Source organism: Litoribacillus peritrichatus (genome assembly GCF_039537985.1).
Classification (GTDB): domain Bacteria; phylum Pseudomonadota; class Gammaproteobacteria; order Pseudomonadales; family Litoribrevibacteraceae; genus Litoribacillus; species Litoribacillus peritrichatus.
Genome location: NZ_BAABBN010000007.1, coordinates 1,318,732 through 1,376,402, shown reverse-complemented (window position 1 = coordinate 1,376,402; position 57,671 = coordinate 1,318,732). Strand labels below are relative to the sequence as shown.

The window sequence follows — 57,671 nt, the reverse complement described above, 5'->3', positions numbered from 1 at the left end:
ATTTGCATTTTGATTTGCCGTACCTTTCCTGAGAAAACGCTATGACCTCAACGACACTCAGTTGCCCTACTTGCGCTACGCCTTTGACCTTATCTGATAAGTCACTCAGCTGCTCCAATAATCACTGCTTTGATCAAGCAAAACAAGGGTATTTCAATTTATTACTGTCTAACAAGAAAAAGTCTAAACAACCCGGAGATAACGCTGAAATGGTGGCTGCCCGTCATGTATTTTTAGAAACCGGCATCTACCAACCTATTTCAGACGCACTCAATCAGGTCTGCCGAGAGCATTTACCAACTACGAAATTAGCCACCAGCCAATCAGCCAACACCATTTTAGACATCGGCTGCGGCGAAGGTTATTACACAAACCGGCTTTGGCAAGCCCTTGCTGATCAGGAACAGGCCAGTGAGGAGTGCACCTATCAAGATTACACCGGTCAAAAGCCCGCAAATAAAAACACCTTAGAACTGATCGGTCTTGATATTTCCAAAGACGCCATCCGCTTTGCAGCAAAACGCAATAAAGACATCACCTGGATCGTTGCTTCGGGTGCGGAGATTCCTGTCAGCCCTCACAGCCAACAGTTAATCACCTGCTTATTTACTCGCTTAATGCCTGAAGGCATGGCAAAAGCGCTAGCAACATCGGGTAAATTAGTCGTTGTCACCACAGGAAAACAGCATTTGCTGGAGATGCGGAACGTACTGTATAACGACGTCAAAGAACAATTCATGAACCCGGAAGCAACACTGAACTCACTCTTCAATAAAGTGACTGAACAAACAGTGCAATATCAGCATACATTAATCAGCCAGAATCAGATTTCCAGCCTGTTAGCCATGACCCCACATCAATGGCGTGCACCGGAAAGCGGTCGGTTAAAACTTCAATCTCTGAATGAACTGGCCATCACCATTGATGTCACCATTACCGTTTTTGAGCCAATTCCGAGGACAGTCTAATGATACTCAACCAAAATAAAACCAAACCTTGTCCATGTGGCAGCAACAAACGATTCGACCTGTGCTGTGGCCCTTACATCAATGGAGTTAAGAAACCGTCTACCGCCAAAGCACTTATGAAAAGCCGTTTCACTGCTTACGCTTTAGCTAATGAAGAGTATCTGAAAGCAACCTGGCATCCATTTAGCTGCCCACAAAAGCTGGAATTAAACAAAGACAAAACTCAGTGGCAACAACTTAAAATTCTTGGATCAAAGAAGGGAAAGTCACTGGATAAAAAAGGATGGGTTGCGTTTGCCGCATTTTACCTTGATGAATCAGGACAACAAGGCGTACTGAAAGAGGAGTCGCTGTTTGTTCGTGAGGCAGGCCAGTGGTTATATCATTCTGGAACCCCAATCGAAGATTGAACACCCAACATTCAAACATAAAAAAGGGAGCTGAGGCTCCCTTTTTTAGTCAATTAAAACTTGAACTTAACGAACACCGGATCGACGTAACGCAGAAGGCGTATAGTCTTTCTTAGAGCTGCGATAGTCGAAGTTATAACCTTCTGTATCTACAGACATGCCGAACGCATAGTATCTGCCGTTATTCAGATCATACAAAATTTCAGCTGCATACCAAGGTACGTTCACATCATAAAGTTGTGCACTGTGCGCTTCACCAATCCGCCATAGCTGACCACGAGCATCGTAGTGGTCGACATACACAACCGAATATGAGTCTTCATCGAAGTAGAAAGTTCGGCTAGCGTAAATGTTGCGAATACCATCTTTCAGCTTAGCTTCCACCTGCCAAACACGGTGCAACTCATAACGTGTGTGATCCTGATTAATGTGTCCTGCCTGAATCAGATCTTCATGGCTCAGAGACTTATTCATTAACTGGTAAGAGTTATACGGAATGTAAATTTCCTTCTTGCCTTTCAATTCCCAGGTATATTGATCCGGAGAACCGTTGAACATGTCGTAGTTATCTGCTGTACGCTGGCCATCAGACGCTGTACCTGGTCCGTCATAAGCAACCTGAGGCGCACGGCGAACACGACGCTGACCTGCATTATAAACCCAGGCACGACGTGGCTCCTTTACCTGATTGATGGTTTCTTGCACCAAAAGTACATTACCGCCTAAACGAGCCGGTGATTTAATGATCTGTTTGAAATAGAACAGGCTGTTCTCTGACGGATCACCAACGAACTTTAGCTCATCGGTTAATACGATCGGATTAAACGAACCGTTTTCATTTGGAACAATCTGAGCAACCGTTCGCTGAACATCGCGTGAACGATAACGCGTTACATGGTTCCATACCAGTTCAACGCCTTCTTTAGGAAGGGCGAAAGGCACTGTTTCATCGTATTTATCGATGCCATTACCGTTATCAACCAACACCGCTGTTGTCGCGTTTGCTTTTGCTTTTTCATAAACAAAATCAGGATAAGCAGCAGTACGGCGAGTCTGATACACAGGCATTTTGAAAGTGTCAGGATAGCGTTTGAACATCGCCTGCTGACCTTCGGTTAATTGATCTGCGTACTTTTGATAATTCTGAGACGTAATAACTTTGGCAGGCTTATCATCAGCAAAAGGATTGATGTATCCCTGCTCATTTTTAAATCCACCAGGACCTTCAGTAAGACCACCCGTCCACGCAGGAATAGTTCCTGTTGCATTACCTGCTTTTTCTGCACCGATTGGTGTGAGTTCCTGACCCAGTTTCGCTGCTTCTTTAGGACTGACAGCAGCTACTGCAAAACTTGTAGAAAGAGACAATAAAACTGCAAGTACTTTACCATGAGTAAAATGCATTACTTACCTTCCAGATCAATATGTAGATAACTTGATCGCATTCCAATCGCCTGAATGACAGATCCGTCTTGTGAGCGGGCGCCATTATACAGAAATAGTGACACCCTTCACAAAAACGGATGTAACGTTTTGTAACACAAATCACATTATAGACAAAAAAAAGCCTGCGATAGGCTCGCAGGCTTATTTTAAGAAAAACGTATTAGACTATATGAAAGAGATTAATCTTCCAGACTGTCCAAATAACGCTCTGCATCCAAAGCAGCCATACAACCTGTACCCGCTGAAGTAATGGCCTGACGATAAATGTGATCCATAACATCGCCTGCAGCAAAGACACCAGGAATACTTGTTTGCGTTGCATTACCTTCAGAACCGCTTTGTACCTTCAGATAACCGTTGCTCATATCCAACTGGCCTTCAAACAAGCTGGTGTTTGGTTGATGCCCGATAGCAATGAACACACCATCAACATCGATCTCTTCTTTCTCACCGGTTTGACTGTTTTTGATGCGCATTCCGGTAACACCGGCATCATCGCCCAATACTTCATCCAGTTCAGAGAACCACTTGATTTCAATATTGCCGTTCTCTGAACGCTCACGAATTTTATCTTGTAAGATTTTTTCAGAACGGAAAGAATCACGACGATGAATCACAGTAACTTTAGAGGCAATATTTGATAGGTATAACGCTTCTTCAACAGCCGTATTACCACCGCCCACAACAGCCACGGGCTTGTTGCGATAGAAAAAGCCATCACATGTTGCGCAGGCTGAAACACCTTTGCCCTGAAATGCCTCTTCACTTTCCAGACCTAAATATTTGGCACTAGCGCCAGTACAAATGATTAAAGCATCGCAGGTATAGACACCGCTATCACCTTCCAGGCGATAAGGCTTTTCGTCTAACTTAGCGGTATGGATGTGATCAAAAACAATTTCTGTTTCAAATCGTTCAGCGTGCTGCTGCATACGAGCCATTAAGTCCGGCCCTTGAAGACCATCTACGTCACCGGGCCAGTTATCTACATCCGTCGTCGTCGTCAGCTGACCACCCATCTGCATACCAGTAACTAAAACAGGGTTAAGATTAGCACGTGCAGCGTAAACAGCAGCGGTATAGCCCGCAGGACCCGAACCCAAAATCAACAGTTTGCAATGTTTAACATCACTCATAATGTAGGCCTATTATTGTATCGTAGATAAAATTGCCGCTAGTGTAATAAAACTCGATCATTAATTGTATTAAAAAGATTTAATAGAACTCATAAGAAATTTTAATCAGAATTTATTACTCAAGGACACGGGTTGGTATTCGCCGAGTGTATGGCTTCAATCTCTTTTATCAGTTCATCACTTAACGTTACCTCTGCACTGGCAATATTCTCTTTCAGCTGGGCCATGGAAGTCGCCCCGATAATGTTAGAAGTCACAAAGGGCTGCTGAGTCACGAAGGCCAGTGCCATCTGCGCAGGGCTTAACGCATGTTTCTTGGCAAGATCAACATACGCCTGTGTGGCTTCCTCTGCCTGTAAACTGGTGTAACGGGTAAACCGCTCAAACAATGTCAATCGGGCTTTTTCAGGCCTTAGTCCACTCAAGTACTTCCCGGACAACACCCCAAACGCCATCGGAGAATAGGCCAATAAACCGGCACTCTCACGAATGGATACTTCCGCCAGGCCTACCTCATAAGTTCGATTAAGTAAGTTATATGGGTTCTGCACACTCACAACTCGGGGCAAGCCATACTCTTTTGCCGCATGAATAAAAGACATCACGCCCCACGGCGTTTCATTCGACAAGCCAACATGACGAATCTTGCCGCTTTTTACCGCTTTATCTAACGCTCTAAGTGTTTCTTCTATGGATGTTGCTTGCTCATTCGGGTTGTGTTTATAACCCAGCTCACCAAAATAATTGGTATTTCTGTCAGGCCAATGCAACTGATACAGGTCGATATAGTCCGTTTTCAAACGAGCCAGGCTGGTATCAATCGCCTCAGAAATGTGTCTCTCCGTATGACGTGTGCCGCCACGAATATGGGGCAACCAATCCGCCGGGCCAGCTATTTTTGTTGCCAGAATAAAATCATCGCGCAGGCCTCTTTGCTGAATCCAGTTTCCAATAATGGTTTCCGTATCACCTTGCGTTACCGGAGAGGGTGGAACCGGATACATTTCAGCGGTATCCACAAAATTAATGCCCTGAGCCAAGGCATAGTCCAATTGCTCAAATGCTTCCGCCTGTGTGTTTTGCTCTCCGAATGTCATAGTACCAAGGCATAAGGCACTTACATTGAGATCCGTCTGACCAAGCTTTCGGTATTCCATGTTCTTCTCCTTTGAGCAACTTTGTTATGAAATTCATTGAGTGACACGATAAAATAGGAATAACTCACTGTCACCGCAAACGTTGGGCATGGCTATAAGACTGAGCAGCCACACGGTAAGAAAACAAAACAGACAGAAAAAAGGAGTGCAATTGCACCCCCTTTTGATTTCCAAAAACTTAATCCAATATGACTTTTTGCTTATTGATCAAGTAACCGGCTTTGATTTCTGCTTTGCTATTAAAGGATGAATTCGGGAATTCCCGCTGAATTCGAAGGAAATACTCCAACGCTTTAGATTCATCCGCGTGTGCATTATAAGGACTCATGTACATCAAGCCTATTTGATACAATGAACCGGCTTTAATGGACTGAGAAGATCCTTCATTTTCATACATCAGGGTATAAAGCAGGATAGCTTCCTGAATACGGTCTGTCGTAATAGCCCGAGCCGTGAAATCTTTCATTTCATCGTCATGCGGAATATTCTTCGGTGGCAACTTAGGCTGCTTTTTCCAGTTCATTAAATACTGATCGGCTGTCAGAATCACCACCTGATCCTTCCGCTTTTCCAACGTATTTAAACGCGCATCAATGCGTTTATTCAACGGTTCGAGATCAAACTCCGACTTAGCTAATTTCAAATAATGTTCTGCTTTTTCATCATCTCGAAAACGATTGTATAAATTCATATATATCAAGCCAATTTGATAAACCGCCAAGGCACGTATCGGCTTGGAGTTTTTCTCGCTGTTGTACCCTTCAAGGTACACTTTAACTGCATTGTCCGTTTTATCTTTGGCAATCGCTTCTACTGAGAAAGTTAACAAATCACTTTCTTCATGCAATGCTGCATGTGATCTTAATGCGATGTTTTCCTGATTCATGGCAAACTCATGGCCACCTAAACCAACCACTGTTAGCCCTGAACCCGGACCGGGAAAACAGCCCTGTAATAACACAGCTGTTAAAGAAATAGCCAATAACGAAGTTATTCTTGGCGACATGAGAGCGTTCCTTTTCGATCTGATATTTTTTTTATTATTGGATCTTAAAAAACCATGATAATTAGCCTGAATTCACCCAAGCTAACTAAAAACAACACGATCCATATGATTATCCCAACGAGTATCGCTTACAGTGTACTGCTGCTCAAGTGCCAATACATCATTATTTGATGACAAACACAAAATATTGCCCGTTCCACAGCTCACCAGATAATGACCATTCGAATCCACAGAAACGCCACCTGGGTCTTGCAGCCTGTAGCTGCTTTTCCATTGATGATCCTTCAAAGAAAACAAATGCACTGCATTCGCTCTGGGACAACTGACCACAACCTCCTGTTTAACAGGGTTTATCGTGACACTGGCTATGTATTGATTCATCGACTGCCACACCGCCAAAGGCGCGTCAAAAGCGGTCAACGCTTGCCCTGGAGCATACCAATACACAAGTGGAAATTGTTCGTATTTTGGCCCCTGAAACTGAGCACCAACCACCACTGTATTATCTTGAGCAACATCCAGATGCCTAAGACTCAACTGAGGGTTCGGTGGAGACAAGCGATGAATCACTTCAGAGGTAGCAGTATCCACCAGCAATAGCTCCGACTTCATGGATTCCAGGTTCAGCTTTTTTCTGGGAAAGTCCGGATGTGTTTCAATTCCGCCTAAACCGACAACAACGTGACGCCCATCTGAAAGAAATTTCAGCTCGTGCGGTCCAATACCATTCAGATCAATGACGTTAGAAACAGCCCCTGAAACGTTTTCTGAACGACAAGTAATCAACCCCTTGCCGTTTTGAAAGTCGTTTTCGGTAAACCAAGCATTGCCTTTACCATCCAAAGCAGCATGGCCATAGAAGTGCTGCCCAGAAGGTGCCGCAATTTCCATAACTTTCTGAGACAATAAATCACAAATAACGGCCTTCTTACCTGGCCGCCTCGACACAAAAATGAATTTCAGTGAAGTAGCAGAATCAGTCCCTTCACCCACTGTTGGTCGGCTGAATACACCACTGTGGTATCGCTCTTGAACCTGAGCACGAATCAGCCATTGCGATTTGATCAGATCAAATACGCCAACGAAATGCTGCCCTTGTTGATCATCAAATGCAGACAACAAATAGTCGCCCTGCTTTGCAAGACGGCCCGTTGACGCAGGGAACAACGCGCTGGCCATAAGCTCACTGCCGGGCAATGCCGCTAAAGTCCCTAATAATTTAACAAACGACCGTCTTGTCTGACTCATAATTTGAACTAATCACCATCATTCGCATTAAACCCTAAAACAAACCCGGTCAATGGTGTCACCTGATTCCGGAGAAGCGTGTACAGTTTGCGAATTTCATCCCGAAACGCGATTAACTGTTGTCTGCCATCTTCAGTGGCAACCAGCTTCTTCAATGGTTGCTTAAATCCCGATAACGTCATCTGTAATTGATCAAAGCTGCTTACAACCTGTTGATTCAAAGCGGCATCGGAAGCCTTAATCATCGGCTCGAATCCAAACGTATAGACCTGCTTTAATGTTGCAAGCTGATGCGCGATATTTTCAAAAGAGTGCAAACTTCTCCACGATTCAGCAAACGTAGGTTTGGCCTTCTTTCCGTGCTCATTCAACGGCCCTTCCAGTTTCCTTAACTGAATAAACTCCAGTTCAGACAAAAGTGCATTCCACACAATCGAAGCCGCTGACTCGTATTCCTTGGTGGCATCCAGCATATCCACCCCCATTTTGAACGGCGCGAGAACAGACGGCGATTGCCAATCCTTATTCAACTTATTCACAGACACCAAACTGTTTTCAACCGATCGTTTAAGTACCATGCAACGTTGCTTTGCATCCGCAGCCTGATAATGCTTTAACTGCCCGCCCGAGCCACTGAACAGCAGATACTCACTACCCGTAATTCCACGAATAGAAACACCTTTTTGATCGATATCTTCTGCTTTAAGCTCATCCCCCATAGCCACTAAAGTGTTGACCGTTTTATGAGTAATGCCCTTGCGAATCGGCCAAATTTGAATATCAAACCGTGTACTGCCATTGGATACCGGGCCGAAATGCACCCAACTTACTTCCATCCATGACAAGATTGACTGCTTCCAGGCAAACCGAGCCTTCGCCATAGTTTGCTCTGAAGGGTCTGCACAAAAAGCATCAACCTCTTTACCTAACAAAGAAAGGTTTGAGGCAAGACCGGAATAACCGGGCTTAATAACACTCGCAGACACCGTATCCACAGCTGGCTGCCAAAAGTCCCCGGAAGCCATTGCATGAGTAGAGATTGCACTACCGGAAAGAACACACCCAACCAGCATCGATGCGACAGAACTTACAGGCTTATTAACGCTCAAGCGCTCTTTACTAAAAAAACGCTTTAATCCAATATTCAATTTCACAAACCGTTCCTTACAGTGAATTCAGGAAACGCACCAACTGCTTGCGCTCTTCTTTGGACATCTGAAGCACCAACTGCTTACTTTTCTCTGCTTCACCACCGTGCCATAACACGGCTTCCATCACATTTCTGGCACGACCGTCGTGTAAAAACTCCGTATGGCCATTCACCGTTTCCGCCATACCAATGCCCCACAATGGCGGAGTTCGCCACTCATTGCCTTCCGCCAGAAATTCGGTGTGGCCGCCGTCGGACAATTCTTCGCCCATATCATGCAGCAACATATCGGTATAAGGGTAAATGATCTGGTTTCTTAAATGCTTATCAACAGAAGCGGAAGCACCGGTTTTGTACGCCGGTGTGTGACAGCTTTGACATCCGGCTTCATAAAACAGAGCCTTTCCTTTCAGAACATCAATATGATCTGCATCTCGTCTGACAGGGACAGCCAGGTTCTGGCTATAAAAGGTAACGGCATCTAAAATAGCATCACTCACTTCCGGTTCGCCTTGACGAGACCCCGTCGGCGCGTTTAAACAACTGGTTTGTGCCGATGTACAATTTTCACTGGTGAATAACGAAGTAGTTAACCCCATGTCGCCATTAAACGCACCCGCACCCTGTTGCTCAAGTGATGGCTGACCGGCTTTCCAACCAAAGCGACCTAAAACCAAATCGCCGGTTTTTGCGTCAACCACCCAGTTTGCCCTGCCAGAAATTCCGTCATTGTTGTTGTCGTTCTGATCCTGCTGACCAAGAATATCTTTGCTGTCGATGGCCTCCAACAACCCCAAACCAATCATCGGAGGAGCAACACGCGGAGACATCTTTGTATCCGGATGCAATTCACCATAGGCCAAACGGGTTAAAGCAAACTCAGGCTTTCTTAACTCAACCACCTCACCATCGGCAAACGTTACATCAACCATTTTCCAGGTCACTTCGACTCGCCCCTCAGGTTTTACACCAAACACGGACTGATCCTGAAACTGGCCGCCATAATTCGGCTCAGCAATGGAGGCCGTCTTTCCTTGCTTTAATAAATCTTGATGAGCCTGATTCTGCGGAAGAATGCTCAGGCGAATCAACATGGAATCCGCACGATCCGAAGCATCCCTAGGAGCATGCCCCCGACCATCTTTAATGTGACAGCTTTGGCAAGCATTGACATTAAACAGTGATCCCAGCCCGTCTCTTGCATCCGTTGACGCCGGCGCAACAACCCACGGGTTTTTAAAGAAACTGTTACCAACCTTAAAGTCGGCACGATGACTGCCTTTTAATAAAGTGGAAGGTTTCGAAAACGCATTCGAGGTCATGGTGGTTGTTGAGTTGTCCCCGCCTTGCCTGACTTCCCTGGGGTCAAAGTCAGCAGTGACATTTAGCACATCTGCCTGAGCAGACTGCATCACAACAGGAGATAAAAGCAACGAAACGGCCAATGCCAAACTCCGTTTAGCCTTTCCGTGACCCTCATTATTACTCAACAACATTAACTCTTCTCCCACAGCCTTTTACTCATTCTCACTCATTGTGAATTACTTTCCCGCTTCCGGTCCCTGAAGCGTATTTAACCCTTTACCATCCATGAGAAATTTGGGGCACGTTATACCTGATTAAAGAACAAAACAAAAATCATTCTTATTATACGTTTAAACAAAAAAGGAGGAATGATATAGATCATCCCTCCTTTCAGTTGTATTCAACGCGGTAGATAAAGAATACTGAAAATTACCTCAGCGCTTGTTCATACCGCTCTAAGCTGAAATCAATTACAGCTCAGTAATGCCAATAGACTTAGCAGCAGATTCAGTGGTTTCAGTCACCAAAAGCAGGCTGTCAATCGCCTTCTGAACCACTTTATTGCCTTCTTTATTTCCTGGGCCAATCAATTGATCAAACGCCTGAGGGTTTTCTTTCGATTCCGCAGACTCAACCAAACCATTTACCGCCTGGCGTGCATCTTCAATTTTAACCGCCAATTGCTCAGCAACCTTTGCGTCCGTCGCGGCAATCAGGTCTTTGATTGAAGAACCTTGAACCACATCACCGTTTGTACGTGTGTAGCTACCTAAATAAACGTTCTGAATACCCTTGATGTTGTAATAGTGAGAGAAGTGCGTGTTATCACTGAAACAGTCATGCTCGTCTTCCGGGTCATTTGCAACCAAAGCCACACGCATACGCTCACCGGCCAATTCTCCACCGGCCAATTCACCTATCCCCGTCAACGCTTTCTTAATGCCTGCCTGACCTTCAGTAATCAAAGTCGCACGGTAGTTACCTTCCGTTTCAGGGCTCCACTGAGCAACCATATTTTGAAGATCTTCGATCAACATGTCTGTAGAAACCGTTAGGTACTGGCCACGACGCACACAAGTGTTTGCATCCGCTTTTACTGTGCCACTGGTACAACCCGCGCCATTTACAAAATCAGTGAATGGACGATTACCGGCACCGGCGTTCGTGCCGTTCAAGTCTTGGCCCCACAGTAAAAACTCAATAGCGTGATAGCCACGGGATACGTTTGCTTCGCCACCACGTAACTCATGAAGGCTTGCAATCAATGAGCTGGAAATTTCTGCTGTATCTGCCTTGCCATCATTGTTGATGTCCAGCGCAGAATTAGTGATCACGGAGTAAGTAGCTGACTGATCAACTTCTTCACCCTCTTCAAGATTGGTTGCGCTACGATTGTAATTCGGATCAACATAGTCAATTAAGCCCTCATCCAAAGGCCAAGCGTTCAGATCCCCTTCCCAATCATCAACGTTACTGTTACCAAAGCGGTAAACTTCACTCTGCTGATAAGGAACACGAGACACTTTCCACGCCGCACGAGCCGCTTCCAGTGTTTCTTGTGAAGGATTAGCAACCAAAGCATCCACAGCAACTTTTAAAGATTCTGCTGTTGTCAAAGAATCACTGAACACTGCATATGCAATATCAGAATAGTTTGATAAAACTGCTTCTTCTGTTGTTTCCGGAGCAGTCTTTCCAACCACACAACCCGCAGCAAAAAGAGCACTCACACCCAACACTAACGCTTTTTTCATTATTATTACCCTTAAAAAATAACTTAAATGACATTTATTATCATTTAGATTACCACTTTAACTATTGTTTTACAAAACTAATGTAGTAGCAAATTCTTAAATTTCTGGCTTATCAAAACAATTTAAATTGTTATCCGTTGAACATCCTCTTTATAGAACAATAACGATCTACTAGAGTTAAAAATTAAAATCGAACTTCGATACCAAAATTTAAAAAATAATGAAACAAACCGATAAACAAACCAGAACAGCTGTGTTCAGAAACGAGTTTTCATGTTAAAAAATAAGGGCAACTACTGTATACAAAAGTAAGGCTCTGAATGCGTTTAAAAAACACACAAAGAACCTACTCGCTCAGGTCGCAACGTCTTGAGCTGTGACACAGAGAACAACAGCCGACGCGATTGGACAAAAGCTAACAAACGGACAACTCATGCACTTCAGTTTTATTGCGAATATTGCTTTATCCGCAGCCGCCTTGGTATGGCTGCTGATCAGTGCATACTATCTGTATTTCAGTACACTAAAGCACCCTAAAATTACTCGCAGAGTCAGTACGGTGCTGGCCATTCATGGTATTTTGATTTCAATCCTTGCCCTTTCCAACTTGCTTTCTCTGCCTCAACTTCAGTACCTGTTAAATGTCAGAACCGAAATTCCTCATGTATTTTCAGGCATTGTGGCACTGACGTGTGGTTTGTTTTCCATTGGCTGGTTTCTCCCGAAAGCCCTGCCAAGTTACTCTCAACGAGAAAAAGAGCTGGAAACATCGCTCTCGGACACGACCAGCCACCTAAAATCCCTGTATTCAATTTCTCAACAAGGCGTTTTATTGGTCTGCACTGAAACTTTCAAAATACAACAAGCCAACAATGAAGCGAAAAGAGTCCTCGGACTGGTGAGCCGAAAAAACAGCTCGCAGGAAATTCCTGAGGTCATGAAAAACTACTTAGCGAACTGGTTAAAACACGGTCGTTCAAGCAACATTCTGAACATGCCTTACGACAAAGGCACGCTCTCGCTTCATCTGGACATATCATCCTTTGCCATGGAAAAGTCTTCAGTACTGTTAGTTCAATTCAAAGACATCGAAACCATCCCGGATGAGTTTCACATCCATGAAAATACCGAGCGCTCATTTGAAGTGCAGTTGATAGAACGTTTTGACGAGCTTTTAAACATACACGCCAAAACCTCCAGTGACCTTGTTTTTCAGCTTGGTAAAAAATTATCCACCTTTAATTTATTCAACTGCATTGCCGTTTTGGAGTCCGACAACCAAAGCGAGATATTCTCTCTCAAACTGCTCAACAACCAAGAGCAGCAACTAAAAACCACCGTTGCCAAGTCTGAAATTGAGGCAAGGATTCTCGATAACGACAGCGGAATTCAGTTTTACAGCCGAATCACAGAGCTTCGCCTTCCGAACACACTCACTGAAAAGCTTGAAGCCAACAGTTCTTTAGCGGTCCTTAATCTGGATGACCAGCTCGACAATAAATTCAGCATCATTCTGTTCACCCATAAAGCCAATAAACTGAACAGCGCCATTCTCGCGCTTGTCGATCAACTCAGAAACCAAATCTGTTTCCGCATTAACCAGCTCAGCCATACCAACGTCCAGAAACAAAATGCACTGCTGCAAAAGCAATTAACAACCATCATTGAGTCCAGTGCAAACGCCATCATTCTGACCAACACGGATTTCATGATCGAATACATTAATCCCAAACTGTGCGAAACCAGTGGTTACGAAGAACAACAACTGCTTGGTCGCCCTTTCAGTATTTTGTGCCCGATTGAAGACAATCCTCTGATTCACAAAAGCATACGAGATCACGTTGAAACCAAACAGCCCTGGCATGGCGAAGTGGTTCAAAGAGACCGCCAAGGCATGTTGCGCTGGAGCAACCTGCAATTAAGTTACATGCACGACGAACTTGGTGAAGTTTCTCACTACATATTGCACCTCGAAGACCGAACAGAACTCTATCAGGCTCAGGATGAAATAAATCAGCTGACCCACTTTGACCCACTGACCAATTTACCGAACCGGAATCATTTGGCCCTTCGGATCAAATCGGCACTCGAAGAGAACAACCAAAAACAAATTCTGGCACTCATGTACCTGGATCTGGATGGCTTTAAACACATCAATGACTCCCTAGGCCACCACAATGGCGATCGCCTTTTGAAAACCATTGCGGAAAGATTGCAAGAACTGCTTTCACCCAACGACACGTTAGCAAGACTGGGCGGCGATGAATTTGCCATTCTGCTGCCCAATGTTCTGGTCAACGGCTCCATCCTCGGCTTAGTGAACAACATACTTGAAACCGTCTCACTGCCAACCCTCATAGCGGATAACTCCGTAGTTTTAACCGGCAGTATTGGGATCACGCTTTACCCTCAAGACGCTCAAACCGCAGAAGAGCTTCAAAAAAATGCCGACCTGGCGATGTATCAAGCTAAAAAAGACCAGGGCAACTCGTATCACATTTACACCCCGGATCTGAATACCAAAGCGGTTAAACGTCTCGATCTGGAGCACCGCTTACGTCGGGCCATTCAAAACGAAGAACTGGATGTGCACTTTCAACCCCAGGTTAATATCCACACCGGTGACATCATTGGCGCCGAGGCACTGGTTCGCTGGTTCGATCCCGAACGCGGAGCCATTTCTCCAGGCCAGTTTATCCCGTTAGCCGAGGAAACCGGACTGATCGCTGACCTGGGCAGTTGGGTCATCAAGCAAGCCTGTTGCTACACCAAACAGTTCTTGCCTCATGTGGAAGGCGACTTTAAATTAGCAATCAATTTAAGCGCCTATCAATTCAAGCGACCGGATCAACTCATTCAGGAACTGGATCAAGCTCTGTTAGAAAATGCACTGCCCGCTCAATGCCTCGAACTGGAGCTGACAGAAAGCATGCTGATGGACAATGTCCAATCCACCAAAGAGACCTTAAAATTGTTGCATCATAATGGCATTTCGTTAGCCATTGATGACTTCGGAACCGGCTATTCATCTTTGGCGTATTTAAAAGAGTTTCCAATCGACAAATTAAAAATTGATCGCTCTTTCATCAAAGACATCAACCACAACAAAGACGATGCAGCAATTACCTCTGCAGTCATCGCCATGGCACAGAAGCTCGGACTGTCCGTGCTGGCCGAAGGCGTTGAAAACAGCAGCCAACTGCAATTTTTACTCGAACACAACTGCGACTCGATGCAGGGCTTTTATTTTAGCAAAGCCTTGCCTGCAGAAGAGTTCATTGAATTACTCACTGAAGAACAACAGTCTCCCGATTTATTAAAAGGTTTACAGTCATAAAGTGGCCAACCCGACTCTCACGCCAACAGAACCTACACAGGCAGAACCCGTTCAGGTCGAACCCATTCAGGTCGAACCCGTTCAGGTCGAACCCATCGGCATTGTTCAGTCTCCGTTCAAACAAAAGTTCGGAATTCCTAGACAACCAGGCTTGGCCAAACACGCCAGCGCTTGCATAGAGATTGCCCCAAAATATGCTCGCCCTGAAGCGTTTGAAGGCATCGAGCAGTACTCTCATTTGTGGATAGAATTCTATTTTCACCAAACCGCAAGTGATGACTGGAAGCCTTCTGTCCGGCCTCCTCGGTTAGGCGGAAATCAAAAACTCGGATGCTTCGCGACCCGGACCAATTTCAGACCTAATAACCTTGGCTTGTCGGTTGTACGGTTTGACAAACTGGAAGTGCATCAAAACGGCATTCGATTACACATCTCAGGCCACGATTTACTGGATCAGACACCGATCATCGATATCAAGCCTTACATTCCTTACAGTGATTCTGTCATCACAGCCACAGCAGGCGATTTCGAACAGGCCCCCGCCACCTCGCTGCATGTATGCTTCACCGGCACGTCCGAAGCGCAGCTAAAAACACTGGCTGCTTCCCACCCGGATTTAAAAACACTCATCGAAGAAATCATTTCGCAAGATCCAAGACCTGCATATATGAAAGTCAAAGCAAACCGTGACGAGTTCACAGTACGACTTTATGATTTCGACATTAAATGGCAGGTCTCAGGCCAGACAGCCAATATCCTTGCAATTCAGCCACTAAACAGTCCATTGCCAAACAATCCATAACTAAACTGTCAGCCATGAAAAACTCGTTGCCATTACTCTTTAAATTTACGTTCATCACTGCACTGGTTTTCACCGCCGTTGTGTGTCTGATCCCGATTAACCATCAAGGCCCGGTCAATCATTTCGATAAGATTGTACACACAGCCACTTACCTGGTTCTGGGCCTATTGGCTTGGCTTGCCTACCCAGCGACCATTCAGGCAGATAGCCACGTTCAAAAACATACCTTGCATGCGTTTAAGTATCATTTTATTTTACTTTTTATCTACGGAGCGCTCATTGAAATAGCCCAGGGCATGACCGAATACCGCTCCTTCTCTTGGCTCGACATGTTAGCCAATACCTCAGGCATTGCGCTCAGCGCACTGATGATTCAAGTTAAAAGCCGTTTCGTTTCATCTACTGACTGACCTCACCAGGCCTCTGGTATATACTTGTCCATCATTTCTTTTATTTCTGCAATGGACGGACTTGCGCCTTAATGACTACCAACGAAATTTCCAACTTCAAAAACTACCCTTTAAATCGAGAACTGACTCGCGCGTTAAGTGTGAATGGCTTTCGTAATCCAACACCCATTCAAGAAGCGGTGATTGGCGATATCATCGAAGGGAAGGATGTCATTGGGTGCGCCAGAACAGGGTCAGGAAAGTCCCTTGCATTTATGCTGCCCATTGCTCAGCGCTTACTGACGCCAGCAGAGCGTAACGTCCGAGGGCCAAGAGTGTTAATTCTCAGCCCAACACGAGAATTGGCCCATCAGCTGTTTAAGAAAGCCAAAGAGTTGCTTACCTTTACGAATCTTCGATGCGAACTGATGAGTAATGCCTCCAACATTAAAGACCAGGAAAAGTTTCTTAAAAAGCCCATCGACATTCTGGTCGCGACACCAGGTCGGCTGATCGACCACACGCAAAACGGCACCGTTAATTACAGCCGTCTTGAGGTGTTGATCCTGGACGAAGCCGACCGTATGCTCGACATGGGTTTCCGTGAAGACATTGAGTACCTGATCGAGCAATGCCCTTCAAACAAACAAACGCTGCTGTTTTCAGCCACCCTGGATCACCCTGAAACGCTTGAGATTGCACGCTCAGTCATGGTTTCTCCGGTCGAGCACATCGTTGACCGCGTCGACCAGCCTCTGGAAAACATCAAAGAACACTTTTACCGTCTGAAGGGCATCATCCAGAAATTCGACTTACTGAGTCACTTGATCAAAACACAACCCGCACTGAAGAGCATTGTCTTTATCACATCCCGAGCGGCAGTAGATCAGCTCACTTCGCGCCTTGAAGAACAAGGTCTGCCAGTGGTATCGCTGCACGGTAAAATGGCAAAGTCCGATCGAAACAATGCCATGTTGAAATTTAAGAGCATGGCCAACGGAACACTGATTACAACAGATTTGGGCGCCCGAGGCCTGGATGTACTCGACGTAACACGAGTCATCAACTTCGACATGCCAACTAAGCCTGAAGATTACGTCCACCGAATCGGGCGAACAGGCAGACTGGAGCGGAAAGGTACGGCCATCTCTTTTGCGTCTGTAGGCAAAGACACAGAATCTCTCGAAGCCATAAAGCGCTATTTAGGCCGTCACATCTTCCTTGAAAACGACCCATTAGCGCCGAAAAAGAGCAATAATACAAAAAATCAGCGCAAAGCAGCACCTAAAAAACCGAAACGAGGCAATGTTCAAAGCAACAGCGATGGCTTAGCCCCGTTTAAAAAGAAGAAAAACTAACAGAACAAAAACAACAGACATTAAAAAGCCAGCAATTTGCTGGCTTTTTAATGTCTGTTCAACACGATATTCGGAGATTATCGAATTACCTTCTTTAACGCACGTCCCGGTGGGCCTTCAACGTATTCGACCAATTGATCAAACATCTTTTTGGACGCCTCATCACAGCCGCTCATATCCACTTCAAGGCCTTCTTCTCCTTTTCTGAGGATAAGCTCTGCACCGTCACCTGCTTCAGATACAAACACGGCATCGGCACGAACCATTGCCTGCGGCTTTCCTTCCACTAAGGTCTGATAAATATTATGACAAGCACCGTATAACGTCTGATCTTCCCCCAGCAACTCCATGTCACCTGAACACCCTGCCAGTCCTGCCGCCATCAACGCACTGATCGTGATCATTCTGATCTTGCCAACAAACTTCACTATTTAAGCTCCTTACAATTGCCCCACTTACAGGCGATAACGATAGACTCATCTTTACAGATGCCATGATAAACTTCATCCGGCCACTTTGAAACCAAGGCAGATACGGCCCCACGGGCACAACCTTTCTGAGCCCAGACTTTTTCAACCAGGTACAAAGAGCGACCCGATTTAGGCGCTTCTTTTACAACCGCTTTCTGAAGGGCTAGCCGCTCTTTCTGAACCGAACGGCTACTTTTTAAATCATTCAATTGTGCGGACATCAGGGGGTTCACCTTAACCAGGTCAAACGAACCTTGCTTGTACTGGTCCAGAGTCTTCATACAGACAGAGCGTTTATCTTCAGGTTCCACACCGATCATAGCAGCGGCTTCAATCTCAGCCTTTTGAACTGCGGCATAAACCATCTGCTGTGACATTGACGTCGCGCCTTCCCAGTTGCCTTGATTGAACATCGCCATATGGTAAGTGAAATGATCATCGGCAGAATTCACTAAATCGCCATTTCGTAAATGCCAATCGCGAACAGCATAGTTTGCAGCCGCTTCGAGAATACCATCCAACTGAGCGCACTCCGCTGCCACAACCCGTAATTTCACTTCTTCTTTGATTGCCCATTGAACCGCTTGCTGTTGGCGCTCCGCTTCAGACACGACCTTTTGCGGTGCCGCACAGCCAGCTAAGACAGCCAAAGCAATAACTAATGTGATGATTTTCATAATTTCCCTCGGGAATTTACTATTAATTTCATAATTAGGTATGAGTATAACAACTTTTTGCTATTCTAATGAGCAACAAATTCACAGACTTAGGCGTAAAACTTTTGAAACTACTTCTTTTACAAGTCATAAAATAGATATAGCTTATGTCATAGTTTCTAACTTGGGTATTTACTTTATATTGATTGTAATCACTATCTTAAAGAACGATCGCTATAAAATGCCTGCAAATTGAGTTACAAGTAAGGTATTCATAAACCAATGAGCAATAACATTCTGGTCATCAATTGTGGCAGTTCGTCACTGAAATTCTCATTAGTCAACAGCCAGACAGGCAACCAACCTATTACCGGATTAGCCGAACGTCTGGGTGATTCCGATGCCATTCTTACCATCAAAGAAAATGGCCAAAAGCAGGTCATCGACATTGCCAACGGCAGCCATTCTCAAGCACTGGACGCCCTGTTAAAGCAGCTGGACGAAAAACAACAGTTATCCACCATCAAAGCCGTGGGTCATCGGGTAGTGCACGGTGGAGAAAATTTCACCAGCTCCATCATCATAGACGACAAGGTGCTTTCAGCCATTGAATCTTGTAACCATTTAGCCCCGCTGCATAACCCGGCAAATCTCATCGGCATTAAGGAGTGTCAGAAGCTGTTAAATACTGTTCCCCACGTCGCAGTATTTGATACCGCCTTTCACCAAACAATGCCAAAGAGCGCCTATCTATACCCGATTCCCTATGAGCTGTATGAGCAACATGGCGTCAGACGCTACGGTTTCCACGGCACCAGCCACCGCTATGTATCCGCAGCTTTGGCAGAAACGCTCAACAAGCCACTCGAAGAACTGAACCTTGTCTCCGCTCACCTTGGCAACGGTTGCAGCGCTACCGCTATACTCAAAGGCAAAAGTGTCGACACCACCATGGGTCTGACGCCTTTAGAAGGCTTAGTCATGGGAACACGAAGCGGTGACGTTGATCCAAGCCTGCACCACTTTCTATGCACACAAGCGGATATGACGATTGATGAAGTGAACAACCTTCTTAATAAAAAAAGTGGTCTGCTCGGCTTATCCGGCATCAGCAATGACATGAGAACCCTGGATGAAGCGAGTCAAAAAGGCGATCAACGTGCTACCTTGGCCATCAATGTTTTTTGTTATCGCCTGGCCAAGCAAATTGCCGCCTTATCGGTTTCTCTGGGACGTCTGGACGGATTGATTTTTACCGGAGGCATTGGTGAAAACGCAGCCAGCATTCGAGAAAAAGTACTTAATCAATTATCCGTACTTGGCTTTCAGGTCGATTCAACACACAACGCTTCAGCAGGCAAAGACCAGCAAGGGCTTATTACCAGCTCGGGCAGCACCCCTGCTTACGTCGTATCCACAGACGAAGAGTGGATGATCGCCAAAGATACCGACGCTCTCGTGGCCTGATTCGTTCCAGCAGAACTCAGAGACCAAACAGAACACGATTTCTCAACAGAATACAGTTAAACAGGATAACAGACAGTGTCTATTAAATTATTTTTATCACCCACCAGTGCCAGTACAGGCCTGACCTCCATCAGTGTCGGTCTGCTTCGCGCACTGGATGAACAAGGTTTAAAAGTGGCTTTCGTAAAGCCAATCGCACAAATGCACAAGTACGATGAAGGCCCTGAGCGCTCAACCAGTATCGTGCATAGCATGACGGAACTTGACCCACCCAAACCTATGACACTGAAATACGCTCAAAAGCTGATCGGTAACGGAAAATTAAACCGCCTAATGGAAGAAGTGGTGGCCATGACCGAACAAGCGTCTGAAGGTTACGACGCCGTTGTCATTGAGGGGTTAGTACCTGAAAACGAACCTTTCATTGCAAAACTCAATGTTGAAATGGCTCAGTCACTGAATGCCTCGGTGCTTTTGACTGCTACACCCACCATGTTTGGCAGCTACAGTGAACTTGAAGAGCGAATCTCGATCACCAGCAGCCTGTTTGGCAGCGGTAAGAAAAACAAAGTCATCGGCGTCATAGTCAACAAACTGAACAGCCCGGCCGCCAAAGTGCCTAAATCTCCAATTTTATCCAATGACTTACAAGCAGAAGTCGACGAAGCAGAAACCATTCGTTCTCTGGATATTTTCAGATCAAACCACCGTTTATTGGGCACCATTCCTTGGCAACCGGAGCTGATGTCACCAAGAACAACTGACGTTTGCAACCATCTTAAAGCCGAGTTTGTGTTTAAAGGTCTGTCCGATGACAGACGCGTCGTTCACATGTCGCTGTGCGCAAAAAGCGCGGCTAACATGACCGATGAAATCCGTCCGGGTGCTCTTTTGATCACTCCGGGTGACCGACACGATATCATCATGGCCGTTTGTTTGGCTGCGATGAAAGGCGTTCCACTGGCTGGGCTGGTTGTCACGGGCGGCTTAACACCACCGGAAAGCATTATTGATCTTTGTCGACAAGCCATTGAAACCGGTTTGCCGATCATGAAAAGCAACCTCGACAGCTTCAACACCGTCAGCCGTTTGACCCAAATGAACACCGAAGTACCGACCGACGATACCGACAGAATCAATAAAGTCATGGATTCTGTGGCAACCAACATCGATGGTGAAGGCTTACGTGACATTCTGAAATTGCCTGAAGTGAATCGCCTTTCACCACCTGCGTTCCGCTATCAGCTGGTTAAGCGATCCCAGCAAGCCAACAAGCGCATTGTTCTACCGGAAGGAGAAGAACCGCGCACGATTCAGGCAGCAGCCATCTGTACTGAACGCGGCATAGCCCGCTGTGTGTTGATTGGTAAAGAAGAACGCATTCTGGAAACGGCCAAGAACCAGGGCGTGGAGCTGCCGTCTGCGGTTGAAATCATCGATCCCGATAAAGTGCGTCATAATTACATTGCGCCTTTTGTCGAATTGAGAAAACACAAAGGCGTTACCGCACCACAGGCCGAAGCCTTGCTGGAAGATACCGTAGTACTCGGCACTATGATGCTGGCCATGGATGAGGTGGACGGTTTGGTATCCGGAGCCATCCACACCACAGCCAACACCATCAGACCGGCACTCCAGCTGATCAAGACCAGTCCGAACGCGAAGCAGGTGTCCTCTGTCTTCTTCATGTGTTTACCGGAACAAGTACTTGTCTATGGCGACTGTGCCGTTAACCCAGACCCGGACGCTGAGCTTCTTGCAGACATCGCAATTCAGAGTGCCGACTCCGCCAAAGCCTTTGGTATTGACCCTAAGGTAGCCATGATCAGCTACAGCACAGGTAAATCCGGTTCTGGCGCGGACGTTGAAAAAGTCATTGAAGCCACCAGAATTGCTCAGGAAAGGCGTCCTGATTTAATCCTGGATGGCCCTCTGCAATATGACGCAGCAGCCATTGAGAACGTAGCCAAAAGCAAAGCACCGAACAGCCCGGTTGCAGGGCAGGCCACCATTTTCGTGTTCCCGGATCTGAACACAGGTAACACGACCTATAAGGCAGTACAACGTAGCGCCAATGTAATCAGCATTGGCCCTATGCTTCAAGGCTTGCGCAAGCCGGTGAATGACCTTTCCCGAGGCGCGTTGGTCGAAGACATTGTCTATACCATTGCTCTGACGGCAATCCAGGCGAAACAAACCGCCGACAAGCAAGCAGAACAAGGCATTATTTAAGCGCCTCCGATTGCTTCTGCCCTCACCAATCAGCCCTAATCAAGGGCTGATTGGTCATCCTACAAAACATCTTATAGACAGATGCAACTTCCCCCGGTAATGTGTGTTAGACAACTATCCCTGCTGATAAATATCGCACCAGTCATATAATAACCAAACAATGGCCGAATCGACCTTGGCTTTCTTTCGCTTTGTACTTACAATGAGCGCACACATGTTAGCTGAATTTACAGGTTCGTTATGCTTAGCTTCTTACCAGCACACCTAAAGGGCATTATTTCTTCTGTCTTGCTCCTATTGAATACTCTATTCTGGACGCCGCTGCTGTTCACTCTGGCCATCATTAAACTGATTCTGCCTTTCCAGTCTGTTCGACGTGCACTTGATCCTTTTATCATTGGCATAGCCGAATCCTGGATTGCCTGTAATAGTGGCTGGATGAAACTGGTTCAAAAACTGGAATACAGGGTGACCGGAATTGAAAACATCAAACATGAAGGCTGGTACCTAATTTCTTCCAACCATCAGTCCTGGTCTGACATCACCATCCTCCAGCATATTTTTAATAAGCGCGTTCCTTTCTTTAAATTCTTTCTTAAACAAGAATTAATTTGGGTGCCCATCATGGGAATCAACTGGTGGGCGCTGGAATTTCCGTTCATGAAGCGCTATTCCAAGGAGTTTCTGGAAAAAAATCCTCACTTAAAAGGCAAGGACATGGAAACAACGCGCCAAGCCTGTGAGAAATACAAGCACACTCCTATTGCAATTTTTAACTTTATGGAAGGTACTCGATTCACCAAATCAAAGCACGAACGTCAAAATTCACCTTATAAGCATCTGCTAAAACCTAAAGCCGGTGGTGCTGCGTTTGTGCTCGAAGCGATGGATGGCTTAATCACCCGCTTAGTCAATATCACTGTGGTGTATGACAAAGACACGCCAATGGATTACTGGTCTTTCCTTTGCGGCAAAGTGAATAAAGCGACCATTCATGTCGAACAAATCGTTATTCCACCTGAGTTACTGACCGGCGATTACAACAATGATCCGGAGTTCAGAGCTGATTTTCAGGACTGGATCAGTGCAATATGGCAGGAAAAAGATGAACTGATCGAGTCCATCAAAAATCAACAAAACACACCACAAAGCGAAGGCTTAGTGAAAGAAATAGAAACGGCGTAATAAAAGCTTCATACTTACATCCCGTTTCGTCTGAAACGGGATGTGCCCCCTCTGAAAAATAAATCTTTTATAAAACAAAGACTAAAAAGATTTTCTTGTCGATTACGACATGATTTCATACAAATAAAATTCTTTAAAATAAATAATATTTTACTGCATTCAGATTGTTGATTACTGGTTTAAGCCATGTATAATGTTTTTTCAAGAAATTGGGCTAGTTTATGTCCTGACAACGAAAAACCGTTTAGTAATTCGCTGTTCTGTACTACATAAGTTATACCCTGTTCTTCAGCAATAAAATTTTTAAACAACACAACTTACAGGGTAAGTACAATGTCAAACACAGTAACTGGTAAAGTAAAATTCTTTAACGAATCAAAAGGTTTCGGCTTCATCGAGCAAGAGAATGGCCCAGACGTATTCGTACACTTCAGCTCAATCCAATCTGACGGTTTTAAAACTCTTGCTGAAGGTCAGCAGGTTGAGTTCACTGTAGGCCAAGGCCAGAAAGGTCCTCAAGCTGAAAACGTTAAGCCTCTATAATTTAGAGCTTGCGTCTTAATCGATCAGATAACCCGATCGATTAAACTCAAAAAAGGCGATGATTTCATCGCCTTTTTTATTGCCTGCTGTTTTTCAGTTTCTACTCACAATCTGACACCTAAGGTAAAACCTTCACCATCCAGTCCAACGTACTTTCTGTCACCTGTGTTGGTTTATACTCTGCTCCCACAAACCCTTGGTAGTTGCTTTCCTCAATCATTGAAAATAATTTTTTAAATGCCAGACCGCCTGTTCCCGGCTCTCCTCTGCCCGGCATATCGGCAAACTGAATATGACCAATCAAATGAGATTGTGTACTCAAATCATGCCACAAATTTTCACCCATCATCGCCATATGATAGAGATCATATTGAGCTTTGATATTCTGATGTTCCAGGCGCGACATCACAGACCACATTTGTTCTGCTCGATGAATGACAAAACCAGGCATGTCTTTCACATTAATAGCCTCAAACACAGCCACTACACCAATTTCAGCTAAAGCATCGGCTGTGCGTGTTAAATTCCATTCAAATGTCTTTCGATAGGCATCCAGTCGCTCCTCATTTTTACAGCGACCCGCCAGAACATTCACCACAGACACATTCAGTGCTTTTGCATAATCAAGGCACTGAGCCAGCGCATCCGAATAAGAATCGGTCAATTCAGGAACAGAAGCCAAACCTTCCCCACCCGACATCAAATCCCCCGCCGGAACATTGATGAGAACTACGTCCACTTCGGCGCTTTCCTTAGCCTGAACTAAGACATCCAGAGGAACTTCATAGGGAAACTGAATTTCCACCGCATCAAAGCCCGCGTCTTTCGCTTGCTGTAGACGCTCCACTAAGGGAACTTCGGTGAACATAAGTGAAATATTGGCACACAACTTCATAGGAGAACCTTATTTATCCGAACCGTCAGAGAGGTAATGTTCAATCAGAGTACAAGGATCAGAATCCCGATACCCTTTGCTTGCGTGCATACGCATTAACTCGGCGCCCAGGCCAGCCATAGGAATTGAAGACTCAACATTTTTCGCTAAATGATTGGCCATATCCAAATCTTTCAATAAGGTTTTTACGTGCCACTTTATTTCATCAAAATCCCGGTTAGCCATGCGAGGCCCGGTCAGCTGCAATGGAATCGAATCGGCAAAGCCCCCCTTGAGTGCCATCGGAATCTGGGCTGAATCCACACCGGCCTTTTCCGCCAACGCCATCACCTCCGCCATGACCAAAACATTACTGCTCACGATCATCTGATTGCATATCTTGGTGACCTGACCGCTGCCCACTGGCCCCATCCGGGTTACGCGTTGAGATAATGGCTCGAACACCGCAGATAATGATTCAATAACCGCCTCTTCGCCACCGCACATGATGGCTAACGAGCCTTGCTCAGCACCAGCAACACCGCCAGAAACCGGGCTATCGACCCAGTCCACAGAGCAGCACTCTTTCAGGACTTTTGACATTTCCCGGGTTTGTTCCGGGTCTATACTGGAGAAATCCACCAAGGTTTTGAGTTTTGGCTGCTCCTGCCCCGACAAAGCCTCGACAATACCGTCCGCACCAAAAACAACATGTCGAACGGCATCTGAGTCGGTCACACATAACAAAACCACATCCGATTCAGAAACCAACGAAGCAATGGAGTCGCATTCCGTCGCACCAGCCTCAACAACACCCGCCAGTTTTTCTTTACTTCGATTCCAGACATTGACGGCAAAACCTGCTGCCAACAAACGCTTGGTCATGGAAGTTCCCATCAAGCCAATACCAATAAACCCTAATACCTGTGAGTTCTGAGACATTATTCCTCCCAATTCAGATCTCTTTCATAATGAATGGCCTGTATATTAAGAGAGAAAACTAAATTGGCAATCAATCATTCATATAAAGTTATTTTCATCCCCCGGAATTCAAGGTATACACTATTTTTTATAAACACAGATGCTCAAGTAAAACACGCAACTAAAAACACGACAGTTCGGTTATAGGCATTGATAAAGATCAACTCGTCCACACCTCAGACGTCATAGAGTTAAATTTAACCAATACAAGTTGCTCGCCAAAAAAGGATTTCATTCATGACCACTCAGCATTTTACTGATCTCGACCTATGCGTGGACCAACTCATTGAGTCACTGGATAAAAACATCGTAATGGGCGTGCCTTTGGGGATCGGAAAGCCAAACCAGTTCATTAATGCTCTTTATGCCAAAGCCAAGCAAGACCCCAGTATTTCATTAAAAATCATCACCGCACTGTCATTAGAACGACCAAAAACCGCTCCGGGATTAGAAGCCAGGTTTTTGGAGCCAGTCTTTGATCGGCTGTTCGATGGGTACGTGGAGCTGGATTACGTCGCGGACATCAAGAAACAAGTGGTTCCGGATAACATTCAAATTTGTGAGTTCTTTTTTAAATCCGGCAGCATGCTGAAAAATGATTACGCGCAACAAAACTACATCTCCAGTAACTACACCCACGTAGCCAGAGACATGATCGATCAAGGGGCAAACCTATTAGCCCAACAGGTATCTAAAGGGTCTTATCAGGGTAAACACTATCTGTCGCTAAGCAGTAACCCAGACGTTACGATCGACCTTATGCCCCTGATCAGACAAGAGCAAGAGCGAGGAAAAACCATCAAATTGGTTGCCCAGATCAACGATCAACTTCCGTTTATGCTGAACGATGCCCTGGTGGCGGAAGACGAGTTTGATTGCATCATTGACAACAAAGCATTTTATTCCACCTTGTTTGCACCACCCAACATGCCTGTTTCTGCGGTCGACTTTGCCATTGGAATGCACGCCAGTGCATTGATCAGGGACGGTGGTACATTACAGATCGGCATAGGCTCGCTAGGGGATGCCATCGTTTACGCCAGCATATTAAGAAATACCCAGAACGAAACCTTCCGTCAGGTTTTATCGCAACTGGGCGGAGAACACTACCAACCCTTAATTGATAAAGTCGGTGACCTCGCCCCCTTTTCAGAAGGCCTCTACGGTTCCAGTGAAATGTTTGTGAACGGCTTTCTGCATCTGATCAAAAACAACATTGTTAAACGCAAAGTATACGAGAATCTTCATATTCAGAGGCTGGTGAATGACAATAAAATTCAGGAAAACCTGACACCGGACTGTTTGGATCAACTGGTCGAATCCGGTTTTTTTGGCGACATGTTCCATGAAACACAAATTGAGACCGCCAAATACTTTGGTATCTTTAATGATAAAGTAACCTGGAAATTCAACCAGGTATACTTGGAAGACCATATTCTTGGCACTAACCCTCATGACCCAGAGCTGATTAAAAAGCTCAAAAACCACGGTCTCGGTTCAAAATTGAAGCATGGCATTATCATGCATGGCGGCTTTTTCCTTGGGCCAAAAGACTTTTATCAGGCCCTGTTTGATATGACTGAGGCTGAACATGAGTCCATCAGCATGACCAGCGTAGGCCACGTTAATCAGCTGCTCATAAATGAAGACCTGATCTTTGCTCAACGCAAAGATGCTCGTTTCATCAACACCGGACTCATGGCAACGCTGAACGGAGCCGTAGTGTCTGACGGATTAGAATCCGGTAAAATCGTCAGCGGCGTCGGTGGTCAGTACAACTTTGTATCAATGGCACACGCCATACCAAGTGCACGATCCATCCTGCTCATTCGAAGCACGCGCACCAGTAAAGGCGAAGTATCATCCAACATCATCTGGAATTATGGCCACACCACCATTCCTCGTCACTTGAGGGACATCGTCATCACCGAATACGGTGTCGCCGACTTAAGAGGCAAAACAGACTCAGAAGTCATTCAAGCGATGTTAAACATTACCGATTCCAGATTTCAGGCACCCCTACTGGAAGAAGCGAAACAAAACGGGAAAATACCCAACTCGTATCAAATCCCTGACGCATTTAAAAACAACAAACCAGAAGCCGTGGCCGAAATCATTCAGCAGTATCAACAAAACGGGTTGTTTCCGACCTTTCCTTTAGGCACAGACTTTACCGAACAAGAACTTCAGATTGGTGCTTGCCTGAAAAAGCTGAAAGCTATTCAGTCCAGTAAAGCGGAACTGTTTAAAACGGTTTTAAAGGCCTTCAGCCATGAAAACCTTGAAGAACAGGCCAAGCCCTACTTACAACGAATGGCAATGAACGCTACACTGAACAAAAAGGAACAGATAGAGAAAAAGCTGTTTATACATCAATTGTCGGAATCGGGTTTACTTGCATAACATCAACCTTTACTCCTATTATTGATTAGTTACTCAACAATTACTGGTTATACACTGGATAGCAATGGACTGTAAGCTCTCCCAAGATCAAAAGGGCTCCATATCACAACGCGGACTGTGGTTTATGGCGATCTATGCTATCTATATCACGGCAGGCTTTTTGGGCATCAGTTTTGTCAGCTTTCCGCCGGGTCATTTATCGGTAATCTGGCTGCCCTCAGGCATTGCCTTTCTTGGAATCTTATTATTAGGCCCTTCTGCAACCATCCCCATATTTCTAGGGTCTTTAAGCATCAAGCTGCCCTACCTCTACCAGGCCGACGCTGCCGTATTGTCGTTACTGACCCTCACGGTCGCGGCCATCATTGAAACCTTTCAAGGCTGGTATGCACACCTGCTCTGGAACAAGATTTTTGCTTCAAGAGGCATTTCTTCTGGGGCAGACGTGCTGACCTTTTTTACTCGCGTTGCATTTACGCCTTGCCTGGTCACCGTTTGGGCGATCGTTGGCCTGTTTATCCTGACCGGTTACATAACCAGTGATTTAAGCCCCTGGCAACTCTGGTTAGAAAATACCGTCGTCATCACCATGGCGCACACCTTAGGCATTTTCCTGGTGGTCGCCCTCTACCAAAGTTATTGGCTGATCAAACAAGACCCCTGGACACTCAAAGAATTTAAAATCGGACTGATTTCCATCATCGCACTATTAGTGGTATGTGCGGTGTCTTTCTCCCTGTCAGACCTGCCGTTATACCTGATTTTGCCGATTTTTTTAGTGCTCATCATTCATACCGGTTATGCAGGCTCAAGCATAGCGCTAACGCTTGTCAGCTTCTGGACAATCATAGCCACCGCCAACGGTTTAGGCCCCTTCGTGGCAGAAGATACTTACCTCAGCTTAATCCACATTATGGTCTTCGTGTTATGCCTCGGACTCACCATGCAGTTCTCCGCATTAACACTGGACAACCTTAATGCTAATAAGCGCGATATGGCCAACACCATCCAAAAGCGAACGGAAGAACTGGAAAAGAAAAACAGGCAACTGCTCGAGCTGGCATCCACCGACCACCTGACCGGGCTTTGCAATCGTCGCAGCTTTGAGAAAATCGCCAATAAAGAACTTGAAAGAGCGCAGCGCTACCAAACGCCTTTGTCTATTCTGGCTTTGGATTTGGACTTCTTTAAAACCGTTAACGACACTCATGGCCACGCCTTTGGTGATGAAGTCTTGCAAACGTTCACCAAATCCTGCCTGGAGTGCCTACGCAAAACAGACCTGATGGCGAGACTGGGAGGAGAAGAGTTTGTCGTCCTTTTACCAGAAACCACCGAATATCTGGCAGCAAACGTGGGGGAAAAGCTCAGGGAAGCCATTGAGCAAATCGAAGCCGTATCACCCGAAGGTATAAACGTTACAATCACCTGCTCTGTCGGAGTCACCACCGGCACCATGCAAGACGAGAATATTGCAGCGCTGCTTCACCGAGCAGACGAAGCCCTGTACGACGCCAAAAAGCTGGGGCGAAACCGTGTTTCAATCTATAAGCGAATGGGCACCGACACCGGCGTCATCCTTCCTCAATAAACCATCTGAGTTGCTATACCTGCAGCGCTGTTTCAGCAACACAATCCAACCTGTTTCGAAACAACTTTGTTAAAAAGTGTCTTTCCGGGACAAAAATGCCCTAATATGAGACATATCAATATACGTTGTGTGGATAAATTATTTGTCTGATTGCACTGGCCTTACACCTGTGTAATTATTCCCCGTCTCTTCAGACCTCAAAGGAGTTTTCAGTGAGAAATCGAAAGGCGCTTGTACGAAAGCTACAACAGGAAGTTGCTAACGCCGAGACCTACGATGAATGGCAAAATGCTGCCCTATCTCTGGACCACCTTGAAGGAAATGACGAGTGGAAACGCATCGACAAATCCTCCTTGTACGATTACACCCTGATTTCCCGACGCCTTGAACAACTGCGTTTAAGCCATCGTACCAACGACATGGCTCAGCTTACACGTGCTCTGCGAGAAGGGCTTCACCACGACCTTGGCAACATGGGTAACTACAAGCTTTATGAGAAGAGCCACATTGGCACCAAAAAGCTGATTGAAGACTATGTCAATCAGGTATGTTATTCACTGAATTTCCTTTGCGATAACGATGTTGACGCCTTACCACTCGATAAAAAACTTGGCTTTTTTGAAGATACCACACTCAGCTTCGGCCGCCCTTCGCTGTTATTAAGTGGCGGCGCAACTCTGGGGTTATTCCACCTCGGTGTCGTGAAAGCTTTATGGGAGCACAACTTGCTCCCTCAGGTAATTGCCGGCTCAAGCGTTGGCTCCATCATCGCAGGAATCATTGGCACCCGTACCGACGCAGAGTTACAGGATTTGCTGGATCGTGACGATCACGACCTGGAAGCCTGGAAATACCTGGGTTTAAAAGGCCTGCTACTTGGCCGGGGCATTTACGATGCCAAAAACCTGGAAAAATGCATCCGTGAAAAAGTGGGCGACTACACCTTCCAGGAAGCTTACGAACACAGCGGCAGAAGCATTAATATTTCAGTGTCGCCAGCGGCCTCCAAAAACCAAAAGTCCAGATTGCTTTGCGGCTACACGTCCCCTTACGTCACCGTATGGAGTGCATCGCTCGCGTCCTGCTCTATTCCAGGCATTTTTCCACCAGCCACCTTAATCCAGAAAAACGCCAATAACGCATTAAGTCCGTATCTGCCATTACACAGATATGTGGACGGCTCAATGAAGAGTGATTTGCCGATTGAACGTTTAACGCACCTTTATGATGTAAACTTTCACGTCGTGAGCCAAACCAACCCACACATTGTCCCCTTCATCCCTGAAGGAGGCCATCCGGCAGACCCGACATGGGCTAACCTGCCATGGCGTCTCGTCAAGTCTGAATTAGAGTATCACGGCAAAGGGGTGTTTGATTTCTTACGGAAAAAAGCGCCGACTGAAATTCTTCGCCAAACCGCAGGCCATGCATACACAGTGATGGCCCAGCGCTATTATGGTGATGTCACCATTTCACCAAAGTACTCCTTTACCGACTACCTGAAGATCACCAAAAACCCAACCCCTGAAATGCTTCGCCAGTTCATGTTGGAAGGACAGCGAGCCACCTGGCCGAAAATCTCTATGATCAAAGCCCACTCTCAAATCAGCCAGACGCTGGAAGACTGCATTAAGCGAACGAAGCGACGCTTAAAACTGAAAATATTCAGCTGATTCTAACCGATATCAGGCCGGTAATGCTCTCACTGTACTAAGACAGCAAAGTTACCGGCCATTTATATGACACTCTGAAAAGACAGCCTTTTGACTATCTATGCGGATTAACTTACGTCGTTAACAAAAGCTGACAACTCGCTTATCTTTTTTACATTCTGACCTCTCCGCCTCTGCCTATAATCAAGAGATGGATTCAATATTATTAACCGAAGACCAGCACTTAAAAATTCAAATAAACCATTGGGCCAACATCAATGACATTAACATTGAACATCAGGTGCCCTCTGTTGCCTGCGCGCACCCCATTGAATCCTCTCATATTGATTTACTGATCATTGATACCCGGGATCAGTTTTTAAAAGACACGCCATCAAGTATGCCTGCGCTTGAAAAGATAAGGGATCAACTATTAACGACCAACAAACACCTCTATATTTTATACATCTTGGATGAAGTTGATCCGGAATACTGGCAGCACGCCAACGAATACGATTACCGCTTAATCTGGCCTGCCCCGGAAGGGAAGCTGGAAGCAAAACTGAACACCATACTGACCAACTGTCGAGTCATGCACGAACTCAAGTCTCAGGTTTTGCTGATGGAGACTTTGTTTGATCGATCGAGAGATGGCATTGCCATTGCTGACAAATCTGGCAACTTGTTGATCACCAACCACCAGCTTAATCATTTATTTGGCTATAAAAACCACGAACTGGATGGTAAAAATGTTTCGGAGCTTTTACCCAGACCCTATAACGAACACGTAAAAGAATATTTATCCCAGTTTAATACCAACCTTGATGATCACTCTGAGGGCCATAAATTCTTTGAAGAAGGCGAAGGCGTCGATTGCCACGGAAAAATCATCGCAGTGGAGCTTTCCATCACAGAGCTACCCGGCCTGAAAGAAGTTCGTTATTTATCAGTCATACGAGACATTCGGCAAAAAACGTTATCTCAGCGAGCCGCAGCAAAGCAGTCACAATACGACCCTCTGACTCAACTGCCCAACTGGGAGTTGCTGCAAAACCGGCTCGATAAAAAAATCACACAATGGGACATTAGCCGAAGCTACGATTCACCGAGCTTAATGCTGATCGACATCAACCGTTTTAAAATAATCAATGAATCCCTCGGTCGCAACGAAGGAGACCAACTGTTAGTCGAACTTTCACGTCGCATTCGGTTTAACCTTGAAGAGCAGGACATGCTATACCGAATTGCCAGCGATGAATTTGCCGTAGTATTAAGGCCCGGCATTACCGACAACCAGGTTCTAATTCTGGTCGGTCAAATCATAGATGACCTGACCACACCGTTTTTAATTGGTGCCTTGGAGTTATATATCACGGTCAGTTTTGGCATAGCTAAAGCTGACCGAACCACAGACAGCGGGGCATCCCTCATACGCGCCGCTGATAACGCACTCCAAGTTGCCAAATCCCCAGGCAATGAAGCCTGGGCTTTTTTTGAATCAAGCAATACAAAACCCGATAAACTACGGCTAGAGCTGGAATCGTCTTTATTCACCGCCATCGAAAACGGCGAGTTTGAACTTCACTACCAACCCCAATTAGCGCTTTCTTCAAAAACCATACAGGGTGCAGAAGCATTACTTCGCTGGAGTGATCCCAGGCATGGGGCAATCAGCCCAATGGAGTTTATCCCTATTCTGGAAGACACCGGGCTGATCGATAAGGTCGGCAGTTGGGTAATTCAGACCGCCTGTGCTTATTGGAAGTTCTGGCAGGACGAAGGTTTGATTGCCGATACGCACAGAATCTCGGTGAATGTTTCTCCCTATCAATTCCGTAACACAGGGTTATTGGTTGCAGTAAAATCGGCACTGGAAGAAACCGGTCTGGACCCAAGAAACCTTACTTTGGAAATCACCGAAAGTACTTTAATGACCGACGACGAAGATAACCTTGCCATGCTGCACACGTTGAAAAGTCTCGGCATCACCATTGCGCTGGACGACTTTGGTACAGGCTTTTCCTCGCTCAGTTATCTGACCAAGTTTCCCATCGATTACCTGAAAATTGATCGGTCATTTTTAACCAACATCATGGCCAACCCAAAAGACGCCAATTTGGTCACCGCCATCATCAATATGGCCCACAGCCTGGAAATGCCCGTGATCGCCGAAGGCGTGGATTGCAAAGAACAGCTCACCTTCCTTACTCAAAAAGGGTGCGACAGTTACCAGGGGTTTTATTTTTCCCGACCGGTAAACGGAAACGACTTCATCCGCCTGATTAATCAAACCAAACACATGCAGGCGTGCTGAGCAAGCACCACCTTCAGAGTTCCCAATCTTATCTTAGCAGTAATCAATCAGAATGCGGTTTAAGTCACGCTTTTAAGGAATAAGCACCTCTCTTTATGGTCACTAAGTAGTGCTATACTGATCGCACATTGTGATTTTCAGAACAAACTCAGGAGCAACTATGAGTACGGATACCATCATCGGTCTTGCCATTGTCGTTGGTGTAATTTTGTTGGTTATTTCCATGTACAACCAGCTTGTTACACTCAAGAACCGTTTTAAAAACAGCTTCGCACAAATTGATGTCCAATTGCAGCGACGGTACGAGCTTATCCCCAACCTGGTGGAATCAGCCAAGGCCTACATGTCCCACGAGCGCGAAACCTTAGCTAAGGTGATGGAAGCACGCAACCAAGCATCGAACGCCAGTAAACAGGCATCGGCCCACCCGGACAACCCTGCCGCGATGAAAGCGCTCTCTCAGGCAGAAAGCAAATTAACCTCAATGCTTGGTGGCTTTTATGCCGTTGCTGAAAATTACCCGGATTTAAAAGCCAACGAAACCGTTTCACAATTAATGGAAGAGTTAACTTCAACCGAAAACCGGGTCTCTTTTGCGCGCCAGGCATTTAACGACGCCGTTATGAATTACAACACTTACCGGGAGCAATTTCCAAGCAACATCATCGCCGGCATGTTCGGGTTTAAGTTTGCAGAATTACTCGAAATTGATGATCCTAAAAAGCGCGAAGCTGTAAAAGTCAGTTTCAACTAAACTGACCCATACTCTACCGGCTCATCATTAATGCTCCGACTCGTTAGATAGCAGATTCAAAAACATGGATTTTTTTGAACATCAAGCCAAAGCAACACGGACCAGTAAATTTCTGGTTCTCAATTACTGCATCGCTTTGATGATTCTGACGGTCGGCTTTAATTTTGCTGGCCTGATCACCTGGACGTTTCTCACTCAGCCGGAATACCAAGGCTCTTTCAAACAACTGATTCAGCTATGGCTTGAATCCCGTTACAGCTGGCAAGTTACCTTAGCCACCGTAATTTTTGTCGGCAGTGTTTCATTGGCCACTTGGTTCACCATGCGCCAAGGGGGTGGAAAAATCGCAAAAATGATGGGCGGCAGAATCATCCCGGCCAATACCCATAACAAAGATGAAAAACGCCTGCTCAATGTCGTCGAGGAAATGGCACTGGCGTCCGGCCTGCCCGTACCCGAACTTTATGTCATGGATAATGAACATGGTTTAAACGCATTTGCTGCGGGTTACTCCCCCAACGAAGCGGCCATCTGCGTTACCCGAGGATTAATCCTGAGTTTGAACAGAGATGAAATTCAAGGCGTTATTGCCCATGAGTTCTCGCACATTCTCAATGGCGACATGCGCATGAACGTCAAGCTGATGTCCATATTGTCAGGGTTGATTGCCGTAGGACAACTTGGAAGGTGGTTGATTGAATCCGGGTTTCACTCTGGCCATGATTCTAAAGGCGGCAACATCCTGTTTATTTTGATTGGCATCTTAATCTGGGCTCTCGGAAGTTTAGGCGTGTTATGCAGCCGCATCATCAAAGCAGCCATTTCCCGTCAACGGGAATTCCTGGCAGACGCCTCAGCCGTTCAGTTTACTCGCCAGACCTACGGTATTGCCTCAGCACTTTACAAAATCAGCACCCACAGATATGGGTCAAACCTCATCAGCCGACACGCTGAAGACTTAAGCCATATGTGCATCGGTCAGACCATGAACATACGCTTTGCTAATGCACTGGCCTCCCATCCTCCCATTGAAGACAGAATCACTCGAATTGAACCGCACTTTATTACCAAGGCATCCATTTCTTCAGCTCAGCAAAGAAAGGAACAGTTTGAAGCTCAACAAACACAAAATACAGCGGCCTTGCCTTCGGTCAGCGCATCAACGGACACGGTGTCCAACATCACTGCCCCCGGCTCGCCAACGCCTGAAATACAACAACCTTCCGGTGCAATCACTTCGGAAGAAATGATTGAGTTTGTCTCACCTCAACAGGAAGCATCAATCAACCACGCCATAGACTCCATCGGGATCACAGATGATCACAGCGTAACTGCTGCCAAAGAGGTATTGTCGTCATTAAACCCAAGTATCCTGGCGGCACTGCACCAACCAGACTATGCCCAATACATTGTCTTGCTGTTATTAGCTCATGCAAACAGCCAACCCAAACAGGCCAAAAAGCTCATCACGGAGGGCTTTTTTCCTGCTCATAAGGTGATATTGAATCATTACGACCTGATGCTTGCAGAAGCCATTGAACAACCGATATTTCCGGTACTGCAATTAGGCATCAGCAGTTTAAAATCTTTGTCAGGAACCGAAAAAAAGCAGCTGCTTAGCTACGCTAAAAAGCTGATTGCATCGGATAAAGATATAGCGCCCAATGAACTGTTCATCTACCTTGTTTTATTCCGACATTTAAATACCAAAGCAGGCAGAGCCCAGACGATTAAATTCCACTCTGTTACTCCCCTGTTAAACGACATTCAAAAGTTATTCAGCTTTCTGGCAGAGTTTACCAACGAGCACAATCAAGACCCGGCCTTTGACCTTGCGGTGCGGCAGTTCAGCCATGAACCATTAGTTCGGCTCCCCCCGCAAACCATCAACCATAATGAACTGGCCACTGCCATCTTTAAAATTGAACACCTTGCCCCCATGCTGAAACGAAACGTCCTGAGAGCCATATTTGACCTTTTCAGCCACGATGAAGTCATCACCAACGAAGAAGTGGATTGGATCAGAATGCTGGCAGACTGCTGGGATTGTCCTGTTCCACTGTCTATGGTCACACGACTGTCAACCAATGGCACAATGACAAAAGACTAGAGAACCTCACTCGAACAAAGGGTCAGCCAAACAAGGTTACGCAGTGTACTTCGCTTTTAACCCATCTTTCAGAATCTCACTCAATACCAACTCCACACTCTCCAAAGAGCTGAAATCAATGCCAAAGTGATAGTGAACGCCACTGATCATGGCAGTAGGAATGTTGTCCAGTGGCTGATCAGTACACAGGACCTCAACCGCTAACCCGGTAGCGATCACCGGCTCCAGTGTGGCTTCCAGCTCGGGCGTTTCATCCACTAAACTATCGGCACCAGACACCAATAAACACTGACAGCGTTTCAGTAAATTCGGCCATACCAAACCCTGATTATCCACATCATTGAAATCAACAACTTGGACGCCAGATGCCACAAGCAAAGTTCGAACCTGCGAATCGTCCTGTAAATCTAATAATAAAATTGTCTTCATTGATATACTGCCTTCTAGATTATCAATCTATCGGCAGGTTACTGGATGAGTTTAGATTGATCACTAATAAATTTCGGTAAACATCCTCCCAAACGCGAGACAATAAAAAGGGCACTCTTTCGCGCCCTAATATTTAAGAAATAAAACAACAACCTAGGCCATTCGGTCAAACCGCTGCTGCACCAAACACCACAACAAAGGCAGCACAGCTCACTATAAACGGAACAGAAACAGACACTATCTTTTTCATAAGCTTCTCATCAGCAACTCTCGAATGTATGAGTGAATTCTAACGTGTTTATAGCGTCCACAGATTGACATAACTCAGTTTCCCGGAAGATTCCACTTCGTTAATGCTTCGTCATCGGAGTCTTTTGCATCCACCCAATCCCCTTCGCCATCGGAGGTTTCTTTTTTCCAAAACGGGGCCGTTGTTTTCAAGTGATCCATAATGAACCAAGCACCATTAAATGCATCTTCACGATGCGCAGAAAGCACCATCACCAAAACAATCTGATCCGCCGGTTTTAACTCACCCACACGATGAATGATAAGCACTTTATTCAAACGCCAACGCGATGCAGCAATCCTGGCCGTTTCCTGTAATGAGCGTTCCGTCATACCAGGATAATGCTCTAAGGTCATAGACTGTTCGCCCGCGCCGGAAAACTCTCGCACCCGCCCGACAAACATGACCTGGGCTCCGTTTTCCGTATCGCCTTCGGTCCAGGAGTCTGATAAAGCGCCTAAGTCAAAGTCCGCTTCCTGAACTTCAATCTCAACTTTGCAGTTCATATTACCCCCCCGTAACCGGAGGAAAAAATGCCACCTCCGAACATGTTGAAATATCGGAATCCGCTTGAGCATGTTCTTGGTCAACGGCCATCAGCACTCTGGCGCCCGACAAGGCACTTTGGAAAGGCTCGCCACGAGCAGCGAGCCAGTCCTTTAATTCGCCTGCCGTATTGACGTCCACCGGCTTCTCAATGATCTCTTCGGAAAGACCAACCGACTCTCTTAAACGTGCAAAATATACAACCTTCACATCAACCTCATCACATTATTCTTTCTAACCGTTCCAGTTAAGCTCTTGTTACAGCGCACACTGTATTTATTATAGCCATTGACGAAACGGTAAAATTTCTACTTGCGCACCTTCATCCACACTGCCTTGATCGCGAGCTAAAACAATAAAACAATTCGATTCAGCAATCGACGATAACACCCCGGAGCTCTGAGAGTTAAAAGGAGTAACCACTAACTCACCAGCTTCAGAAACCTTGTAATTTGCCCGTTGAAAATCCATCCGTCCCGGTCGCTTCCTGACCGACTGGCTCAGTTTGGCTGGTAACATTGCCAAAGGCTGCACAGCCTGACCCGAAAACTGTTCAAGTGCTGGGCGAGCTAACAGCATGAAAGTAACGATCGCGGACACAGGATTGCCGGGTAAGCCAAACAAATAGCCCGCTTTCTTGGTTGGGTCTTTGGTTAACGATCCACAGGCAAACGGTTTACCGGGTTTAATAGCCACTTTCCAGAAATCAATGTTGCCGAGTTCATCCAACACTTCTTTGACAAAGTCGGCGTCCCCGACCGAAACGCCACCGGTCGTGACGACAAAATCAGCGTCTTGCGCCGCCTGAGCAAAGGCTTGACGAATGGCTGCTTTGTCGTCACGAATGGTGCCTAAATCCAGAACTTTACAGCCCAGCTTCTCCAGCATCGGCAATAAGAAATAACGATTGCTGTTATAGATGGCTCCCGCAGGCAAAGGCTGCCCCGGTTCCGTCAACTCATCACCGGTGGATAACAGAGCCACCGTCGGTTGACGGTAAACGGATAACTTATCCACCCCCACCGAGGCTAATAATCCCATGTGAGAGGCGTCCAGGCGTGTACCCGCAGCAATGATCGTTCGGCCTTCGGCAATATCATTTCCGGCTACCCGGATGTTTTCGCCCTCTCGGTGCTCACCTTTGATACGAATAACATCCCCATCACGCGTCACTTCTTCTTGCATAATGACAGTATCCGCGCCTTCCGGCACTTCAGCCCCCGTCATAATTCGAACAGCCTGGCCTGCCAGCACATTAATTTCAGTCGCATCCCCAGCCAAACGAGTCGCGGTTACCACCCAAGTTCTCTCTGCATCAGTCCCATCCGCTTCATTCAGCTTCAGGGCATAACCATCCATCGCGGAGTTGTCTTTAGGCGGAACATTCATTGGTGAAACAACGTCATTCGCTAATACCCGCCCTGTCGCGTTCATTAACTCGACGGATTCCACTTCACTTTGAGACAAACGACCAACGTCTGAAAGCAGTTGCTGCAATGCTTCACTATAGGGACGCATGAAATTAGCTCCTTACCAACTTAAAAGATGGACAGAATATACACTAATCGTGTTAACCATAGGACAGAAAAGTATCATGAACTTGATCTGGCACAGGAAGAAACCACTTTCAAATGGTATTCAAAAGCCTAAATATTCAAAAAGAAGCCCAACCAGAAAGTTTGAGCAGACACTTAAAACCCGCACCGTTTTTATTGAGCGGTGATCATCTTATTCACAGTCTTCAACATTGTTCTGATTCTTCAACACGATTCAAAATCTTTAACACTGTTCAGAGCCTTCAACACGGTTCAAAGTCATCAGCATTGAGCGATGGGTTTTAAGATTCTTTTATAAACTCGTACCATGGCCGGTATTTCAAGATCAATCCTCTCATGCGTCTGAACCGACCACTCGGCGTTCATCCCCAGAATGGTGGTGTACTGAGCATCTTGCTGGCGTTGAATTGTGACTTTTTGCTCGGACTGAACATCGCGCACCATTTGATAATCCACACAAGAGTTTTCAGCTTTACGCTCTGCAATTCGCTTATCCACAAACGTCCCTATAGTGAACCAGTCCGTAGAGTCAGTAGCGATGTAAGTGATTACCAACCGGTCTTTGCTGTCGTAACTTTCTTGATATCCAAGACTGCCATCGTAGGGTTGGTAAACGGTGCCTGCACAACCTGCGATCAAGATAATGAATGCCATTCCGGCACTCACCATTAAAGCATTTGTAATTCGAATCAAAGTAAACATTAGGCACTCCATCAGTGTCTGAAACTTACTCTTTTACTCTATTCTGCATACCACGCATTTTCCACCGCTTTTCGTATAAATGGCTGACTGAACCAATAAAATCGCCCAGACCATTTCGAGGGCAAAGTGCAGTTAATCCGAGAACGGCCAACTTGCAATAAGTTCTTAATGTTTACCGCAACCCCATACACTGACGATGGATTATTTTCATGATATACCAGCGATGTATCTACCTTACCCAAGCCTGTTGCATAACAGGCAAAACGCCGGTATTGGCTTGGCGTTATGGCCAGCTCGACCAATACAAAAGGCTTAGCTTCTTCGTAGTTAAAGGTCCAGTCACTTTTGATCGAGTAAAGTTCAGCCTCGTCACCTTTCACTAAAGTCTCTGCAAGCTCTTGAACATTCGAAACACCCACCTGAACTGACTGAACCGGGAGCCCCAAAGCATTTACTTTCAACTTAAAATCTTCCAGGTCTGTGTAGTAGCCCCCAAACGGAAACCTCGGCAAAGATTGTAAACTCGTATTGCTGGCCACGGCACCCGAGTGCTGAGCCAAACCGACATACGTTTTCTTCAATAATAACGCTTGTATTTGAGGGTTATACTCCCCAAACGGGTACGCCAAAATTTTATGACTCTGTTTGGTGTGCCGTTGAATTAACGCTTCTGAACGATCAATTTCCGACTCAAGCCGGGACAACCACTGAGTTTCAGTTTCTTTATCGTCCTGTCTGATCATATGAAGATGAGTGTGACTATGATTGGCAAACTCCACGCCCGCTTCTGCCATCTCAGAGATCTGCGCCCAGCTCATCGAGTGTTTCTGCTGATTATCAATGGATTCCGTATTCACATACACACTGAACGGAAAGCCATGCGCTTTCAGCACAGGCCAGGCGATGTCATACACTGAGTTATATGCATCATCGAAGGTAATCACCACCGTTTTATTATCAATCGCTTGTTTCGCTCTGAGCCGACGAACCAACTCAGTCACAGGGATGACATTAAAATCATGCGCCTTCAGGTAAGTCATTTGCGATTTAAAATCTTTTGGGCTGATCGAGGTCAGGAATGGCGTATCGTTACTTACATGATGATATTGAAGAATAACAGCAGACTGATTTGTTTCTTCAAACGCCAGTGCCTGGTAGCTACTCAAAAGTAACATAGCGCCAACCAGGGAAGTAGTGATTACCTGTCTGAATATAGGCAGAAGCCGAATAAGACAAAAAACTGAGGACACTCGAATCATGGACATATTCACACACACTCCAAGCTAACAATAATCTCCGGAAAGCCAAGCAATGCACTTAATCGACATTCAGGCTACCCTTTTCTGAAGGCATAAAAAAAGCCGAGATAAAAATCTCGGCTTTTTAAAATTCTGGTTGCGGGGGCCGGATTTGAACCGACGACCTTCGGGTTATGAGCCCGACGAGCTACCAGACTGCTCCACCCCGCGTCATTGTGGGGCGCATTATATGCATCCCTACTATGGCTGTCAAATGAAAACCTAAAAAACTTCGAATTAAATAGGCCGCCCTTATCAAACCATCTTCACCGATTTCAGTTTCCTAAATTTCAGACAAAAAAAGCCGAGATAAAAATCTCGGCTTTTTTTAAAATTCTGGTTGCGGGGGCTGGTTGCCAACGCTGTCTAAGCTGCTGGTAAATGCCCTTGATATTGCCTCTAAGCCACCACATATCAGCGCGTTACTATCTAGCTTAGAGGGAGCCCACGCTTCACAGGGCGCGGAGTATAACGGCGAAAGCCCCATTTTGACAAGTGGAGGGGCTTAAAATGGACAATAAAACGCCAAAAACCAAGTATCCACCTCCATTCTCCATGAGATTTACCGAGGAAGAGCGCAAGGCGCTGGAGACGGCTGCGGCAGGCAGACCACTAGCGGCTTACATTCGCTGGCTAATCTTCAAAGAGGATATGCCCGAAATGCCCAAAAAGCGCACGCGCGGCGAAACTGCTGATATTGATCAAAAGGCCATCGCCAAGCTCATTGGGGCGCTCGGCCAATCCCGTATTAGCGCAAATATTAACCAGCTCGCCAAGGCGGCTAATTCTGGCTCTCTCCCCGTCAATCATGACGTTGTGGAATCACTCAATGAGTCTGTTACGGCTATTCAGTGGATGCGCGACACATTAATCAAAGCTCTAGGGCTAAAACCCCAAAGTCAGCCAGATAAGGAGGATGAAGATGATCCTCAAGGGTAATCAACGCGCTGGCGGTCGCCAAATGGCGCTTCACCTGCTCAACGGGGAGCAAAATGAGCACGTCAATGTGCATGAGGTGAGCGGCTTTATGGCGCAGGATGTTCTAGGCGCATTGAATGAAGCCTATGCGCTATCCAAGGGAACCAAGTGCAAGCAATTCATGTATTCCCTGAGCTTGAACCCGCCACAGGATAAAAAAGTCGATATTGAGACCTTTGAAAAAACGCTGGAGCGCGTGGAGCAAAAGCTGGGGCTGGAAGGCCAGCCCCGTGTGGTGGTCTTCCATGAAAAGGAAGGCCGCCGCCATGCGCACTGCGTTTGGAGCCGCATCAATACGGATGAGATGAAGGCGGTCAATATCTCGCACCCAAAACTAAAGCTCAATGATATTTCAAAGTCACTTTATCTCGAACATGGCTGGAAGATGCCTGAAGGCTTCAAAGACAAAACCAAGAAAAACCCGCTGAACTTCACCCGCGCCGAATGGCAGCAAGCACAGCGCGTTGGCCGTAAAGCTTCGGACATAAAAAGTGAGCTTCAGGAGTGCTGGGCAATATCCGACACCAAAACCAGCTTCGAGCATGCACTCCGCGAAAAAGGCTACTTTTTAGCCAAAGGCGATAAACGCGGTTTTGTGGCTTTAGATGTATATGGCGAAGTGTATTCGCTCACGCGCCAACTTGGGCAAAAAAACAAAGCCCTAGAAGCGCGCCTTGGAAGTGCCAAGGAACTGCCATCAGTGCAGGAAGTGAAAAACGGCATACAAGGCCAGCTTTCTAAATTGTTTGATTCTTATAAAGAAGAATTGCGCAGCGTACACAATGAAAAGCTCAAACCTCTGCTAGCAGATAAGGCCAAACTAACCAATGAACACCGCTCGGTACGCGCCAGCCTTAAGGAATATCAGCAAAAACGCTGGCAAGCTGAAGAATTGAAGCGATCTGCCAGAATCCGCAAGGGCTTTAAAGGCATTTGGGACAAGCTCAATGGCCGCTACTGGAAAACCCGAAAACGCAATGAGCAAGAAGCGTGGCAGGCACATTTGCGGGATCGTAAACAGCAAGAAGAGCTGATTCAAAAGCAGTTAACCGAGCGCCAGAACTTGCAAACGCAAATCCAATTGGTGCGCGATACCCAAGAAAAAGAGCGCCAAGCGCTGGTGCGTGATCTTTCTCATATCGCCAAACATGAAGAAAAATCAAAACACGCTCATCGCTCGAAAACCAATACACAAAGCAAAAACACTCAAAACGCCAATGCACCAAACCGTCAAAACAGACGTGATGATGACAAAGGCATGGATTTTGAGCCTGAGATATAAGAAAGGACAATGGCATGGCTTGTGATAAATGCGGACATTGCGGAAACCGCTACCACTGGAGCCATGCCTTTTCAAAATTCGGCTACGATGACGGCGACGGAAAAATTGAAACACCTGAAATCGCCGAACTACTTGAGAGCGAAGGCTATGAAGTGCGCTTTGGACGCTGGCTTGCGCACAACACGCTCATTTTTTCTATCAAAAAAGACGGCATGGAATTCATGCCGCGCAATAATTCCGCAATTCGGATCGGCTATGACGATCCAACAATTTACTTGCCTGAAGATATTCAGGTGATATTAAACAGCAAAATGCCATTCACTGGCGTTTTTCCTTATTAGCGCTGCGATCAAAAAACAACAGGACTGTCACCTTCTAAATCCTGAGAGTTACGCATTGCGCGCAGCTCTTCGGATTTCGTTGGAGCAAAATATTCGACACCTTTAACGTAAAGCTCTACCATCCGTCGTGATGACTCGCGCACTTTTCCAGTATCGGCATGATTGTCCAAAAATTCTAACGCAGCTTTATATATCTGATAGGGAGCCGGTTCTTCTGAAGAATATTTTTCAACATAAGGGCTAAAAACTTGGGCAAAATCATTTTTGTAAACAAGGTGATCGGGCATTTCGCCTCGTAAAGTTAGGCTGTCTTTGTTATACCATTCATCGAGATATATGGCTGTATCGTGAGATATATCGTGCAAATGATTAAATGCGGTGACGGCTCGATACGAAATCATATAGTCGGTAACATCGGCATCTTTCATCAGGTCTAGCGAGGCGTCATCGCTTCTTAACTCGCTATATAGCTCAGAAGAGCCCGAACTATCTACCGCTGTCCCATGTTCTTGCACACAATACTCTTGATTGAATCGCTCCATGGGTTGCCCATGAGCCACCTCATGAACAAGTATATTAGCTTTAAATGTATTTCTTAGCTTCTCAGTAAGCTCTAAGTCGAATTCAGGTATGCCTGTAGTTTTGCTTATTAAGTCATCAATTGTCTGGTCTTTATCAGGCATAAAAATCATACAGTCGCCATGCGAAGCGTGAAGGCTTCCCATGTGACCATACGCGCTCGGCAAAGCTCTTAATGGCTCGACTATTGCCCATAGAAAGTCAAAGTTTTTTGCATTATTAGTAAATAGAAGTGCAGACAAATGGAGAGCAGAAAGGTGGCCGTGCTCGTGATAAACTCGCATGCCATCGGTTTTCATCCCCTCTACTAACTCCAGAGGAATATCATTTTCTTGCATATATTCCTCCAATGGTGAGGAAACAAGATCAGGCAAATTCAAAAGCGCAACTTCAAACGCAACGGTTAATCCAATAGCAGCTTGAGCGCCCCTTTTAAGTGTCTTACGAACCAATCATATAGCTTTCTCTTTCTTATAGATTTTCATACCACTGGATTTGTATTTATGCAAATTTGTGGTTTCTTTTGCAGTTCGCCGCCAAGCCCCAAGCTTGGCGGCGCGATTTTTAATCAAAATAGATCGAGCTGCACGTCATCAGGATTTTTAACACCAAACAAACACCGTGCAGCCTTAATGGTGGCCTCTCCCTGAAATATTGGCTCTTCAGATGAAGGGATAAATATTTCCCATGCCGCCCATACTTTCAAGCCAGCGCCTTCGTAATGAATATGTATACTATTGCTGCAACCTGAACCGCCGCAAATACCCAGTTCATAACGTACCGCTTTTGCCATATCTGCATCATTCAGACCTGTTGCAGCTCTGGCACTCCATCTATCGAGCGCACCACCTGTGCAAGTTAAAGCCCTTTTTAGTGATTGCTGTTTTTCTTCGCTTGTTAAATCTCGCATTTTAAAATTCCCTTTCCGCATGAAGGGAACCGCCTTAGCGGTTCCAAAAAACATGCACTTCCTGATAACCCGTTTCGATTGTGAAAATGTCGCCGCCCATTTCCATGTCGCGCCCCATGCGGTCATAGTCGATATAAAATTCTAAATGGCTGGGCACTTCGCTTGTTTCTTCCGTGATTTCCTGCGCGTAATCCGAGAGGCTTGCATACTCGCCTTGATAATCTTCCTCCATGGCTTTCTTTGCTTCTTCAAGCGTTGAAAAATGGCTAATCAGTTCGGCTGCTATCTCGCCATGCTCTTCAATAAAACAGGCTAATTCGTGGGCACTTTGTATACCCTCATACTCTGATAGGCGATAACTGCCGTATCCTTCAAAGTCGTGAATGACGTATTCTTCTGCATCCTCTACGGGGCTGGATTCCAACATGCTGTTTATTTGGTCTTGAATGTCGTCAATGTCTGCCGTTGCATCAATCCAAACACCATGCAAATAGCCACTGTTATACGCTGCCAAACATGCCACATAAATTCTGATTTCTTCACTCATTGCTTTTCTCCTTAATCTTAAAAACACATCCCCTTTTGGGGTTGAAAACCCCAGACAAAGGAGCGAGAGAAGCGAGCGTAAGATCACATGTTTTGGCGTAATCCAGACAGGGGGAACCGCCCGTCCTGCACAAGCCAGTATTTTCGGGCGCGGAAGGAAGGGGGATGTCTTGATGGAGACAAGTTGTGTGATATTTTGACGTTTACCCAAAAGGGGCACGTAATTATTGAATCAGGCGAACACGATCAGTGTTCACACCTTATTGAACTTTCAGCCTAGCGCAGCGAAAACTTTCAACGCCTTTCAAAGCAGTCGTGCTTTAGCACTACCAGCAATTTTTATTCAATCAGCACCACCTGATTGAGCCCTTAACCAGCACTGCCTTTTAGCATTACCACTAGCGAAAAGTGACAACGGATCAGCAAGCGTAAAGCCTCTTCACACTATTGCGACCCAAGGTGCAGATCAGTCACTTTGCACAAACACGCGGCCATACAAAGGCCGTGGCAGTCACGGCCTCCAAACACAGGAGGTAACAATGAGATTGATTACAAGATTTGAACTGTCAGCCAAAAACACGAACGAGCTTTATGGCCTACATAGAAAGGTTTTTAACGAACTGGCAAAAAGTAAGCCGCAAACACTGGAGCGTGTAAATGCTTTAGCTTCACTTGAAAATATCGAGAACGAACTTGCGTCAAGGGCTCCATATCCTTGACGTAAATTCGGATTGACTAGAAGGTTTAACGCTGCAATCTAACGCGAAGTCGTCTAGCCCTCTCCCTAAAAGCTTTTTCGCCGCCTTCCAAAATTTCGCAAACTGATGTACGGATTGACGAATTCTCTAACCCACCAGCTTTATAGCTTATAGGAGGAAGTCCACCTGTCTGGTGCGGCCCAGCTTCTGCAATAATGATTTGATCGGCATCTGTATTGATTACAAGATTGGCATTGTGTGTAACCATTATTACTTGTCTTTTCGATTTCGCTTCAATGAAGAGAGGCACCAATTCGTCATTAACCGATTTAGGATCTAGATTTTCTTCCGGCTGATCAATTATTAAAGGCCTATCGTCAGCATCATCCAGAGCCAGATAGAGTAGAAGCAAAACTATGCCTCTAGTTCCCGGTGATAATTTCCGTATATCTACGTTGTCATACAAAATCTCATAGCGAATAGAAATATGATCGGTACTAAATAACCAGTGCGCAAAGCTCTTAAGCCACGCTTTATATTCCACCTGTTGTAGTTTCGAATATGGGGCGTGTTCAAGAAGCTCTCCCATATGCTTAGATATAAACGTAGACATCGCAGATTTGATTTCATCGGAAGTGCCATTCTCCCACATAGGCATCAAACTTTCTTTTGCCAAAGCAGTTAACGAACCTCTTCCATTAAAAGTGCCAGCCTTTCTAAGGTCTAATAGATTTTTCTCCGCAAAATCACCCCATGATTCAACATCGACGACTCGCTGAACCGAAAAGCTCAACTTTCCTAGTGTTCCACTTGATTTGGAAAGGCGGCCCATCAAAGGCTGGTAAAGCTGAGATAATACGGATTGTTCACTTATTATTGCTTCAAATATGCGGCTGTAAGTTTCATCTCTCTCTGTTTGGAGGAGTTTCTTTCGGCCAGATGCGCCTCTCGCATCGCTTAACTTGTCTTCAAGTGCTTTTAGCGCGATATTTTCTTGATTAATACGGTTAGACAAAGCAGTGTATTGATCTCGTATAAGCTTGTCGGCGCTCAGTAGTGCCTCTAATCTCGTCATTTCTGCAACAATAATTGACAAGCTCAATTGTGATAAATCAGCATTTTCAGCTATCAATGGTGAATTAGGGTCTGTTCTTTCCGGAGCTTTACCATTTAACTGAGAAATTTGCTGGTCCGCCCAAGTGATATAACCAGTTAAGCTGGAGTCAACGTCTCCTTTGTACGTGAGCAAAAACTCTTCCCATTGCTGTTGACTAAGCCCACTAAGCCGATGGCGTTCTTGTGCTTGACGAAGCAGCTCCGGGGCTTTGGTTGCACGAGTACTGATAACTTCGTCTTGCATCGCTATAAACGTTCGTTTTTGATTGTTAAACGCCTGTATTTTGGAACGAATGTCTTGAGCAGTAACTCCTAGCTCAGCGTGACGCTTTGCCTGTGTTTCAGTTCCTTTTACAACAAGTTTTTTGAGGTCTGAGTTATAGTTATTTATCAATGACTTCTTTTGATCTACCTGTGCGGCAAGGCTATCTACCAGAGCCTCTTTTTCAAGCTCAATTGAAATCCGTTCCGATATATCAGAAATAGATTCATTTTCACGCTTTCTTGCTTGTTGGAAGCGGCTTGTTTTCAAATCCCTAAATTCTGAAAAACTAATAGCGCCATCCCTTTCATCAACGGGATGCGCTTCTAAGATGACTCTTTCTATCTCCTCAATTAGTCCATCAGATACCCCATTCGATGAACAAAGCTCTTCAACAAACTGCTGTGATAAATACCTAGCGCGAGGGAATGAAAAATGGTTATTTGCATCAGAGCCATTTAACATACGAGTGGTTTCAACTCCTCCCCCCCAATTTAATGTAACACTTTCATTTCCAATAACTTGTCGAGCACGAGCCAAAAAAGAAGGGCTTGTATACTCGGAACTCTGCCAAGCTTGGTTAGAAATAGCATCACAACCTGCCGCAGCCATATCTGCAAGAGCAGTTTTACCGGAACCTCGAGCTCCAATGATAGCCACTAGACCGGGATTCAAAGGAATCTCTGGAGTATTTGCCCACCCCGCATCATTAATTTTGATGCGAGAGATAACCTGAGAAGGCATTGCACTTTTAGGTGGCTCAGAGCCGACAAAAGCTCTGTTTTCAGGATCAATACAAGCTTGTCTCAGTGAATCGAATTCTAGCGCTCCTTTAACCCAAGAATAACGACTATCTGTAGGCTGACCAATAGACTTTAAATCATGAGAATCACTGCCATGTAAACATGGTTTACAGCCATGGTAGCGATCTTTTAGTTCATCGACAGTAACTGACTTTTGACCTAGCCAAAACTCTCTTTGGGATGGACTACTTGAAAATATAATGTGAGAAAATTTTTCTATTTCCTGCCGAACTGTTGTATCAGATGCTTGCCTCAATCCAGAAGTTCCGTCTCCAGAACCGCCAGCAACAGCGACGAGAATATTATTCTTTGCCCATTCACTCTCTTGAATGACTTTTCTAAGCTGATCAAAGTTCACTTTAAACTGTGTCGCACCTTGTTTTAGTGCAGCGAAATCATCCGTGATATTTGGATCTGAACGTTTCCCCAGTGCAATTAAGTCATTTTTTGTACAATCGAATCGATCGTCATAAGCGTGAAATTGTAAACGACCTAGTATCCTTTGGAGTTGTGTAAGATGATCAGCGTCTTCAGGGCTAACCAGAAGGTGTATATTTACAAATCCAGTCTTAGCAGCAACATCAAGGCGTAATTCAATGTTCGGAAAAATAAGTTGAACATCGGGAATTCTGCCAGTGTTTCTGTATTTTAGAACCTCTTCATATGTATCTGTAAGATAATAATCTGTCACCGCCAAGACTTTTATGGATGGCGTCAATTTTTCTATTGTCGTTAAATATTCTTCCCAAGGGTTATTACTCCCAAACTGATTGTTGAGTACCGTGCCGGGAGCATGGATATGAGGCTCCCATCTATGCCACTCTGACCCTTTACCAATCATAATGCGCGACCTCCTTTTCAGCCATTCAAACTAATCGATTCTTGTTATTACAGTCATTTGAAAGTTTCATTTTTCACTTCTAACAAACAGACCTAAAGAAACCGCCACTGGATAAATTGTCTTCAGATTATTTATACACCAGCACTCCAATGCTCACTCAATGCTTCCGCCTGCTTTAAACACAACTCAATCGCTTCATCAGCTTTGTCCGGTGGATATTTCCACTTTCTAAGCGCCCGACGTACAAGGTTACGTAATTTCGCTCGCACGCTGTCACGCACTTGCCAATCAACGGTCGTACTTTTTCTCAACTGGTTTGTTACGTGTTTAGCCAGTTCACGAAGATTATTATCACCTAGCTCTCTAACAGCAGACTCGTTCTGAATGAGCGCCCTGTAAAAAGCAATTTCATCACTATTTAAACCTGAGTTAGCGGCAAGTTCTTCATCTTCGGCCATTTCTTTGGCCATCTTGATTAGCTCTTCGATAACCTGTGCCGTTTCAATCGCTCTATTGTGATACTTGCGCAATGTCTCCTGTATGCGTTCTGAATACTTCTTTTCAGAAACCACATCTGTTTTCATCCGTGCTTTAACTTCGTCACGCAATAGGCGCTCTAACAAATCAACGGCAAGGTTCTTCTCCTTCATATTGGCCACGTCTTCCATAAATTCTGGAGACAGCAGGCCAATATTTGGCTTATCAAGTCCGACTAAATTAAAGATGTCATCAACACCATCTGCGATAACGGCATTGTCGATTATTTGTTTCAGTGCTGAGTTTTTCTCTTCGTCAGAACGGCGTTTATCAATAGTGGTGAACTTGCTGATAGCATTCTTAACCGCACCAAGGAATGCAATTTCCTTCTTGTACGGTTCTACCTCATCCATGGTTCCGCAAAGTGTGTAAGCCTTGCTGATTGCAGCCATCACATCCAGAAATCGCTTTTTACCATCTAATTCGTCGTTTTTACCCTTTAGCCCCAGAATATGGTTCATTGCACCGGGCAATAGCTGCAACGCATTGTCTTCATAACTGCTGTAGTCGAAGCCATGGAACATGCTTCTCACAACATCCATTTTTTCTAGCAGGATAGCGTAAGCTTCATGGGTATCGTGTGTTGGTTTACCTTTACCGTTTGAACCTGTGTAGGTTTTTAGTGCCTGCTTTAATTCGTTGGCGATACCAATGTAATCAACAACAAGCCCACCGGGTTTGTCTTTAAACACGCGGTTAACTCGCGCAATCGCCTGCATAAGGTTGTGGCCTTTCATCGGCTTGTCGATATACATAGTATGACAATTAGGCGCATCAAAACCCGTTAGCCACATATCGCGTACTATCACGATTTGCAGAGGATCGTTTACGTCTTTAAAGCGCTTTTCAAACAGCTTTTTAGTTTCTTTATTGTAGATATGCGATTGCAGCTTTTCTTTGTCTGAAGCTGCCCCTGTCATAACGATTTTAATAGCTCCCTTCATTGGATCAGGGTCATGCCATTCTGGTCTAATTGCTACTATCGCATCGTATAAATCAACACAGATTTCTCTACTCATGCAAACTGCCATAGCCTTACCGGGCATGGTTGCAATTCGATTTTCAAAATGCTCAACCAAGTCATTTCCGACTAAGGCAATTCGAGGTTCGCTACCAACTAATTTTTCTAATGCCGCCCATTTAGATTTTGTGCTTTCCCTTGCTGCAACGTCTTCCTCGTCTTCAATAACTTCATCGACTTCATCATTGAGCGCTTCCATTTCTGCTTCGTTGATATTCAACTTTGCCAATCTGGACTCGTAATAAATAGGCACCGTAGCGCCATCATCAACGGCATCCTGAATATCATAAATAGAGACGTAATCACCGAAAACAGCTCTGGTGTCTTTATCCGCAGAGTCTATCGGTGTTCCCGTAAAGCCAATAAAAGAGGCTGCGGGCAACGCATCTCTCATATGTTTTGAATAGCCAAATGTGTACTTACCCGTTTTGGCATTAAATTTGGCTTTATCACCATACTGACTTCGGTGTGCTTCATCGCTCACCACAACGATATTTTTTCGTTCGCTTAGAACAGGGTGAGACGTTTCATCTCCCAGTAGTGCAAACTTCTGAACCGTTGTGAAGATAATCCCGCCAGATTGCCGAGAAGATAGAATTTCTCGCAAATCATCACGGTCTTCAGCTTGAACTGGCGTTTGTTTAAGTGTTTCAGCGGCCATACCGAAAGTGTCATAGAGTTGACCATCCAGATCGTTACGGTCAGTGACTACCACGATTGTCGGATTGTTCATTTCAGGCTGGGCGAGCAATTTACCCGCATAACACACCATGGAAATAGATTTGCCAGAGCCCTGCGTATGCCAGACAACACCCGCTTTACCTGAGCCGGGAACTACTTTATTTGCGTAGTTAGCTCGTGGCTCGGCAATTCCATACTCGGTTTGAGAAGCGATAACCGTGGCTCTCACCGCCTCACGTACTGCGTGAAACTGGTGATAACCCGCTATTTTCTTGATAGTTACGTCACCAGCCTGTTCAAATAATATGAAGTGGCGAATATAATCCAAAAACAAATCTGGTTTGAAAAAGCCCCTGATCAATGTTTCCAGTGCGTACTCAAATAGTGGTCTATCATGTTCATTACTGACAGTACGCCATGCCATAAAGCGTTCTTTATTGGCTGTCAGCGATCCAACGCGAGCATTAAGCCCATCACTAATAACGAGCGCCTCATTGAAAGCAAACAGATCAGGAATTTCGTCCTTGTAAGTTTGAATCTGCTGATAAGCCGACCAAATATCAGCTTTACTATCCGCAGGGTTTTTAAGCTCTAATACCGCTAGTGGCAAACCATTGATAAAGACAATAACATCTGGGCGACGATTACCTTTACTGCCGATGAGCGTAAACTGGTTTACTGCCAAAAACTGGTTGTTCTGCAAATTGTCGAAATCAACAAGGCGAGCATAATCATGTTTTTCTTCGCCGTTATCGTCTTTGTAATCAACCTTCACGCCTTCCAGCAGCATTTGATGGAAGGCTTTATTGTTCTTAATCAGTACGGGAGTTTCTGGCTTAGCAACCTGAAGAGCAACTTGCTCAAGCGTTGAAACTGGAATATGCGGATTAATTCTTACTAGACATTCAAGCAACCTTTCACTCAGAATGATCTGGCGGTAATCGCTTCGCTCAGGACTAGCGCCATCTGGCGCTATGTCATAGCCACAGATATAGTCGTATCCAATTTCCTGAAACCAGTCGAGGCAAAGTTGTTCTAGTTGATCTTCAGTAATCATGCCTCTTCCTCATTTTCTTCTTGCACTGGATTATTCCAGCAGCCGTCACTTGCTGAATCAAAAAAAAGTAATTCATCCAGTCCCAGTGGCTCGAGCTTTCTTTCAATACTTCCTGCTAAGACTTCGTCGTTACCATGAATAGATACAGCCATTTTTTTTATTTTTGATTTGGAGATTTGTTTTATTATATGCTGATCTTGATCACCGAAGCTCCAACCATAAACAACTAACGTCTCTTCAAGAGATGGTAGCACTTCATAAAACACACGCTCAAAGTAGTTACAGCTTGAAATTGCATCGCGCTTATTTTGCTCCGTTCCCTCGCAAACAAAAGCAGGTGCAAGATTGTCGGTTTCCCACTTTTCCAATATGGCATCAAGCAGATTATTATCTTCGCCGGCCTGAATTTTTCTTTCACTAGAAAAGCCATGACGACGTAAGACCAGATTACCATGCGGGTAAAAATAAAGTGTTGCACCTACAGCACCATAGGGAGTAAGAAGCTCTTCCCAGTCATCTCGGAAAGTTGACGGTTGGAAACAATCCTTAAACCAACGTCCAAGAGACCTATTTCCAAACTGAGCAGCCCAATAGACAATGAGGTCATAATTCAACGAAATAACGAAGTCGAATTCCTGCATGAACTTGTAAATTGGTTCTAAATGATCACGTGCATCATCATAACAAACATGAGTGTCACGCACGGTCGAAATCAATGCCCTCCGCACAGCTTTATAAGCTTCTTCAACCTCGCCACGCGGCAATTCTAAAGCTTCATTAACAAGCTTGGCTTGCCATAAACGTCTAAGAACAAGTTCAAAATCACTAACACCAAATTTACCAAATACGGCCTGAACATTTTCAGTCAAATGACCCAACCTCACTGCCTCTTCAAATAGAGATGGATAATTGAAGCAACCATCTACAGCGATACTCGAACCATTACCAAGTAAGAGACTGCCTTTGTGGTAATCTTCTTTGATGTCACTCCATTGAACAATATCAACCATTTACAACCGCCTTTTCTTGTTCAACCAAATCGATCTCACCAGAGAGGAGCTTGGGGAGAAGTGAGTTACGAAGAGTTTCTAGTATTTGATTTTCTTCAACCAAACTTGCCTTCTTTTCAAAAATAGGCATCACCACCCTATAAAACGCGGCCTGTATTTCCTCGCTACCAATACATATTTTTTGAGACCCAAAGTCGCCTTTTCTAAAAAACTCTCTAGCACTTCCAGAAGCCAAACCAACTGATTTAACCACAAGAAAATCCAGTAAATATTTAGTATATACTTGTGAGACAAATGAGTTTCTTTTTGCACGAAAACACCACATATTTTGATTTCTTAAAGCTGGCAAGTGGCAAGGATAAATGATACCTCTATTGCCAACACTCGCACCCACCATTATTAGATGATAATCAAATGGCTTAGCCATATATTTTTCATGGGAAATTAAAAAACTTTCCGGCAAAAAAACATCATCATGAAGTCGTTCAGTTTCATTCGAAACATTAAAATTCTTAGTCCTTAAGACGAAAGTTCCTTTTTCTGAATAGTCTTTGCTTTTGAAAGCAAACCCATTCAAAATATCAATTTCATCACTAAGATTTTCTGTGCGCCAACCTATAGGGATTTCACCGAGTTCAGAATCTTCAAACCTATCTGGAAATAGCTCGGCGATGGATTTGAGCCTCTCAAGCTGATCACCACTTAGAGCATCCAGCTCATCAACCTCTTTACATGCAATAGCGGCCATAGCAGCAAGCTCTAGGTCTTGGCCATTTTCCCTAGCTGCAACTTTGGCACGGGTTGGCTCAAAATCTACGAACCAGCTTTTGAAGATTGCTTGAGCTATATTTTCTAGTGTCTGGTTCGTTTGACGGTTTAGTTCAATTTTGTCTGCCAGATCAGAAAGCAGTTTTGCAATTTCGTCTTCTTTTTTAGGGTGGCGCGGGATGTTCAATGCTTTTAAAACAGGAATCCGAACATTGCTTACAGTTGATCCCGTTCCTTCATTCCATGAAATTTGGTGTTGTACAAACGGAGATTGCAAAGCCCAAAATAGGTATTGCCCACAGACATCATTTTTGGGTCGAAGCAGTACCTGTCTCTGCCCTAGACAACACTCCAACCCATCAGGGATCATGCAGACTTCACCCATTGGAGCCTCTCTAGTAAAAACAATATCACCAGCCTTTGGAGTTGCTCGCTTATTCCTGCGTTTGAAATCTTCTTTATTTGTGAAACTTGGTGAACTTAAATCAAGAACTCCATTTTTTATGTTTTGATTTCTAAGAACAATATAGCCAGAGTCAGTCCACTTTGGGGTAAAGTGTGGGCAATCAATAACTAGCTCACACATCGATTCAAGAGTATCTGTATCAGCAATCATAACCCAACCCCGCCAAGTTCTGTTTGATCTCTGCTTCCAGACGGTCGGATTCTTCAAACTGTCCCTTTAGCTGAGCAGTTAATCTAGCCATCTTTTCGGCGAAGAGTTCGCTGTCTTCCTCTTGATCGGCGGCACCGACATAACGACCGGGGGTGAGGACGTGATCATGTTTTTGAATTTCCTCAATCTTTGCAGATTTGACGAAGCCAGCCACATCCTCATATTCTTCACCCATCTGCCAATTGTGAAAGGCATTGGTCACTTTATTCAAATCGTCAGTGGTAAAGTCACGTAATACTCGGTCTTTCATATACCCTAAATTTCGAGCATCGATAAACAGGACTTTGCCTCTACGATCACGTAGTTGTCTACCACTAGCCGCAGTACGAGCACCTTTGTTTTTGGTTAGAAACCAAATGCAGGCAGGAATTTGCGTATTGGTGAAAAGTTGCCCCGGAAGCGCCACCATGCATTCGATCAGGTCTTCTTCAATTAGTTTTTTACGAATTGCACCTTCATTATTGGTGTTAGAACTCATCGAACCATTAGACAGCAACAACCCCATCGCACCATTAGGGGCAAGGTGATAAAGCATATGTTGGAGCCATGCGAAGTTGGCGTTTCCAGATGGCGGTGTTCCGTATTTCCAGCGAGGGTCGTTTTCGCTGACGCCTGTATCCCATTCTTTCATGTTGAAAGGGGGATTGGCCATCACGTAATCAGCGCGTAAGTCTGGATGTTGGTCATTGGTGTAAGTATTGGCAGGCTCTTTACCGAAATTAAAATCAATTCCACGGATCACCATATTCATGGCGGCTAACTGCCATGTCGTGTGGTTGTATTCCTGGCCGTAGATAGAAACATCACCAATCTTGCCCTTATGAGCATTGATAAAATGCTCCGACTGAACAAAGAAGCCTCCAGAGCCCATGGCTGGGTCATAAACCCGCCCCTTGAAAGGCTCAAGCATTTGCACGATCAAACTAACAATAGATTTAGGCGTGTAATACTGACCGCCTTTTTTACCTTCAGCCAAGGCAAACTGGCCAAGCATATATTCATATACGTGGCCAAGAATGTCTTTAGAATTTAGGCTGGCGTGATTGAATGGAATTGTTGCGATTAGGTCGATAAGCTCGCCCAGCTTGGCTTGATCGATCTGCAAGCGGGTGTAGAGCTTGTTCAATACGCCTTTGAGTTTTTGGTTATCCGCTTCAATTTGCTCTAGAGCGTTGTCAATTAGATGCCCCACAGAGCTGAACTTTTTAGTGCTTCCATCAGGCAGTTTTAGCTCCGCGCCGCCAATAACGGTTTTATTGTTGTCTTGCAAAAACTGCCACCGCGCTGCGGCTGGCACCCAAAACACGTTTACCTCCGCGTAATAATCTCGCTGCTCAAGCTCCACTTTTAACTCTTCAGCATATTCTTCTGAATCTTCGCCACCAAAATCTTCTGGGTCTAAATAATAATCGTGGTCAGGATTCTTAAACTGTTCCGTAAGTTCATCCTGTCGAATTTTGAATGCGTCTGAAACGTATTTTAAGAAGACGAGGCCAAGCACGGTATGTTTGTACTGAGATGCATCGAGGGTAGAGCGTAGCTTATCAGCGGCATTCCAGAGCTTTTTATCAAGCTCTGCTAAAAACTGTTGTTCTTCGTTATTGGTCATTTACTCTGCTCTCTTCTTTTGTTCTTCTATCCAGCGCTCTATATCCACAGCCTTAAAACGCCAGCTCCCGCCGACCTTAAAGCCCGGCAACTTGCCTTCAGCGGCTAGTTTGTAAGCCGTTTTTTCAGCGAGTTTTAAATACTCTGCGACCTCTTTCAAGGTCAATATTTGATCAGTCATAGCATTTTTTGCCCTCATAACTATAGGGGAGAATATGGGAAAATAGAGGAATTGACAACCAAAGATATTCATGCTGGTGCAGTTATATACACTCGCACCCAAGGTCGCACCTTGGTCGTCCTCCACTGGCGAAACAGTGGTCGTGGTTAAGCGTCGAAACGCTTACGGCATCCAAGCCGCGCAGGGTTGGTCGAGGGAGTTCATGAGGGGCTATGACATGCCCCTTTGATTGATGGGAAGTCCATGAAGGGAGAGCTA

47 protein-coding genes and 1 tRNA gene are annotated in these 57,671 nt (G+C 45.3%); 20 read left to right on the top strand and 28 right to left on the bottom strand.

Features of this window, described 5'->3' with window-relative positions; translation table 11 throughout:
- Positions 1 to 41: 41 nt before the first annotated feature.
- Both ABD744_RS15910 and ABD744_RS15905 read left to right on the top strand, forming a co-directional pair.
- The gene (locus ABD744_RS15910) at positions 42 to 968 is read left to right on the top strand and encodes a putative RNA methyltransferase (RefSeq protein ID WP_344799518.1); all 927 of its coding nucleotides are present in this window, start codon (positions 42 to 44) and stop codon (positions 966 to 968) included.
- The gene (locus tag ABD744_RS15905; protein WP_344799517.1) at positions 968 to 1,378 is read left to right on the top strand and encodes a YchJ family protein; all 411 of its coding nucleotides are present in this window, start codon (positions 968 to 970) and stop codon (positions 1,376 to 1,378) included. Before ABD744_RS15910 ends, ABD744_RS15905 begins: the two co-directional genes overlap by 1 nt.
- A 66-nt stretch (positions 1,379 to 1,444) precedes the next feature.
- Here the strand turns inward: ABD744_RS15905 and ABD744_RS15900 are convergent, their stop codons facing one another.
- The 8 genes from ABD744_RS15900 to ABD744_RS15865 form a co-directional block, all read right to left on the bottom strand.
- Positions 1,445 to 2,782, bottom strand: coding sequence for a DUF1329 domain-containing protein (locus tag ABD744_RS15900; RefSeq protein ID WP_344799516.1), 1,338 nt, complete (start codon positions 2,780 to 2,782; stop codon positions 1,445 to 1,447).
- Between the two features lie 221 nt (positions 2,783 to 3,003).
- Positions 3,004 to 3,960, bottom strand: coding sequence for a thioredoxin-disulfide reductase (gene trxB / locus ABD744_RS15895; protein ID WP_344799515.1), 957 nt, complete (start codon positions 3,958 to 3,960; stop codon positions 3,004 to 3,006).
- Between the two features lie 119 nt (positions 3,961 to 4,079).
- On the bottom strand, positions 4,080 to 5,117 hold the full coding sequence (locus tag ABD744_RS15890) for an NADP(H)-dependent aldo-keto reductase (RefSeq protein WP_344799514.1): 1,038 nt from the start codon (positions 5,115 to 5,117) through the stop codon (positions 4,080 to 4,082).
- Between the two features lie 178 nt (positions 5,118 to 5,295).
- Positions 5,296 to 6,123: a hypothetical protein gene (locus tag ABD744_RS15885; RefSeq protein WP_344799513.1), complete on the bottom strand. Its 828-nt coding sequence runs from the start codon at positions 6,121 to 6,123 to the stop codon at positions 5,296 to 5,298.
- Between the two features lie 81 nt (positions 6,124 to 6,204).
- The gene (locus ABD744_RS15880; RefSeq protein ID WP_344799512.1) at positions 6,205 to 7,371 is read right to left on the bottom strand and encodes a DUF1513 domain-containing protein; all 1,167 of its coding nucleotides are present in this window, start codon (positions 7,369 to 7,371) and stop codon (positions 6,205 to 6,207) included.
- An 8-nt stretch (positions 7,372 to 7,379) separates the two neighbouring features.
- Positions 7,380 to 8,525 carry an imelysin family protein gene (locus ABD744_RS15875; protein ID WP_344799511.1) on the bottom strand — a complete coding sequence of 382 codons (1,146 nt, stop codon included), beginning with the start codon at positions 8,523 to 8,525 and terminating at the stop codon, positions 7,380 to 7,382.
- Between the two features lie 10 nt (positions 8,526 to 8,535).
- A complete protein-coding gene (locus ABD744_RS15870) occupies positions 8,536 to 10,017 on the bottom strand; it encodes a di-heme oxidoreductase family protein (RefSeq protein WP_344799510.1) in 1,482 nt (493 codons plus the stop codon).
- A 279-nt stretch (positions 10,018 to 10,296) separates the two neighbouring features.
- Positions 10,297 to 11,580: an imelysin family protein gene (locus ABD744_RS15865; protein WP_344799509.1), complete on the bottom strand. Its 1,284-nt coding sequence runs from the start codon at positions 11,578 to 11,580 to the stop codon at positions 10,297 to 10,299.
- 433 nt (positions 11,581 to 12,013) lie between these two features.
- On the opposite strand from ABD744_RS15865, the gene ABD744_RS15860 reads away from it, so the two are divergent.
- From ABD744_RS15860 to ABD744_RS15845, 4 genes are all read left to right on the top strand, one after another.
- Complete coding sequence (locus tag ABD744_RS15860) at positions 12,014 to 14,917, top strand: putative bifunctional diguanylate cyclase/phosphodiesterase (protein ID WP_344799508.1); 2,904 nt, start codon at positions 12,014 to 12,016, stop codon at positions 14,915 to 14,917.
- 1 nt (position 14,918) lies between these two features.
- On the top strand, positions 14,919 to 15,719 hold the full coding sequence (gene tsaA, locus ABD744_RS15855) for a tRNA (N6-threonylcarbamoyladenosine(37)-N6)-methyltransferase TrmO (RefSeq protein WP_344799507.1): 801 nt from the start codon (positions 14,919 to 14,921) through the stop codon (positions 15,717 to 15,719).
- 14 nt (positions 15,720 to 15,733) lie between these two features.
- Positions 15,734 to 16,129 (top strand): VanZ family protein, encoded by a 396-nt coding sequence (locus ABD744_RS15850; protein WP_344799506.1) that lies wholly within the window; start codon positions 15,734 to 15,736, stop codon positions 16,127 to 16,129.
- A gap of 71 nt (positions 16,130 to 16,200) precedes the next feature.
- Positions 16,201 to 17,466: a DEAD/DEAH box helicase gene (locus ABD744_RS15845; RefSeq protein ID WP_344799505.1), complete on the top strand. Its 1,266-nt coding sequence runs from the start codon at positions 16,201 to 16,203 to the stop codon at positions 17,464 to 17,466.
- A gap of 77 nt (positions 17,467 to 17,543) precedes the next feature.
- On the opposite strand, the gene ABD744_RS15840 is transcribed toward ABD744_RS15845, so the two are convergent.
- A complete protein-coding gene (locus tag ABD744_RS15840) occupies positions 17,544 to 17,894 on the bottom strand; it encodes a hypothetical protein (RefSeq protein ID WP_344799504.1) in 351 nt (116 codons plus the stop codon).
- On the bottom strand, positions 17,894 to 18,613 hold the full coding sequence (locus tag ABD744_RS15835; protein WP_344799503.1) for a hypothetical protein: 720 nt from the start codon (positions 18,611 to 18,613) through the stop codon (positions 17,894 to 17,896). Before ABD744_RS15835 ends, ABD744_RS15840 begins: the two co-directional genes overlap by 1 nt.
- A gap of 261 nt (positions 18,614 to 18,874) precedes the next feature.
- Here ABD744_RS15835 and ABD744_RS15830 point away from each other — a divergent pair, with 261 nt between their 5' ends.
- The 4 genes from ABD744_RS15830 to ABD744_RS15815 all read left to right on the top strand — a co-directional run bounded on the left by ABD744_RS15830 (position 18,875) and on the right by ABD744_RS15815 (position 24,019).
- Complete coding sequence (locus ABD744_RS15830; RefSeq protein WP_344799502.1) at positions 18,875 to 20,059, top strand: acetate kinase; 1,185 nt, start codon at positions 18,875 to 18,877, stop codon at positions 20,057 to 20,059.
- Positions 20,060 to 20,134: 75 nt separating this feature from the next.
- On the top strand, positions 20,135 to 22,291 hold the full coding sequence (gene pta, locus ABD744_RS15825) for a phosphate acetyltransferase (RefSeq protein ID WP_344799501.1): 2,157 nt from the start codon (positions 20,135 to 20,137) through the stop codon (positions 22,289 to 22,291).
- Between the two features lie 240 nt (positions 22,292 to 22,531).
- Positions 22,532 to 23,476 carry a 1-acylglycerol-3-phosphate O-acyltransferase, YihG family gene (locus ABD744_RS15820; protein ID WP_344799500.1) on the top strand — a complete coding sequence of 315 codons (945 nt, stop codon included), beginning with the start codon at positions 22,532 to 22,534 and terminating at the stop codon, positions 23,474 to 23,476.
- Between the two features lie 333 nt (positions 23,477 to 23,809).
- Complete coding sequence (locus ABD744_RS15815; protein WP_344799499.1) at positions 23,810 to 24,019, top strand: cold-shock protein; 210 nt, start codon at positions 23,810 to 23,812, stop codon at positions 24,017 to 24,019.
- A 118-nt stretch (positions 24,020 to 24,137) separates the two neighbouring features.
- On the opposite strand, the gene ABD744_RS15810 is transcribed toward ABD744_RS15815, so the two are convergent.
- Both ABD744_RS15810 and ABD744_RS15805 read right to left on the bottom strand, forming a co-directional pair.
- Entirely contained in the window at positions 24,138 to 24,914 is a 777-nt protein-coding gene (locus ABD744_RS15810) for a hydroxypyruvate isomerase family protein (RefSeq protein WP_344799498.1), read from the bottom strand.
- A gap of 9 nt (positions 24,915 to 24,923) precedes the next feature.
- On the bottom strand, positions 24,924 to 25,835 hold the full coding sequence (locus tag ABD744_RS15805) for an NAD(P)-dependent oxidoreductase (protein ID WP_344799497.1): 912 nt from the start codon (positions 25,833 to 25,835) through the stop codon (positions 24,924 to 24,926).
- A gap of 276 nt (positions 25,836 to 26,111) precedes the next feature.
- On the opposite strand from ABD744_RS15805, the gene ABD744_RS15800 reads away from it, so the two are divergent.
- The 6 genes from ABD744_RS15800 to ABD744_RS15775 all read left to right on the top strand — a co-directional run bounded on the left by ABD744_RS15800 (position 26,112) and on the right by ABD744_RS15775 (position 36,698).
- Positions 26,112 to 28,277: an acetyl-CoA hydrolase/transferase C-terminal domain-containing protein gene (locus ABD744_RS15800; RefSeq protein ID WP_344799496.1), complete on the top strand. Its 2,166-nt coding sequence runs from the start codon at positions 26,112 to 26,114 to the stop codon at positions 28,275 to 28,277.
- A gap of 124 nt (positions 28,278 to 28,401) precedes the next feature.
- The gene (locus tag ABD744_RS15795) at positions 28,402 to 29,868 is read left to right on the top strand and encodes a sensor domain-containing diguanylate cyclase (protein WP_344799495.1); all 1,467 of its coding nucleotides are present in this window, start codon (positions 28,402 to 28,404) and stop codon (positions 29,866 to 29,868) included.
- A 212-nt stretch (positions 29,869 to 30,080) separates the two neighbouring features.
- Positions 30,081 to 31,541 (top strand): DUF3336 domain-containing protein, encoded by a 1,461-nt coding sequence (locus ABD744_RS15790; protein WP_344799494.1) that lies wholly within the window; start codon positions 30,081 to 30,083, stop codon positions 31,539 to 31,541.
- Between the two features lie 190 nt (positions 31,542 to 31,731).
- Positions 31,732 to 33,834 carry a putative bifunctional diguanylate cyclase/phosphodiesterase gene (locus ABD744_RS15785; protein WP_344799493.1) on the top strand — a complete coding sequence of 701 codons (2,103 nt, stop codon included), beginning with the start codon at positions 31,732 to 31,734 and terminating at the stop codon, positions 33,832 to 33,834.
- Positions 33,835 to 33,994: 160 nt separating this feature from the next.
- Entirely contained in the window at positions 33,995 to 34,588 is a 594-nt protein-coding gene (locus ABD744_RS15780) for a LemA family protein (protein ID WP_344799492.1), read from the top strand.
- A 64-nt stretch (positions 34,589 to 34,652) separates the two neighbouring features.
- Positions 34,653 to 36,698: a M48 family metallopeptidase gene (locus ABD744_RS15775; protein ID WP_344799491.1), complete on the top strand. Its 2,046-nt coding sequence runs from the start codon at positions 34,653 to 34,655 to the stop codon at positions 36,696 to 36,698.
- A gap of 36 nt (positions 36,699 to 36,734) precedes the next feature.
- On the opposite strand, the gene ABD744_RS15770 is transcribed toward ABD744_RS15775, so the two are convergent.
- From ABD744_RS15770 to ABD744_RS15740, 7 genes are all read right to left on the bottom strand, one after another.
- Complete coding sequence (locus tag ABD744_RS15770; protein ID WP_344799490.1) at positions 36,735 to 37,127, bottom strand: hypothetical protein; 393 nt, start codon at positions 37,125 to 37,127, stop codon at positions 36,735 to 36,737.
- 324 nt (positions 37,128 to 37,451) lie between these two features.
- Positions 37,452 to 37,922 (bottom strand): molybdenum cofactor biosynthesis protein MoaE, encoded by a 471-nt coding sequence (locus ABD744_RS15765; RefSeq protein WP_344799489.1) that lies wholly within the window; start codon positions 37,920 to 37,922, stop codon positions 37,452 to 37,454.
- A gap of 1 nt (position 37,923) precedes the next feature.
- A complete protein-coding gene (gene moaD, locus ABD744_RS15760) occupies positions 37,924 to 38,172 on the bottom strand; it encodes a molybdopterin converting factor subunit 1 (protein ID WP_344799488.1) in 249 nt (82 codons plus the stop codon).
- A 69-nt stretch (positions 38,173 to 38,241) separates the two neighbouring features.
- Positions 38,242 to 39,480, bottom strand: coding sequence for a molybdopterin molybdotransferase MoeA (gene moeA / locus ABD744_RS15755; RefSeq protein ID WP_344799487.1), 1,239 nt, complete (start codon positions 39,478 to 39,480; stop codon positions 38,242 to 38,244).
- 299 nt (positions 39,481 to 39,779) lie between these two features.
- Positions 39,780 to 40,220 carry a hypothetical protein gene (locus ABD744_RS15750; RefSeq protein WP_344799486.1) on the bottom strand — a complete coding sequence of 147 codons (441 nt, stop codon included), beginning with the start codon at positions 40,218 to 40,220 and terminating at the stop codon, positions 39,780 to 39,782.
- A gap of 38 nt (positions 40,221 to 40,258) precedes the next feature.
- On the bottom strand, positions 40,259 to 41,395 hold the full coding sequence (locus tag ABD744_RS15745; protein WP_344799485.1) for a polysaccharide deacetylase family protein: 1,137 nt from the start codon (positions 41,393 to 41,395) through the stop codon (positions 40,259 to 40,261).
- Positions 41,396 to 41,612: 217 nt separating this feature from the next.
- Positions 41,613 to 41,689: transfer RNA gene (locus ABD744_RS15740), tRNA-Met, on the bottom strand.
- 339 nt (positions 41,690 to 42,028) lie between these two features.
- On the opposite strand from ABD744_RS15740, the gene mobC reads away from it, so the two are divergent.
- The 3 genes from mobC to ABD744_RS15725 are packed head-to-tail and all read left to right on the top strand — an operon-like array spanning position 42,029 to position 44,119.
- The gene (gene mobC, locus ABD744_RS15735) at positions 42,029 to 42,457 is read left to right on the top strand and encodes a plasmid mobilization relaxosome protein MobC (protein WP_344799484.1); all 429 of its coding nucleotides are present in this window, start codon (positions 42,029 to 42,031) and stop codon (positions 42,455 to 42,457) included.
- Positions 42,441 to 43,778, top strand: a complete 1,338-nt coding sequence (locus tag ABD744_RS15730; RefSeq protein WP_344799483.1) for a relaxase/mobilization nuclease domain-containing protein — start codon at positions 42,441 to 42,443, stop codon at positions 43,776 to 43,778. Before mobC ends, ABD744_RS15730 begins: the two co-directional genes overlap by 17 nt.
- 14 nt (positions 43,779 to 43,792) lie before the next feature.
- Positions 43,793 to 44,119: a hypothetical protein gene (locus ABD744_RS15725; RefSeq protein ID WP_344799482.1), complete on the top strand. Its 327-nt coding sequence runs from the start codon at positions 43,793 to 43,795 to the stop codon at positions 44,117 to 44,119.
- An 8-nt stretch (positions 44,120 to 44,127) separates the two neighbouring features.
- On the opposite strand, the gene ABD744_RS15720 is transcribed toward ABD744_RS15725, so the two are convergent.
- From ABD744_RS15720 to ABD744_RS15710, 3 genes are all read right to left on the bottom strand, one after another.
- Entirely contained in the window at positions 44,128 to 45,150 is a 1,023-nt protein-coding gene (locus tag ABD744_RS15720; RefSeq protein ID WP_344799481.1) for a hypothetical protein, read from the bottom strand.
- A gap of 116 nt (positions 45,151 to 45,266) precedes the next feature.
- A complete protein-coding gene (locus tag ABD744_RS15715; RefSeq protein WP_344799480.1) occupies positions 45,267 to 45,608 on the bottom strand; it encodes a hypothetical protein in 342 nt (113 codons plus the stop codon).
- Positions 45,609 to 45,642: 34 nt separating this feature from the next.
- Positions 45,643 to 46,155, bottom strand: a complete 513-nt coding sequence (locus ABD744_RS15710) for an antirestriction protein ArdA (RefSeq protein WP_344799479.1) — start codon at positions 46,153 to 46,155, stop codon at positions 45,643 to 45,645.
- Between the two features lie 538 nt (positions 46,156 to 46,693).
- On the opposite strand from ABD744_RS15710, the gene ABD744_RS15705 reads away from it, so the two are divergent.
- Positions 46,694 to 46,873, top strand: coding sequence for a hypothetical protein (locus ABD744_RS15705; protein ID WP_344799478.1), 180 nt, complete (start codon positions 46,694 to 46,696; stop codon positions 46,871 to 46,873).
- 25 nt (positions 46,874 to 46,898) lie between these two features.
- Here the strand turns inward: ABD744_RS15705 and ABD744_RS15700 are convergent, their stop codons facing one another.
- The 6 genes from ABD744_RS15700 to mads1 all read right to left on the bottom strand — a co-directional run bounded on the left by ABD744_RS15700 (position 46,899) and on the right by mads1 (position 57,413).
- Positions 46,899 to 49,874, bottom strand: coding sequence for a TrlF family AAA-like ATPase (locus tag ABD744_RS15700; protein ID WP_344799477.1), 2,976 nt, complete (start codon positions 49,872 to 49,874; stop codon positions 46,899 to 46,901).
- A gap of 131 nt (positions 49,875 to 50,005) precedes the next feature.
- Positions 50,006 to 53,170, bottom strand: a complete 3,165-nt coding sequence (locus ABD744_RS15695; RefSeq protein ID WP_344799476.1) for a type I restriction endonuclease subunit R — start codon at positions 53,168 to 53,170, stop codon at positions 50,006 to 50,008.
- Positions 53,167 to 54,180: a DUF4917 family protein gene (locus tag ABD744_RS15690; RefSeq protein ID WP_344799475.1), complete on the bottom strand. Its 1,014-nt coding sequence runs from the start codon at positions 54,178 to 54,180 to the stop codon at positions 53,167 to 53,169. The genes ABD744_RS15695 and ABD744_RS15690 overlap by 4 nt, the downstream gene beginning before the upstream one ends.
- Positions 54,173 to 55,564 carry a restriction endonuclease subunit S gene (locus ABD744_RS15685; RefSeq protein WP_344799474.1) on the bottom strand — a complete coding sequence of 464 codons (1,392 nt, stop codon included), beginning with the start codon at positions 55,562 to 55,564 and terminating at the stop codon, positions 54,173 to 54,175. The genes ABD744_RS15690 and ABD744_RS15685 overlap by 8 nt, the downstream gene beginning before the upstream one ends.
- Positions 55,554 to 57,233: a class I SAM-dependent DNA methyltransferase gene (locus tag ABD744_RS15680; RefSeq protein WP_344799473.1), complete on the bottom strand. Its 1,680-nt coding sequence runs from the start codon at positions 57,231 to 57,233 to the stop codon at positions 55,554 to 55,556. The genes ABD744_RS15685 and ABD744_RS15680 overlap by 11 nt, the downstream gene beginning before the upstream one ends.
- Positions 57,234 to 57,413 carry a methylation-associated defense system helix-turn-helix domain-containing protein MAD1 gene (mads1, locus tag ABD744_RS15675; protein ID WP_344799472.1) on the bottom strand — a complete coding sequence of 60 codons (180 nt, stop codon included), beginning with the start codon at positions 57,411 to 57,413 and terminating at the stop codon, positions 57,234 to 57,236.
- Positions 57,414 to 57,671 lie beyond the last annotated feature (258 nt).

Excerpts from the sequence above, each read along its gene's own strand:
- ABD744_RS15910 (WP_344799518.1), top strand. The coding sequence starts at position 42 with ATGACCTCAACGACACTCAGTTGCCCTACTTGCGCTACGCCTTTGACC.
- ABD744_RS15905 (WP_344799517.1), top strand. The coding sequence starts at position 968 with ATGATACTCAACCAAAATAAAACCAAACCTTGTCCATGTGGCAGCAAC.
- ABD744_RS15900 (WP_344799516.1), bottom strand. The coding sequence starts at position 2,782 with ATGCATTTTACTCATGGTAAAGTACTTGCAGTTTTATTGTCTCTTTCT.
- trxB (WP_344799515.1), bottom strand. The coding sequence starts at position 3,960 with ATGAGTGATGTTAAACATTGCAAACTGTTGATTTTGGGTTCGGGTCCT.
- ABD744_RS15890 (WP_344799514.1), bottom strand. The coding sequence starts at position 5,117 with ATGGAATACCGAAAGCTTGGTCAGACGGATCTCAATGTAAGTGCCTTA.
- ABD744_RS15885 (WP_344799513.1), bottom strand. The coding sequence starts at position 6,123 with ATGTCGCCAAGAATAACTTCGTTATTGGCTATTTCTTTAACAGCTGTG.
- ABD744_RS15880 (WP_344799512.1), bottom strand. The coding sequence starts at position 7,371 with ATGAGTCAGACAAGACGGTCGTTTGTTAAATTATTAGGGACTTTAGCG.
- ABD744_RS15870 (WP_344799510.1), bottom strand. The coding sequence starts at position 10,017 with ATGTTGTTGAGTAATAATGAGGGTCACGGAAAGGCTAAACGGAGTTTG.
- ABD744_RS15865 (WP_344799509.1), bottom strand. The coding sequence starts at position 11,580 with ATGAAAAAAGCGTTAGTGTTGGGTGTGAGTGCTCTTTTTGCTGCGGGT.
- ABD744_RS15860 (WP_344799508.1), top strand. The coding sequence starts at position 12,014 with ATGCACTTCAGTTTTATTGCGAATATTGCTTTATCCGCAGCCGCCTTG.
- ABD744_RS15850 (WP_344799506.1), top strand. The coding sequence starts at position 15,734 with ATGAAAAACTCGTTGCCATTACTCTTTAAATTTACGTTCATCACTGCA.
- ABD744_RS15845 (WP_344799505.1), top strand. The coding sequence starts at position 16,201 with ATGACTACCAACGAAATTTCCAACTTCAAAAACTACCCTTTAAATCGA.
- ABD744_RS15835 (WP_344799503.1), bottom strand. The coding sequence starts at position 18,613 with ATGAAAATCATCACATTAGTTATTGCTTTGGCTGTCTTAGCTGGCTGT.
- ABD744_RS15830 (WP_344799502.1), top strand. The coding sequence starts at position 18,875 with ATGAGCAATAACATTCTGGTCATCAATTGTGGCAGTTCGTCACTGAAA.
- ABD744_RS15820 (WP_344799500.1), top strand. The coding sequence starts at position 22,532 with ATGCTTAGCTTCTTACCAGCACACCTAAAGGGCATTATTTCTTCTGTC.
- ABD744_RS15815 (WP_344799499.1), top strand. The coding sequence starts at position 23,810 with ATGTCAAACACAGTAACTGGTAAAGTAAAATTCTTTAACGAATCAAAA.
- ABD744_RS15810 (WP_344799498.1), bottom strand. The coding sequence starts at position 24,914 with ATGAAGTTGTGTGCCAATATTTCACTTATGTTCACCGAAGTTCCCTTA.
- ABD744_RS15805 (WP_344799497.1), bottom strand. The coding sequence starts at position 25,835 with ATGTCTCAGAACTCACAGGTATTAGGGTTTATTGGTATTGGCTTGATG.
- ABD744_RS15800 (WP_344799496.1), top strand. The coding sequence starts at position 26,112 with ATGACCACTCAGCATTTTACTGATCTCGACCTATGCGTGGACCAACTC.
- ABD744_RS15795 (WP_344799495.1), top strand. The coding sequence starts at position 28,402 with ATGGCGATCTATGCTATCTATATCACGGCAGGCTTTTTGGGCATCAGT.
- ABD744_RS15785 (WP_344799493.1), top strand. The coding sequence starts at position 31,732 with ATGGATTCAATATTATTAACCGAAGACCAGCACTTAAAAATTCAAATA.
- ABD744_RS15780 (WP_344799492.1), top strand. The coding sequence starts at position 33,995 with ATGAGTACGGATACCATCATCGGTCTTGCCATTGTCGTTGGTGTAATT.
- ABD744_RS15775 (WP_344799491.1), top strand. The coding sequence starts at position 34,653 with ATGGATTTTTTTGAACATCAAGCCAAAGCAACACGGACCAGTAAATTT.
- ABD744_RS15770 (WP_344799490.1), bottom strand. The coding sequence starts at position 37,127 with ATGAAGACAATTTTATTATTAGATTTACAGGACGATTCGCAGGTTCGA.
- ABD744_RS15765 (WP_344799489.1), bottom strand. The coding sequence starts at position 37,922 with ATGAACTGCAAAGTTGAGATTGAAGTTCAGGAAGCGGACTTTGACTTA.
- moeA (WP_344799487.1), bottom strand. The coding sequence starts at position 39,480 with ATGCGTCCCTATAGTGAAGCATTGCAGCAACTGCTTTCAGACGTTGGT.
- ABD744_RS15750 (WP_344799486.1), bottom strand. The coding sequence starts at position 40,220 with ATGTTTACTTTGATTCGAATTACAAATGCTTTAATGGTGAGTGCCGGA.
- ABD744_RS15745 (WP_344799485.1), bottom strand. The coding sequence starts at position 41,395 with ATGTTACTTTTGAGTAGCTACCAGGCACTGGCGTTTGAAGAAACAAAT.
- mobC (WP_344799484.1), top strand. The coding sequence starts at position 42,029 with ATGGACAATAAAACGCCAAAAACCAAGTATCCACCTCCATTCTCCATG.
- ABD744_RS15730 (WP_344799483.1), top strand. The coding sequence starts at position 42,441 with ATGATCCTCAAGGGTAATCAACGCGCTGGCGGTCGCCAAATGGCGCTT.
- ABD744_RS15725 (WP_344799482.1), top strand. The coding sequence starts at position 43,793 with ATGGCTTGTGATAAATGCGGACATTGCGGAAACCGCTACCACTGGAGC.
- ABD744_RS15715 (WP_344799480.1), bottom strand. The coding sequence starts at position 45,608 with ATGCGAGATTTAACAAGCGAAGAAAAACAGCAATCACTAAAAAGGGCT.
- ABD744_RS15710 (WP_344799479.1), bottom strand. The coding sequence starts at position 46,155 with ATGAGTGAAGAAATCAGAATTTATGTGGCATGTTTGGCAGCGTATAAC.
- ABD744_RS15705 (WP_344799478.1), top strand. The coding sequence starts at position 46,694 with ATGAGATTGATTACAAGATTTGAACTGTCAGCCAAAAACACGAACGAG.
- ABD744_RS15700 (WP_344799477.1), bottom strand. The coding sequence starts at position 49,874 with ATGATTGGTAAAGGGTCAGAGTGGCATAGATGGGAGCCTCATATCCAT.
- ABD744_RS15695 (WP_344799476.1), bottom strand. The coding sequence starts at position 53,170 with ATGATTACTGAAGATCAACTAGAACAACTTTGCCTCGACTGGTTTCAG.
- ABD744_RS15690 (WP_344799475.1), bottom strand. The coding sequence starts at position 54,180 with ATGGTTGATATTGTTCAATGGAGTGACATCAAAGAAGATTACCACAAA.
- ABD744_RS15685 (WP_344799474.1), bottom strand. The coding sequence starts at position 55,564 with ATGATTGCTGATACAGATACTCTTGAATCGATGTGTGAGCTAGTTATT.
- ABD744_RS15680 (WP_344799473.1), bottom strand. The coding sequence starts at position 57,233 with ATGACCAATAACGAAGAACAACAGTTTTTAGCAGAGCTTGATAAAAAG.
- mads1 (WP_344799472.1), bottom strand. The coding sequence starts at position 57,413 with ATGACTGATCAAATATTGACCTTGAAAGAGGTCGCAGAGTATTTAAAA.